The organism is Bradyrhizobium sp., assembly GCF_035935975.1.
In the GTDB taxonomy this organism is placed as follows: Bacteria; Pseudomonadota; Alphaproteobacteria; order Rhizobiales; family Xanthobacteraceae; genus Bradyrhizobium.
The window spans coordinates 172,101-226,314 of the sequence record NZ_DASYWN010000006.1; the positions used below are offsets into that span (position 1 = coordinate 172,101).

At 65.1% G+C, this 54,214-nt stretch carries 45 protein-coding genes and 1 pseudogene (1 of these 46 running past the window's edge); 24 read left to right on the top strand and 22 right to left on the bottom strand.

The annotated features are described in order from the left end of the window. The 5 genes from VGR99_RS01640 to VGR99_RS01660 form a co-directional block, all read left to right on the top strand. A protein-coding gene (locus VGR99_RS01640; protein ID WP_326896551.1) for a caspase family protein crosses the window boundary here: on the top strand, window positions 1–1,221 show its 3' portion. The gene continues 309 nt to the left of window position 1, outside the view; the window shows 1,221 of its 1,530 coding nt (coding positions 310–1,530); its start codon lies off the left edge, out of view; the stop codon is at window positions 1,219–1,221. Window positions 1,222–1,368: 147 nt separating this feature from the next. Next, window positions 1,369–2,040 carry an OmpA family protein gene (locus VGR99_RS01645; RefSeq protein WP_326896552.1) on the top strand — a complete coding sequence of 224 codons (672 nt, stop codon included), beginning with the start codon at window positions 1,369–1,371 and terminating at the stop codon, window positions 2,038–2,040. Between the two features lie 158 nt (window positions 2,041–2,198). Beyond that, on the top strand, window positions 2,199–3,128 hold the full coding sequence (locus tag VGR99_RS01650) for an efflux RND transporter periplasmic adaptor subunit (protein ID WP_326896553.1): 930 nt from the start codon (window positions 2,199–2,201) through the stop codon (window positions 3,126–3,128). Then, window positions 3,128–6,274 (top strand): efflux RND transporter permease subunit, encoded by a 3,147-nt coding sequence (locus VGR99_RS01655; RefSeq protein ID WP_326896554.1) that lies wholly within the window; start codon window positions 3,128–3,130, stop codon window positions 6,272–6,274. Before VGR99_RS01650 ends, VGR99_RS01655 begins: the two co-directional genes overlap by 1 nt. 66 nt (window positions 6,275–6,340) lie before the next feature. After that, window positions 6,341–6,580, top strand: coding sequence for a DUF433 domain-containing protein (locus tag VGR99_RS01660; RefSeq protein WP_326896555.1), 240 nt, complete (start codon window positions 6,341–6,343; stop codon window positions 6,578–6,580). A gap of 11 nt (window positions 6,581–6,591) precedes the next feature. Here VGR99_RS01660 and VGR99_RS01665 read toward each other — a convergent pair whose 3' ends face one another. Beyond that, window positions 6,592–7,266, bottom strand: coding sequence for a Crp/Fnr family transcriptional regulator (locus VGR99_RS01665; protein ID WP_326896556.1), 675 nt, complete (start codon window positions 7,264–7,266; stop codon window positions 6,592–6,594). 235 nt (window positions 7,267–7,501) lie between these two features. On the opposite strand from VGR99_RS01665, the gene VGR99_RS01670 reads away from it, so the two are divergent. The 3 genes from VGR99_RS01670 to VGR99_RS01680 all read left to right on the top strand — a co-directional run bounded on the left by VGR99_RS01670 (window position 7,502) and on the right by VGR99_RS01680 (window position 13,424). Further along, entirely contained in the window at window positions 7,502–9,550 is a 2,049-nt protein-coding gene (locus VGR99_RS01670; RefSeq protein ID WP_326896557.1) for an AsmA family protein, read from the top strand. Between the two features lie 229 nt (window positions 9,551–9,779). Beyond that, window positions 9,780–12,227: an adenylate/guanylate cyclase domain-containing protein gene (locus tag VGR99_RS01675; RefSeq protein ID WP_326896558.1), complete on the top strand. Its 2,448-nt coding sequence runs from the start codon at window positions 9,780–9,782 to the stop codon at window positions 12,225–12,227. Between the two features lie 369 nt (window positions 12,228–12,596). Further along, entirely contained in the window at window positions 12,597–13,424 is an 828-nt protein-coding gene (locus tag VGR99_RS01680) for a hypothetical protein (protein ID WP_326896559.1), read from the top strand. Window positions 13,425–13,547: 123 nt separating this feature from the next. Here VGR99_RS01680 and VGR99_RS01685 read toward each other — a convergent pair whose 3' ends face one another. The 3 genes from VGR99_RS01685 to VGR99_RS01695 form a co-directional block, all read right to left on the bottom strand. Then, complete coding sequence (locus VGR99_RS01685) at window positions 13,548–13,718, bottom strand: AbrB family transcriptional regulator (RefSeq protein WP_326896560.1); 171 nt, start codon at window positions 13,716–13,718, stop codon at window positions 13,548–13,550. A gap of 218 nt (window positions 13,719–13,936) precedes the next feature. Next, a complete protein-coding gene (locus VGR99_RS01690) occupies window positions 13,937–15,250 on the bottom strand; it encodes a Spy/CpxP family protein refolding chaperone (RefSeq protein ID WP_326896561.1) in 1,314 nt (437 codons plus the stop codon). A gap of 95 nt (window positions 15,251–15,345) precedes the next feature. Continuing rightward, window positions 15,346–16,410, bottom strand: a complete 1,065-nt coding sequence (locus VGR99_RS01695) for a LysM peptidoglycan-binding domain-containing protein (RefSeq protein ID WP_326896562.1) — start codon at window positions 16,408–16,410, stop codon at window positions 15,346–15,348. 198 nt (window positions 16,411–16,608) lie between these two features. Here VGR99_RS01695 and VGR99_RS01700 point away from each other — a divergent pair, with 198 nt between their 5' ends. Both VGR99_RS01700 and VGR99_RS01705 read left to right on the top strand, forming a co-directional pair. After that, window positions 16,609–17,301 carry a hypothetical protein gene (locus VGR99_RS01700; RefSeq protein WP_326896563.1) on the top strand — a complete coding sequence of 231 codons (693 nt, stop codon included), beginning with the start codon at window positions 16,609–16,611 and terminating at the stop codon, window positions 17,299–17,301. A 199-nt stretch (window positions 17,302–17,500) separates the two neighbouring features. Then, window positions 17,501–20,164, top strand: coding sequence for a bifunctional diguanylate cyclase/phosphodiesterase (locus VGR99_RS01705; RefSeq protein WP_326896564.1), 2,664 nt, complete (start codon window positions 17,501–17,503; stop codon window positions 20,162–20,164). 80 nt (window positions 20,165–20,244) lie between these two features. Here the strand turns inward: VGR99_RS01705 and VGR99_RS01710 are convergent, their stop codons facing one another. Continuing rightward, window positions 20,245–21,693 (bottom strand): acetyl-CoA hydrolase/transferase family protein, encoded by a 1,449-nt coding sequence (locus tag VGR99_RS01710; protein WP_326896600.1) that lies wholly within the window; start codon window positions 21,691–21,693, stop codon window positions 20,245–20,247. Between the two features lie 180 nt (window positions 21,694–21,873). Here VGR99_RS01710 and VGR99_RS01715 point away from each other — a divergent pair, with 180 nt between their 5' ends. Next, the gene (locus tag VGR99_RS01715; protein ID WP_326896565.1) at window positions 21,874–22,134 is read left to right on the top strand and encodes a hypothetical protein; all 261 of its coding nucleotides are present in this window, start codon (window positions 21,874–21,876) and stop codon (window positions 22,132–22,134) included. A 37-nt stretch (window positions 22,135–22,171) separates the two neighbouring features. Here the strand turns inward: VGR99_RS01715 and VGR99_RS01720 are convergent, their stop codons facing one another. Beyond that, complete coding sequence (locus VGR99_RS01720; protein ID WP_326896566.1) at window positions 22,172–23,062, bottom strand: LysR family transcriptional regulator; 891 nt, start codon at window positions 23,060–23,062, stop codon at window positions 22,172–22,174. Window positions 23,063–23,165: 103 nt separating this feature from the next. Here VGR99_RS01720 and VGR99_RS01725 point away from each other — a divergent pair, with 103 nt between their 5' ends. Continuing rightward, window positions 23,166–24,047: an NmrA/HSCARG family protein gene (locus VGR99_RS01725; RefSeq protein ID WP_326896567.1), complete on the top strand. Its 882-nt coding sequence runs from the start codon at window positions 23,166–23,168 to the stop codon at window positions 24,045–24,047. A 194-nt stretch (window positions 24,048–24,241) separates the two neighbouring features. Then, the gene (locus VGR99_RS01730) at window positions 24,242–25,939 is read left to right on the top strand and encodes a GMC family oxidoreductase (protein WP_326896568.1); all 1,698 of its coding nucleotides are present in this window, start codon (window positions 24,242–24,244) and stop codon (window positions 25,937–25,939) included. Window positions 25,940–26,043: 104 nt separating this feature from the next. On the opposite strand, the gene VGR99_RS01735 is transcribed toward VGR99_RS01730, so the two are convergent. Next, the gene (locus VGR99_RS01735) at window positions 26,044–26,166 is read right to left on the bottom strand and encodes a hypothetical protein (protein WP_326896569.1); all 123 of its coding nucleotides are present in this window, start codon (window positions 26,164–26,166) and stop codon (window positions 26,044–26,046) included. A gap of 288 nt (window positions 26,167–26,454) precedes the next feature. Here VGR99_RS01735 and VGR99_RS01740 point away from each other — a divergent pair, with 288 nt between their 5' ends. The 3 genes from VGR99_RS01740 to VGR99_RS01750 all read left to right on the top strand — a co-directional run bounded on the left by VGR99_RS01740 (window position 26,455) and on the right by VGR99_RS01750 (window position 29,061). Next, entirely contained in the window at window positions 26,455–26,589 is a 135-nt protein-coding gene (locus VGR99_RS01740) for a hypothetical protein (protein WP_326896570.1), read from the top strand. 145 nt (window positions 26,590–26,734) lie between these two features. Beyond that, complete coding sequence (locus VGR99_RS01745; RefSeq protein WP_326896571.1) at window positions 26,735–27,850, top strand: lactonase family protein; 1,116 nt, start codon at window positions 26,735–26,737, stop codon at window positions 27,848–27,850. A gap of 326 nt (window positions 27,851–28,176) precedes the next feature. Continuing rightward, a complete protein-coding gene (locus VGR99_RS01750; RefSeq protein ID WP_326896572.1) occupies window positions 28,177–29,061 on the top strand; it encodes an efflux RND transporter periplasmic adaptor subunit in 885 nt (294 codons plus the stop codon). A 252-nt stretch (window positions 29,062–29,313) separates the two neighbouring features. On the opposite strand, the gene VGR99_RS01755 is transcribed toward VGR99_RS01750, so the two are convergent. Further along, window positions 29,314–30,162: a caspase family protein gene (locus VGR99_RS01755; protein ID WP_326896573.1), complete on the bottom strand. Its 849-nt coding sequence runs from the start codon at window positions 30,160–30,162 to the stop codon at window positions 29,314–29,316. A gap of 424 nt (window positions 30,163–30,586) precedes the next feature. On the opposite strand from VGR99_RS01755, the gene VGR99_RS01760 reads away from it, so the two are divergent. From VGR99_RS01760 to VGR99_RS01770, 3 genes are all read left to right on the top strand, one after another. Further along, window positions 30,587–32,317, top strand: coding sequence for a hypothetical protein (locus tag VGR99_RS01760; RefSeq protein WP_326896574.1), 1,731 nt, complete (start codon window positions 30,587–30,589; stop codon window positions 32,315–32,317). A gap of 268 nt (window positions 32,318–32,585) precedes the next feature. Continuing rightward, window positions 32,586–33,326 carry a thermonuclease family protein gene (locus VGR99_RS01765; protein WP_326896575.1) on the top strand — a complete coding sequence of 247 codons (741 nt, stop codon included), beginning with the start codon at window positions 32,586–32,588 and terminating at the stop codon, window positions 33,324–33,326. A 107-nt stretch (window positions 33,327–33,433) separates the two neighbouring features. Next, window positions 33,434–34,621: a pyridoxal-phosphate-dependent aminotransferase family protein gene (locus VGR99_RS01770; protein ID WP_326896576.1), complete on the top strand. Its 1,188-nt coding sequence runs from the start codon at window positions 33,434–33,436 to the stop codon at window positions 34,619–34,621. A gap of 99 nt (window positions 34,622–34,720) precedes the next feature. Here VGR99_RS01770 and VGR99_RS01775 read toward each other — a convergent pair whose 3' ends face one another. Next, entirely contained in the window at window positions 34,721–35,833 is a 1,113-nt protein-coding gene (locus VGR99_RS01775) for a hypothetical protein (protein WP_326896577.1), read from the bottom strand. Beyond that, window positions 35,833–37,269, bottom strand: a complete 1,437-nt coding sequence (locus tag VGR99_RS01780) for an MBOAT family protein (RefSeq protein ID WP_326896578.1) — start codon at window positions 37,267–37,269, stop codon at window positions 35,833–35,835. Before VGR99_RS01780 ends, VGR99_RS01775 begins: the two co-directional genes overlap by 1 nt. Window positions 37,270–37,422: 153 nt before the next feature. Between VGR99_RS01780 and VGR99_RS01785 the strand changes: the two genes are divergently transcribed. Then, window positions 37,423–39,522: a S9 family peptidase gene (locus VGR99_RS01785; RefSeq protein ID WP_326896579.1), complete on the top strand. Its 2,100-nt coding sequence runs from the start codon at window positions 37,423–37,425 to the stop codon at window positions 39,520–39,522. A 384-nt stretch (window positions 39,523–39,906) separates the two neighbouring features. On the opposite strand, the gene VGR99_RS01790 is transcribed toward VGR99_RS01785, so the two are convergent. From VGR99_RS01790 to VGR99_RS01810, 5 genes are all read right to left on the bottom strand, one after another. Further along, on the bottom strand, window positions 39,907–40,626 hold the full coding sequence (locus VGR99_RS01790) for a ribonuclease activity regulator RraA (protein WP_326896580.1): 720 nt from the start codon (window positions 40,624–40,626) through the stop codon (window positions 39,907–39,909). Between the two features lie 121 nt (window positions 40,627–40,747). Continuing rightward, on the bottom strand, window positions 40,748–42,484 hold the full coding sequence (araD, locus tag VGR99_RS01795) for an L-arabinonate dehydratase (protein WP_326896581.1): 1,737 nt from the start codon (window positions 42,482–42,484) through the stop codon (window positions 40,748–40,750). Beyond that, on the bottom strand, window positions 42,481–43,341 hold the full coding sequence (locus tag VGR99_RS01800) for an ABC transporter permease (RefSeq protein ID WP_326896582.1): 861 nt from the start codon (window positions 43,339–43,341) through the stop codon (window positions 42,481–42,483). Before VGR99_RS01800 ends, araD begins: the two co-directional genes overlap by 4 nt. A gap of 11 nt (window positions 43,342–43,352) precedes the next feature. Further along, window positions 43,353–44,114, bottom strand: coding sequence for an ABC transporter ATP-binding protein (locus tag VGR99_RS01805; protein ID WP_326896583.1), 762 nt, complete (start codon window positions 44,112–44,114; stop codon window positions 43,353–43,355). Beyond that, entirely contained in the window at window positions 44,114–45,133 is a 1,020-nt protein-coding gene (locus VGR99_RS01810) for an ABC transporter substrate-binding protein (RefSeq protein WP_326896584.1), read from the bottom strand. The genes VGR99_RS01805 and VGR99_RS01810 overlap by 1 nt, the downstream gene beginning before the upstream one ends. Window positions 45,134–45,224: 91 nt before the next feature. Between VGR99_RS01810 and VGR99_RS01815 the strand changes: the two genes are divergently transcribed. The 3 genes and pseudogenes from VGR99_RS01815 (at window position 45,225) to VGR99_RS01825 (ending at window position 49,819) form a co-directional block, all read left to right on the top strand. Further along, window positions 45,225–45,941 (top strand): GntR family transcriptional regulator, encoded by a 717-nt coding sequence (locus tag VGR99_RS01815; RefSeq protein ID WP_326896585.1) that lies wholly within the window; start codon window positions 45,225–45,227, stop codon window positions 45,939–45,941. A gap of 205 nt (window positions 45,942–46,146) precedes the next feature. Beyond that, window positions 46,147–46,242, top strand: a pseudogene (locus tag VGR99_RS01820) (response regulator); the annotation flags it as partial. A 76-nt stretch (window positions 46,243–46,318) separates the two neighbouring features. Beyond that, window positions 46,319–49,819, top strand: a complete 3,501-nt coding sequence (locus VGR99_RS01825; RefSeq protein ID WP_326896586.1) for a PAS domain S-box protein — start codon at window positions 46,319–46,321, stop codon at window positions 49,817–49,819. 152 nt (window positions 49,820–49,971) lie between these two features. Here the strand turns inward: VGR99_RS01825 and VGR99_RS01830 are convergent, their stop codons facing one another. Continuing rightward, window positions 49,972–50,607, bottom strand: a complete 636-nt coding sequence (locus VGR99_RS01830; protein ID WP_326896587.1) for a response regulator transcription factor — start codon at window positions 50,605–50,607, stop codon at window positions 49,972–49,974. A gap of 149 nt (window positions 50,608–50,756) precedes the next feature. Between VGR99_RS01830 and VGR99_RS01835 the strand changes: the two genes are divergently transcribed. Beyond that, window positions 50,757–51,074: a hypothetical protein gene (locus tag VGR99_RS01835; protein WP_326896588.1), complete on the top strand. Its 318-nt coding sequence runs from the start codon at window positions 50,757–50,759 to the stop codon at window positions 51,072–51,074. Between the two features lie 54 nt (window positions 51,075–51,128). Here the strand turns inward: VGR99_RS01835 and VGR99_RS01840 are convergent, their stop codons facing one another. From VGR99_RS01840 to VGR99_RS01865, 6 genes are all read right to left on the bottom strand, one after another. After that, the gene (locus VGR99_RS01840; protein WP_326896589.1) at window positions 51,129–51,632 is read right to left on the bottom strand and encodes a response regulator; all 504 of its coding nucleotides are present in this window, start codon (window positions 51,630–51,632) and stop codon (window positions 51,129–51,131) included. A 127-nt stretch (window positions 51,633–51,759) separates the two neighbouring features. Then, on the bottom strand, window positions 51,760–52,077 hold the full coding sequence (locus VGR99_RS01845; RefSeq protein ID WP_326896590.1) for a PilZ domain-containing protein: 318 nt from the start codon (window positions 52,075–52,077) through the stop codon (window positions 51,760–51,762). A 2-nt stretch (window positions 52,078–52,079) separates the two neighbouring features. Next, window positions 52,080–52,961 carry a protein-glutamate O-methyltransferase CheR gene (locus tag VGR99_RS01850; RefSeq protein ID WP_326896591.1) on the bottom strand — a complete coding sequence of 294 codons (882 nt, stop codon included), beginning with the start codon at window positions 52,959–52,961 and terminating at the stop codon, window positions 52,080–52,082. Between the two features lie 60 nt (window positions 52,962–53,021). Further along, window positions 53,022–53,408: a response regulator gene (locus VGR99_RS01855; RefSeq protein WP_326896592.1), complete on the bottom strand. Its 387-nt coding sequence runs from the start codon at window positions 53,406–53,408 to the stop codon at window positions 53,022–53,024. 31 nt (window positions 53,409–53,439) lie between these two features. Continuing rightward, the gene (locus VGR99_RS01860; protein ID WP_326896593.1) at window positions 53,440–53,913 is read right to left on the bottom strand and encodes a chemotaxis protein CheW; all 474 of its coding nucleotides are present in this window, start codon (window positions 53,911–53,913) and stop codon (window positions 53,440–53,442) included. A gap of 24 nt (window positions 53,914–53,937) precedes the next feature. Then, window positions 53,938–54,214 (bottom strand): response regulator (locus VGR99_RS01865; RefSeq protein ID WP_326896594.1); only part of this gene is annotated, 277 nt, incomplete at its 5' end.

The following is a 54,214-nucleotide window of genomic DNA, read 5'->3' on the forward strand; positions in this document are numbered from 1 at the left end:
TCGGCGCGCCAGAGCTACATGCTGCCGATCGACGCGCAGATCTGGACCGAATCCGACGTGCGCCGCGATGGCTTCAGTCTCGAGTTGGTGCTCGGCGAGCTCAATACCCGGGGCGCCGGCGTCAAGATCGCGCTGATCGACGCCTCGAGGCGCAATCCGTTCGAGCGCCGGTTCCGCAGCTTTTCGGCCGGACTGACTCCGGTCATCGCACCGAACGGCACGCTGGTAATGTATTCGGCGGCGCTGGCCTCGGTGGTCTCGGATGCCGGCGGCGAGCACAGCCTGTTCGTCCAGGAGCTGCTGAAGGAGATCCGCGTTCCCGACCTGATGGCGGAAGAAACGCTGAACCGCACCAAGATGGGCGTCACCCGCGCCTCGCGCGGCGAGCAGGTGCCGTGGATATCCTCCTCCCTGGCCGAGGACTTCTCGTTCATTCCAGGGGCGGCGGGATCGCGCCCGACAGCAAACACGCCGCCTCCGCCTCCCGCGCCGCCGGTCGTCGCGAACAACCCGCCTCCGGCACCACCCGCGCCACCGGCTCCGCCTCCGGCGACGAAGCCCGCCGAGACGGTTGCAGCGCCGGCACCTCCCCCTGCGCCCGCACCGGCCCCGTCGCCGAAGCCGCAGGTCGAGGCCGCCCTGCCGCCCCCGCCCCCGCCGGTGAAACCGGCCGATCCCGCCCCCGCCCCGAGCGTGGATAGTGGGCCGAGCGCGGCTGTGCTTGCGGAGGATCCCACCATCAAGGGCCTGACCGCCAAGATCGCGGCCAATCCTGACGACGTGAACGCGCTGTACCGGCGCGGCCAGGTCTATGCCAGCAAGGGCGCCTACAACCTTGCCATCAAGGATTTCGACGACACGCTGCGGATCAATTCGAAGGACGTCGAGGCGCTCAACAATCGCTGCTGGACCCGCACCGTGGTCGGCGACCTCCAGGCCGCGCTGAAGGATTGCAACGAGGCGCTGCGGCTGCGGCCGAACTTCGTCGATGCGCTGGATAGCCGGGGCCTCGTCAACCTGAAGTCCGGCGCGGTGAAGAACGCCATCGCCGATTTCGACGCGGCCCTGCGGATCAATCCGCGCCTGACCTCCTCGCTCTACGGACGAGGTCTCGCCAAGCAGCGCAACGGCTCCGCCCAGGAAGGCGCACTCGACATCGCCAATGCCAAGGCGATGGACCCGAACATCGTTCAGGAGTTCGCAAGCTACGGAGTACGCTAGTATTTTTTTGAGTTGAGGCCACGTACGCCTCGAACCCTCGGCGGCCCGGAACAGACTAACGAACGGATGCCGCAGGCGGCCTTTCCCGGGGGGCTTCTCGCAAGAATTTTGGAACCGCGCAGGCTCGCTGCGCAGGAGGGACTGGCAATGAGATTGGCTGCAAAGGGATTTTCCGCGACCCTGTCCATTATCGCCGTCGGCGCCGCTCTGTCGCTGACGACCCCGCTCGCATTCGCCGGCGACGACGGCAACAGCAAGAACGTTACCGAGGACGAGATCGTCCGTGCGCTGGCGCCGCCGCCGAAGAAGCCGCTGACCCGCGGTCTCTCGATCGCCCCGCAGACCGATCCCGTGCCGAACGCGGCCGAGACCAAGCTGATCCAGTCCGTGCGCGGCCGCTCGACGCGTTCGCTGTCGTCGACCGAACGCGAAGAGATCGCGTCAGCAGCCAAGGACAAGCCGAACATCGATCTCGAAATCACCTTCGACTACAACTCGGCCAATATCAGCGCCAAGTCGATGCCCTCGGTGCAGGCGCTCGGCCGCGCGCTGACCAGCCCGGACCTGAAGGGATCGACCTTCGTGGTGGCGGGCCACACCGACGCCGCCGGCGGCGAGTCCTACAACCAGGACCTCTCGGAGCGCCGCGCGGATTCGATCAAGCGCTACCTCGTCGAGAAATACAGCATCTCGGCGACCGACCTCGTCACCGTCGGCTACGGCAAGAGCAAGCTGAAGGACCCGGCCCAGCCGATGGCCGAGGTCAATCGCCGCGTGCAGGTCGTCAACATGGAAAACAAGACCACCGCATCGAAGTAGACACGACGCAATCCTTTGAAGTGACCGGTCGCGATGTGGTGTAAAGTGATGTTGCCAGAGCGCGTCCCGCAGCCTTGCGGGACGCTGCTTTATTTCAGGGAAATGCTCTCAGCGGGCCTCGTACGGACGGCCGTGAGCCAGGCCAGGATGATCCGGCGATGAACCTCTCCGAATATCTCAAGCCGGCCGGAACCGTGCTCTTCGTCGTGGCCCTCGGCGTCGGCTATTATCTGTTCGAACATCGACGCCGTCCCGAGGTGAAGGAGACGCCGAGCGAGGCGCTCGTCATCGTCACGAAGTCGACCAACGCCTGCTTCTCGGACCTCGTCCGGGTGACCGGCTTCTTCGTGCCGCGCCGCGAAGCGGTGGTCGTCGCCGACCAGGAAGGTTCCAGGGTCACCGACCTCTTCGTCACCGAAGGCACCATGGTCACCGAAAATCAGGAGCTGGCGCGCCTGACGGCGCCGCCGCAGATTCCGGGCCAGCCGCAGCGGCCCGGTCCGCAAGGCCCGATCTCGCTGAAGGCGCCTGCCCCCGGCCTCGTCACCGAAGTCCGCACCATCGTCGGCGCACCTGCCTCGCCGCAGGCAGGCCCGATGTTCCGCATCGCGGTCAACAACGAGATCGAGCTCGACGCGCAGGTTCCGGCGGTCCACATGCCCAAGCTCAGCGCCGGCGCCACCGTACGCATCAGCCGCGACGACGCGCCCGATCTGATCGGCCGGGTTCGGCTGGTCGCACCCGAAATCGACCGCACCACGCAGCTCGGCCGCGTCCGCATCAGCGTCACCAATAATCCCTCGCTGAAGGTCGGCGTATTCGCTCGTGCGTCCATCGACGCCAAGCGAAGCTGCGGCGTCGCGGTTCCCAAGACCGCGATCGACCATCTCACCGTGCAGGTCGTCAAAGGCAACATTGTCGAGACGCGCAAGGTGCGGGTCGGACTGTCGTCCGACACCGCGACGGAAATCCTGGAAGGCCTCGACGTCGGCGAAATCGTCGTGGCCGACGCCGGCTCTTCGCTCCATGACGGCGACCAGATCAAGACCATGTTCGCCGATGAACTCGATCGCACGCGGGTACGCTGATGGCTCTCAATATTTCGGCATGGTCGATACGTCATCCGCTGCCGTCGGTCGTCTTTTCGATCATCCTTCTGGTCCTCGGCTGGACCTCCTTCGTGAAGCTCGCGGTGACGCGGCTGCCGTCGGCCGACATTCCCGTGATCTCGGTCGCGGTGTCGCAGTTCGGCGCGGCCCCCGCCGAGCTTGAATCCCAGGTCACCAAGACGGTTGAAGACGCCGTCTCCGGCGTCGAGGGCGTGCGGCACATCACCTCGTCCATCACCGACGGTCTGTCAGTGACCACCATCCAGTTCGCACTGGAGACCAACACCGACCGCGCGCTCAACGACGTCAAGGACGCGGTGACGCGCGTGCGCTCGAACTTGCCGCAGAACGTCACCGAGCCGCTGATCCAGCGCGTCGACGTGATCGGCCTGCCGATCGTCACCTATGCCGCGATCTCGCCCGGCAAGACGCCGGAGCAGCTCTCTTATTTCGTCGACGACGTGGTCAAGCGCGCGCTGCAGGGCGTGCGCGGCGTCGCCCAGGTCGAGCGCATCGGCGGTGTCGAGCGCGAGATCCTGGTCTCGCTGGATCCCGACCGCCTGCAGGCAATGGGCCTCACCGCCGTCAATGTCAGCCAGAGCCTGCGCGGCACCAATGTGGACGTCGCCGGCGGCCGCGCCGAGATCGGCAAGAACGACCAGGCGATCCGTACGCTGGCCGGCGCCAAGACGCTGAGCGACCTCGCCGGCACCATGGTCCCGCTGTTCGGCGGCGGCGAGGTGCGGCTCGACGACCTCGGCACCGTCACCGACACCATCGCCGACCGCCGTACCTTCGCCCGTTTCAACGGCGAGCCGGTGGTTGCGCTCGGCATCAAGCGCTCCAAGGGCGCGAGCGACGTGAAGGTCGCCGACGCCGTGCAGAAGCGCATCAATGCGCTCAAGGCCGCCTATCCCGACGTCGACCTCAAGCTGATCGATACCTCGGTCGAATACACCAACGGCAATTACGAAGCGGCGATTTCGACCCTGTTCGAAGGCGCGATCCTCGCCGTCGTCATCGTGCTGCTGTTCCTGCGCGATCTGCGCGCCACCATCATCGCCGCGATCTCGCTCCCATTGTCGATCTTCCCGGCGTTCTGGGCGATGGACCTGCTCGGCTTCTCGCTGAACCTCGTCAGCTTCCTCGCCATCACGCTGTCGACAGGTATTCTCGTCGACGACGCCATCGTCGAGATCGAGAACATCGTCCGGCACATGAACATGGGCAAATCGCCCTACCGTGCCGCGCTGGAAGCCGCCGACGAGATCGGCCTCGCGGTGATCGCGATCTCGCTCACCATCATCGCGATCTTCGCACCCGCGAGCTTCATGTCGGGCATCGCCGGACAGTTCTTCAAGCAATTCGGCATCACCGTCTCGGTGCAGGTGTTCTTCTCGCTGCTCGCGGCGCGCTTCGTCACGCCGGTGCTCGCCGCCTACTTCCTCAAGCATGGCAATCACGAAGAGCCGCCGCCCGGGCGCGTGCTGCGGTCCTATAACCGCATCGTGGCCTGGTCGGTGAAGCACTATTTCATCACGGTACTGATCGGCTTCGGCATCTTCGCCGCCTCGATCTGGAGCATCACGCTGCTGCCGCAGGGCTTCCTGCCGGCGCAGGACAGCGCGCGCTCGCTGCTGGCCCTCGAGCTGCCGCCGGGCACCCAGCTCGCCTACACCGAAAAGGTCACCGAGGACATCGTCGCCCGCCTGCGCAAGCGGCCCGAGGTGAAGAGCATCTTCGTCGACGGCGGGCGCGTTCCGCCGGGCACACAGGAAGTCCGGCGCGCCGCCCTGATCATCAACTACAAGCCGAAGGCCGACCGCGACATCACCCAGCGCGAGCTGGAGTTCTCGATCAGCCAGGAGCTGGAGAACATTCCGGATATCCGCTTCTGGTTCCTCGACGAGAACGGCCTGCGCGCCATCTCACTGGTCGTGACCGGCGTCGACGCGAACATCGTCAACAACGTCGCCAGCGAGCTCGCGACGCAGATGAAGCGGATTCCGACCATCTCCAACGTGATCTCGGAAACCACGCTGGAGCGGCCCGAACTGCGCGTCGAGCCGCGCGCCGATCTCGCCGCGCGCCTCGGCGTCTCCACCGAGAGTCTTTCGCAGACCATCCGCGTCGCCACCATCGGCGACGTCGGCCCCGCGCTCGCCAAGTTCGACGTCGGCGACCGCCTGGTGCCGGTCCGCGTCCAGCTCGAGGATGCCGCGCGCGGCAATCTGAAGACACTCGAACAGTTGCGCGTGCCGCTCGGCGAGCACGGCGAGAAGGGCGGCGTGCCGCTCTCGGTCATCGCCGACGTCAAGCTCGACCAGGGCCCGACCAGCATCAACCGCTACGACCGCGAGCGGCAGGCCACCGTTGCCGCCGACCTCGTCGGCTCCGCCGCGCTGGGCGATGCCACCAAGAAGATCTACGACCTGCCGGTGATGAAGACCTTGCCGAAGAGCGTGAAGGTCTCCCCCTCCGGCGACGCCGAAAGCCTGAACGAACTGTCCGACGGCTTCGCCACCGCGATCACGGCGGGCCTGATGATGGTCTACGCGGTGCTGGTGCTGCTGTTCGGCACCTTCCTGCAGCCGATCACCATCCTGTTCTCGCTGCCGCTCTCGATCGGCGGCGCGATCGCGGCCCTGCTCGTCACCGGCAAGCAGCTCACCACGCCGGTGTGGATCGGCATCCTGATGCTGATGGGCATCGTCACCAAGAACGCGATCATGCTGGTGGAGTTCGCCATCGAAGCCATTCACGCCGGCAAGCCGCGCGACGAAGCCATGATCGACGCCGGCATGAAGCGCGCCCGCCCGATCGTGATGACCACGATCGCGATGGCCGCCGGCATGATGCCGAGCGCGCTCGCGGTGGGCGCCGGCGGCGAGTTTCGCTCGCCGATGGCGCTCGCGGTGATCGGCGGCCTGATCTTCTCGACCATCCTTTCGCTCGTGTTCGTGCCGGCGATGTTCATGGTGATGGACGATCTCGGCGCCCTGATCTGGCGCTTCGGCAAGCGGCTGATCGTCCACAGCGAGGATACCGAGACGGCCAGCCACCACGAAGCGGCGGATGCGCCAGCACCGACGCCGAAGAACATGGTGCACCCCGCGGCGGAGTAAGCTTTGGGGCGAACCGGCTTAGAGGCATACGCTGGCGCATGTCGTCCGCACGCGCTAGCTTATGCCATGGCCTTTGTGCGTATCACGATGGACCCCGCCGTCTGCACTGGCAGAGCCTGCATTCGCGGGTTGCGGTTTCCAGTCGCGCGATTACTCAGTCTGCTGGCAGCCGGCGAGACGCGCGAATCCATCCTCAACGACTACCCGTATCTCGAGCGCGAAGACATTGACGAAGCGTTGGGATACGCGGCCCTCCTTGCAGAGGATACTGTCGTCGAACTGCCTTCCATCGTCCAAGCGAAATGAATTCGCTCGCCCTACTCGTTCCGCGCGATCGCGGTCAGCTTCGTCATGTTCCTCAGCAGGATCCGCCCGCGCTGGAGATCCAGGATCGCTTCCTTGCGCCAGGCCTGAAGCTGGCGATTGACGCTCTCGCGGGCGGCGCCGACGAAGATGCCGAGCTGCTCCTGCGAGATGTGCACCTCGGAACCGAAATCGGCCGCGAGTGCGCAGAGCCGGCGCGCCAGGCGCACCGGCAGCGGCTGCAGCATGGATTCTTCCATGCGCTCGCTCTGCCAGCGGATGCGCTGACACAGCAGCGCGATGATCTTGATCGCGACCTTCGGCTCGCGCTCGAGAAAGCCGAGGAAATCTTCGCGCCGCAGCACGAACAGCTCGCTGGCTTCGCCCGCGGTCGCATCCGCCGTGCGGCTCTGGCCGTCCAGCACCGCAACCTCGCCGAACAGGTCGCCCGGACCCATGAAATTGAGCGTCAGCCGGCTGCCATCGGAAGCGCCGGTCTCGATGCGGACCTGGCCGCGCCGCACGCCGAACAGCGCGTCCCCGGCATCGCCCTTCTGGAACAGCACCTCGCCATTCCCCAGATGCTGGGTGTGGCAGAGATTGGACAGCCGCTGGAGCTCGTCCGCGCCGAGATCGGCGAACATCGGGTTCATCTTCAGGATGACCGCAAATTCGGCCTGTTTGCTCATTTCAACGTCCTTATGAACTTTCCTGTCAATTTCGGCGGCAAATCGTTTGGAACCATCAGCGTCAGAATCGCGTAAAACCGCGCCAGAGAAGTGTGTCATAAGTCACATAACTTTGCAGCACCCCCCGACTATTTTTGACCGGCTGGAGCGGCTTGCCGTCCCGGGATAAACTCACGCACAACAAGCGGGCGTGCGGCCGGGTTCGGCGCGGTTTGTCCGTCGTTGGAAAGTCGAGATGAGAGCAGTGAAATTCGCCGGCGCCGCGTTCGCCGCCGTCATCGTCGTGATCGCGCTTCTGCTCGTGGTCGGGATCCCGTCGGGCTTCCTGACCTCGACGATTGCCTCGCGCGTCGAGAGCGCGACCGGCTATCGCCTGTCGATCGACGGCACCACCAAGATCAGCCTGTGGCCGACGCTGAACGTCACGCTGAACGATCTCATCCTTGCCGACCCCAAGGACCGCAGCGGCATCACGCGCCTCACGATCGACAGCATGCAGGCCGACATGTCTCTCTCGAGCGTGTGGTCGGGCAACCCGAAGATCAGCGAGCTCGTCGTCACCCATCCCGTGCTCTACCAGCCGCTGCTGCGTGAGCGCCTGCCGAATGCCGGCACCTCGTCGAAGCCGCTCGCGCTCGATGCGGGCGGCGCGACCATCGACCGCGTCAAGATCACCGACGGCGAGGTCGCCTTCTCGCGCCTGCGCGATCGCGTCGAGGGCCGCATCAGCGCCATCAACGCCGATGCCGTCGTCGGCCGCGACCGCAAGGTCAACATCACCGGCACCGCGCGCGTCGGCGAGCACCCGACCAAGTTCGACATCAAGGCAACGACGCCGGCGCCGCCGACCGATCGACCGACGATCCCGGTTGATTTCGCCATCGACATGCCCGACGTGCTGAAGTCCCAGCTCGCGGGTCACGCCGAGATGCGGCTCAACGGCGATCTCGTGATGATCAACGGCGTGAACGGCACGCTCGGCGATGGCGCCTTCAACGGCTGGGCCTCGGTCGACATCGCGAGCAAGCCTCTGGTCAAGGTCGATCTCGACTTCCAGCGCCTCACGCTCCCCTTGGCGAAATCGCCGCAGGGTGCGACCGGACAGCCCTGGAGCGATGCGCCGATCGACGTCTCCGGACTCAATTACGTCGATGCGCAAGTCAGGATCTCCGCGAACGAGGCCGTGATCGGCGATGCGCGCCTTGCGCCGCTCGCGCTCGATGCAAAACTCGCCGGCGGCGTGCTGAAGGCCGGCACCGCCAATCTCGGCGCCTATGGCGGCCAGGTTTCGGGCGAGGTGATCCTGGATGCGACCTCGGGCGCGCCGAGCTTTGCGATGCATTCCGACCTCGTCAATGTGCGCGCGCTGCCGCTGCTGCAGGGCCTTGCCGAATTCGACCGCATCGACGGCAAGCTGCAGGCCAAGCTCGCGCTGCGCAGCGCCGGCACCAGCCAGCGCGCACTGATGGCGAACATGCAGGGCACGGCCTTCGTTAATTTCCAGGACGGCGCCATCCGCGGCATCAACGTCGCGCAGATGATCCGCTCGCTGACCTCGGGCACGCTGTCCGGCTGGCAGGAGAGCCAGGAGCAGAGCACCGATCTGTCGCAGCTCTCGGCCTCGTTCCGCATCGACAAGGGACAGGCGGTGACGACCGATCTCAATCTGATCGGTCCGCTGGTGCGCGTGACTGGCGCGGGCACAATCGCGCTCGACACCAAGATGATGGGCTTTCGCGTCGAGCCGAAGCTGGTGATGACGACCGAGGGCCAGGGCCGCACCTCCGATCCGGTCGGCTTCGGCATCCCCGTGATGATCCAGGGCAGCTGGTCGCAGCCGCGGATCTACCCTGATATGGCCGGCATGCTCGACAACCCCGATGCCGCCTACGCCAAGCTGCGCGAGATGGGCAAGGGCCTGTTCGGACCTGACGGCGCCGGGCTTGGCAACATTTTGGGCAGCCTCGGTAACCTCGGGCTCGGCGGCGCAACCGCGCCGGGCGGCAATGCGACCGGCAACGCCAATCCGCAAGGCCAGCAGCCGGGGCAGAACAATCCGCTCGGCGGACAGCTGGGCGAGGCGATCGGCAATCTGATCCAGCAGGGGCTTTCGAACGGCGCAGCGACCGGCACGGGCACCAGCCGCAGCCGCAGCCTGCCGGCCGCGCCATCGACACCGGCGCCGCAGGCCTCGCCCGCGCCCCCGGCCCAACCGGACCCGCCGATGGCGCAGCAAGACAGTCAGCCAATGAACGACGTGCTGCGGCAGCTTTTCAATCGATGATGGGCGGACCAACGCTCTGGACTCCACGCCAATCCCTTACATCGGCCGTCCCGCCCGCGGCTTCCTCCGAACGGATGAGGCTGCGACGATTCAGCCCCCTGCCGCCCCGGACGTGACGCCGACGGCGGGTAACCACGCCGCCGGTCCTCCGGCCCAAATTATGTTAGAAGGACGGCTGGGCCCGGACGGCCCGTAGCGCCGGCGTCGATGGCGGCGCAAGAGGATCGGGATGGCAGGAGCGAACGACAAGACACGGTTTCTGCGCGAGGGCCTGTTCGCCAAATACGTCGTCTCCCTCGTCGGCCTCGTCGTGTTCGTGCTCGCCGTCAACGGCGCGATGGAGACCTGGATCTCCTATCGCGCCACCAAGACATCGCTGACCGGCGGGCTCGAGGACAAGGCGCAGGCCGCGGCCCGGCGGATGGAGCAGTCGATCTCCGAGCTCGAACGCCAGATCTCCTGGGTGACGCGGGCGAGCCAGGACACCCTCGAGAAGCGTCGCGCCGACTACGCCCAGCTCCTGCACCAGGTCTCGGTCGTCAATCAGCTGTTCCAGCTCAACGGCGACGGCCGCGAGGTACTACGCGTCTCGCGCCAGTCGACCACCACAGGCAGCAATGCTGACCTCTCGCGCGACGCGCGCTTCACCGACACCGTCGCCCGCGGCGTCAGCTACGCGCCGGCGTGGTTCGTCGACCGCACGCCGTTCATGTCGATCTCGGTGGCGCATTCCGGCTTCAATGCCGGCGTCACGGTCGCCGAGCTCGATCTCAGCTTCCTCTCCGACTTCCTCTCCGACACCCAGGTCGGCAAGGCGGCCTTCGCCTATGTGGTCGACCCGCGCGGCCGCGTGCTGGCGACGTCGTCGAAGGGCCCCGATGTCGGCAAGGATCTGTCGAAGCTGCCGCAGGTGGCCGCCGTGATTTCGCCCGGCCGCGAGCCCGACACCTCAGGCACCGACTTCAACGGCCATTCGGTGCTGACGGCCGCGAGCACCGTGCCGAAGCTCGGCTGGAGCGTGCTGTTCGAGCAGCCGACCACGCAGGCGCTGACGCCGATCCGCGACCAGCTCGTGCGCATCGCGCTGCTGATCGGCATGGGCCTGCTGGTCGCGATCCTCGCCGGCACGCTGCTCGCCCGCCGCATGATCATTCCGATCACGGCGCTGCGCGACGGCGCGCACAAGCTCGGCGAAGGCGATTTCGACCACCGCATCGACGTCCACACCTCCGACGAGCTGGAGGATCTCGCCGGCCAGTTCAACCGCATGGCCGACCAGCTCCAGGAGACCTATTCCAATCTCGAGACCAAGGTGGATGAACGCACCCGCGACCTCGCGCAATCGATCAACGAATTGAAGGTGCTCGAAGAGGTCGGCCGCGCCGTCGCCTCCTCGCTCGATCTCAACGCCGTGCTGCCGACCATCGCCGCGCGCGCGATCGAGATCACTCATGCCGATGCGGTATTGATCTACGGCTACGACGCCGAGGCGCGCCGCTTCAACCTGGTCGAATCCAATGGCATCGACAAATCGGCCGAAGGCGCGCATGTCACGATCGGCGAAGGCGAGAACATTTTGAGCGATGCCGCCGACAGCGGCGAGCCGATCGCGATTGCCGACCTCGACCATGCCAATGAGCAGCCGCTGCGCGATGTCGCGGTCAATGCCGGATTCCATTCGGTGCTGGTGGTGCCGCTGGTCGACCAGCAGGGCACGCTGGGCTCGCTCGTGGTGCTGCGCCGCGCCAGCGGCGAATTCGCAGGCAGCCTCATCGGGTTGATGCGCACCTTCGCCAACCAGGCGGTGCTGGCGATGCGCAATGCGCGGCTGTTCACCGAGGTCGATCACAAGAGCCACGCGCTGGAAGCGGCGAACGAGACCGTGCGCGCCCAGGCCGACAAGCTGCGCGAGCAGACCGAGCAGCTCAAGGACTGGAACAAGTCGCTGGAGGAGCGCGTCGCGACCCAGCTCGGCGAGATCGAGCGCATCCGCAAGCTCGAGCGCTTCCTGGCGCCGCAGGTGGCGCAGCTGATCGCCTCCTCCGACAGCCCCGAGGGACTGCTCACCAGCCAGCGCCGCGAGGTGACCGTGGTGTTCTGCGATTTGCGCGGCTTCACCGCATTCACGGAAGCGACCGAGCCGGAAGAGGCGATGAACGTGCTGCGCGAATATCACGCCGCGCTCGGCAAGCTGATCTTCAAATACGAAGGCACGCTCGACAAATATGCCGGCGACGGCGTGATGATCCTGTTCAACGCGCCGATCCAGTTCGAGGACCACACCCAGCGCGCCGTGAAGATGGCGGTGGAGATGCGCGACACCATCGGCCCGCTGACCGAGCGCTGGCGCAACCGCGGCCACAGCCTCGGCTTCGGCATCGGCATCGCGCTCGGCTATGCCACGCTCGGCCAGGTCGGCTTCGAGCAGCGGCTGGAATATGCCGCGATCGGCAGCGTCACCAACCTCGCCTCCCGCCTCTGCAGCGAAGCCAAGCCCAACCAGATCGTGGCGAGCCGCCGCGTCTACGGCATCGTCGAGCCCTTCGTCGAAGCCCGCACCCTCGACGATCTCCAGCTCAAGGGCTTCAATCATCCCGTGCTGGCGATGGAGATCCTGCGCTGGCACGACGAAGCGGAGAGCGTGGTGGATGCGGCCGCGGCACGGCGGCTGGGGTAGCCGCCACTCGCCACGCAGTCATGGCGAACTTGTAGCCTGGATGGAGCGAAGCGTAATCCAGGGTTCTGCCGACGTGGCGAGACCGCCCCGGATTGCGCTTCGCTCCATCCGGGCTACGAGACCAACAAAAAATGCGAAAACAACCCCATGCACAGTAGACGGGGTGTGTGGAATCAATGACTTGCGCGGATGCTGTCGTGGTTTGACACGTCGGGCAAAACACCGGCAGAATAGCATGATCCCCAGCCCTCTCGGTACGAACCACATCCGTCCTCGTTGCGACTAACCATCGCCTCAATGGCGAGGCTCGAATTCGGATGGGAGAGTCCTGTGGCGTTTGCCTTGCCTTCGCGCGCGTATGATTTGCAGATGCTGGACCGTCCCGCAGACCGTGAGCGTGACCAGGGCTGGGTCTATGGTCTGCCGCCGGGCATCAGCAGCGAGCAATGGCCGCTCGATCCCATCACCGGCTTTCCGCTGATGCACGGCTTCACGCTGAAGCTGCCGGAGGATTATCGCGTGCATGGCGAGGACATCGTCGCGGTGTCGTTCTTCGCTACCGCGCCCGACCACAATGACGGCGGCGCGCCCGATGACCCCGAGATCCGCGAGGCGGTGATGGCGCGCGCCTCGCATCCGCGGCTCTCGCGCATGACCGATATCCTCGATTACGAATATGCCGCGCTGCTGCTGACCAGCCGCGAATACGAAGGCGCCTTCGCAACGCCGCCGGCGCCGCTTGCGCTGGCGACAGCCGACCGGCCGCGCTGGCTCGATGTCGGCGGCGCCAGTGCGTTCTTCGAGGCCGCCGCGCCTTACGCCAAGAAGAAGTTCGCGGCACCACCGCGCAACGATCTCAGCGAGACCCGCGCGATCGCGCTGACACCGCGCGCGAGCGATCCCAATGCCGGAAAGGGCCCGCAGGACGAGTACACGCGGCGGAATCCGCCGACCGGGTATCAGCCCTATTACTACTATGTCGGCGGCGTGCCGAGCCGCGACAATTTCCGCCTGCACGAGTGGGGCAAGGACCACGCCCAAAACCATCTCGGCGGCACCATGCGGCCCTGCCAGGCCGTGCCGGAGATGAGCCCGTTCTACGTCGAGTTCGAGGAATATTTTGGCGGCTACAATTTCGGCGGCGGCAACGCGCAACTCGACTTCAGGGATATGAAGTTCGACTGGGCGTGCGGTTGAGGCCACAGGGCCTCGCTCGACATCTGCGGCAGATAGCGGGATCCCCCGGCAATCGTACTCGGCCCCACCTGGCGGTAAGCGTCGGTCGAATAGGCGGATATCCGATAATTCTTTCGAAGACGCTCACGGCCCGTTGGCATGGTCGCGGTCGAACTTGTAGTCTTCAGGCAGCGGAAACTGGAATTGCTCGACCTGCCTCAGAAATTCCGCTCGCGTGTCGATCTTCTCCGCTGCGAGCTGGCCCTCCGAGGCTTCCTCCACATTGAGATTGTCGCGCGGAGAAAGATTCAGCATCTCAACAAGCGCCTTGGACAGACGAACGGCCAAGCTGTGCCCCCATTTGAAAACATTCACGGGGAGCCTCCATGATATTCAGAACTACTTATAGGGTCGGATGGATACCACCACGCTTCAAGAGCGGAAGCGGCTTTCAACGGTGGATTCGAGAAATAGATGGCTTGCGCCGGGCAGCATCGGCGGGATCGGCCAGTACGAAAACTCTAGGCTTAGCTTCACGCCCCCCGCTTCGGGCCCATCGCCTCGAAGCCGGCCTTCTGCTCGTCGCTCAAATCCGCCTCGAAATCGTCGAGCGCGTCGCTGACGCCCTTGACCGCTTGCAACATCGTTTCCAGGCGCGCCTTCACCGCGGTGAGACGCGCCTGCGGTGTCGCGGCAGCTTTCGTGGGGCAGGCGCTCAAGGTCTCCATCGTGCGCAGCGTGGTGTCCTGAAGCACCTCGAGGCGGGCGCGGGCGGTGTCGTCGAGCTTGAGCGTGGATGCGATGTCGGCGGGCCATTGCTGCTGAATGAGCTGCTCGTATTGGCGCTGCGCCTGCACATCGTAGCGGGGATCGTAGCCGGCCTCGCAGGCGGCCGGCGTCTGCGCGTCCTTGGGCTGGCCCGCTGCAAGCGCGGCACGGCGCTCCTTGGCGAGCCCGTCAAGTCTTGCCTTCTGGTTGTCGTCGAGCAGGCCCTCGAATTTTGCGAGCGGCGGCGCGATGGCGTCGGTTGCCTTGATCATGGCCTCGAGGCGGGCCTGCATCAGGCCGAGGCGTTGCGCTGCGGTGGCGGGCACCTCTGCCGGGCAGGCCGCGCGAATGCTGTCCTGGGCAGCCGTCCAGGCGGTGACGAGTTCGTCGAGCGCGGTTCGCTGCAGCTCGTTCGGCTGCACGGCGGCAGTGATGCGATCGGCGGGGAAGCCGGCGGGGTCGCTGGCATCGCAGATGTTCTGCGCCGACGGAATTTTGCGCGCGCGCCTGCCTTGCGGCGCGGTGTAGGCGGCGAGCTCGGTCGCCGCATAGGGCGCGAAGATCGCGGCGTAGATATCGCCATAGCCATAGAGCGAGAGGCTGGTCGTATCGGCGAAGATGACGGCATTGGTGAGATCGTCCTGTGCGAACGGCCAGAACACCGGGCCGGCCCAGCCATAGCTGCCGTCGGGATGGCGCCACCAGCCCTGCGGACTGCGGCCGCCACGCCAGCCCGACAGCGCCGCCTGCGCCGTGAGCGCCGCGCGAAGGATGTAGGGATTGGATGGCTGCTCGCGGGCGACGCCGCGGGGATCCTGCGATCGCAACGCGGCCGAGCGGTAGCGGCCGCCCCGTACCGCCATGCGGGCATGACGCAATCGCGACATCCCGATCACGTGGCCGACGGCAAACCGCGCAACGCCGAGCGGCCCGCCGCGAATCCCGAATTGCGCCTCGGCTTTGTCAGGCAACAGCACTGCCGCAATCACGAGAGCCGCGCCGGCAAGCGCCAGTCCCATGCGTCCCGGAATGACCGCTGACCTCACCACCTTGGCCCTCCTCCAGCGCCAAGCGCGCATTACCTCGCATCACGAAGACGCGCGGAGGAACCAAATGTTCCCTGGGAACACAGGCAAAGCGTCACAACCCGCAGGCCGGCATGGCCGGCGCGATGTCACGGCGCCTTCTGCGGCAGCACGAAGGTCTGGCCGGGATAGATCAGGTTCGGGTTGTGGATCTTGTCGCGGTTGGCGTTGAAGATCACCGCGTAGCGATTGCCGTCGCCGTAGGCGAGGCGGCTGAGAGCCCAGAGGCTGTCGCCGCGGGAGATCACCCGGCTTCCGCCCGCCCCAGCCGGCGCCATGGTGAGTGCGTCGGCCGGGGAGGCCGATGCGACCGTGGTGGCGGCGGGCGCACGCGCCATGACGCTTGGCATGCCCCTCGGCTTCGGCGCGCCCATCATTCTCGACCGTGACCCTGACCTTTCAGGCACCGAAGCCAGGCGCGGCGTCGGCAAGGACGCCACGACATCCGACTTCTCATCCGGCTTCTCGGCCTGCTTCGACTCCTGCTTGGCGACGGGTGTTGCAACGCGCGCGGGGGGCGGCGCGGCTTCGGCGATCGTCACCGGCATGGTGCGGCTCGACTGCGTGACGGTGCCGTCCGGCGCCTTCGCGCGCAGCATCAATTCATAGGAGCCCGGGGGGAGCTGCGGCGGGGTCATGACGAACTGGCCCGACGCGTCGGCCACGACGCTGTCCAACGGCTTGCCGTCACGCAGCAGCTCGACCTTCGAACCCGGCACAGCCCGGCCCGCGATCACGGCCGCCTCGCCATGATCGTCGACGCGGGCGACGTCGAAACGCGGACCGGTGTCCGCAACTGACGGCTCCGGCTTGGCCGGCGCGATATCGGCGAGCGCTGCGACCTGCTTCTGGGTCTCGGCCAGGGCGCCCGCCTTCGGCGCGTCGGCCGGCGCCGGCGAGGCAGACGGCGCGGGTGGTGCAACCGCGGCGAGCTTCGGTTCTTCAGCCTTCGGCTCTGCTTTGGGTTCGACCTTCGATTGGGCTTTAGGCTCGGCCTTCACTTCAGGCTTTGCTTCAGGCTTGGCGACGCCCGCGACCTCGGTGCCCGCCCCGCCCGGCAGCAGACGGCGCAACTCGGTGGGACCAATCACCAGCACGGTGCCGACCAGAGCCAGCACACAGAACGCAATGAAGGCCTTGGTCGCGGTGATCATCCGAAACGAATCCTAAGTCGCAAATCAACCTTGGTAAATTGCGCCGTTTTGCCTACGGCAGCAAGACGGCCGTTGGGATGATCACCCCTCTTTGCCGCCGCGCGCCGCGGATGAACCGTCGAGGCCCCGTCCGCGTCAAATGATCGAAGCTGCAAGCCAGCGCACGTTTTCCTGTCCTTATTTTTAGGATTTTTTCCCGTGATCGCCTTTTCCCGCACCGCGCCATGGCTGGCGCTCGCCTTGACCTTCGCCTCCCCCGCGCTCGCCGCCTCCGGGCCGCCGCCGGGCTTCGTCCTCACCGACAATGCCGACCTCGCCTTCACCTCCCCCGACGGCGCCACCAGGCTCGAGCAGTATATGAAGGACAGCGACGATCTTTTCGGCGTCAAATGGCAGGTCTGGGCGCGGCGCGGCGACCAGATGACGGAGCTGAAGCCCGAGCAGGGCTATGGCGCCGGCTTCCGTTTCACCAGCGACTCGCAATGGCTGGTGCGGATGCAGAAGACCGGCTCGGGCTCGCAGGACCTCTTTCTCTATCATGTCGAGAACGGCGCCTTCACGAACGCGACCAAGAAGTCACTCAGCGATCTCGCCTGGGCCTATTTCCACGGCCGGCCCGACACGAAGAGGATGAAGCTCGACTACCACATCTCGGCCAATCTGATGAAGGGCACCGAGGATGCCTATCGCTGGCTCGGCGTCGACTGGCCCAACAACCGCTACCTCGTGATCTCGCTGTCGGGCGCGATGGACAAGCATCCCAAGAACGTCGCGGTGAAGGGATTGGCGGACTGGAAATGTCGCTATGACCTCAAGACCGGCAAGTTCGACGTGCCGGAGATGTTCGCCAAGGGCAATGCGGAGGCGTTGGAATGGGAGATCAAGCGGTAGGGGTTTCGAGGGTGGGTTAGCCGAAAGCGTAACCCATCATGCCTCCGTGCTTGGCGAACGAAGTTGGTGGATTACGCTTCGCTAAATCCACCCCACGGAACCAACTCCCTGATTCCGCTCCGATTCATATTTTCCTAACCCTTGCTGGTAACGGGCTCTTGTCGGTTTTGCTGCATCTTGCATCCCACGGGAGGGCTGTATGGGCGCATCGATCCGATGGACCGCGCGACTGCGCGCGTTGCTTCGCCGTTGGCGCGGGGCACCGCTGACATGGCTGATCGTCGGCGGCTTCGTGCTGATGGCCGCGACCGCCATCGGCACCGCACTCACCGTCGATCGCTTCCGCCAGAATGCAATCGAAAGCGGCCGCGACAGCCTTGAAAGCGCCGTCCGCCTGCTGGCCCGTCATTTCGACCGCGAGTTCGAGGACTTCGCGGTTCTGCAGAAGAGCGTCATCGCGGAACTCGAAAGCCACGGCATCACCTCCGCCGACGTATTCCGTAGCGAGATGGGCACCCTTGCGATGCACGAGGTGCTGCGCGCAAAGGCCAGCGGCTGGTCCGATGTCGCCGGCGCCAACGTGTTCGATTCCAACGGCACGCTGATCAATTCGTCGCGGCGCTGGCCGGTCGCCGACATCTCGGTCGCCGACCGTGGCTATTTCGGCCGCCTCCGGGACGATCCGGCTTCGCAGGAGGAGATCGAGGTCGTGCCGGGCCGGCTCGGCAACGGCTCCGCCATCGTGTTCGCGCGGCGCATCTCCGGCCCGCACGGCGAATTCCTCGGCATGGTCTCGCGCGCCATCGCGCCCGAACAGCTCGAATCCTTCTTTGCCTCGACCGGGCTCGGCGAGGAATCCTCGATCGCGATGCACCACCAGAACGGCCAGCTGCTCGCGCGCATCCCGCATGTCGACGAGATGATCGGGCGCAACTACCGCACCGGCTCGCCCGAGCAGGTCGCCGTGTTCGAGCGCACCTTTGTCACGACCAAGCTCGCGAGCCCGATCGACGGCAAGGACCGCATCGTCGCCTCGCGCCTTCTGACCGGCGCGCCGCTGGTCGTGGTCGCGACCCGCTCGCTGGACGCGACGCTCGCCACCTGGCGCACGCAGACGAAATTCTTCGTCACCGTCGCCGTGCTGTCGATCGGCCTTCTGGTGCTGACGCTGTTCCTGATCTTCCGCCAGATGACGCACCGGCTCTCGGTGGAGAAGCAGCGGCTCAACACCGCGATGAACACCATGACGCAGGGCCTCCTGATGTTCGACCAGGACGAGCGTCTGATCGTCTGCAATCGCCGCTACATCGAGATGTACCGCCTGTCCGGCGACATCGTGAAACCCGGCGCCTATTTCCGCGACGTGATCCAGCATCGTTACGACGCCGGCTCGTTCGAGGGCGATGTCGACGCCTATTGCGACGGCATCCTCGCCAGCGTCGACCAGACCCACAGCGCGATCGTCGAGACCGCCGACGGCCGCCTGATCGAGATCAAGAACCAGCCTGCCACCGCCGGCGGCTGGCTCGCCACCCATGACGACGTCACCGCGCGCATTCGTGCCGACGAGCGCATCGCGCATATGGCGCATTACGACGCGCTGACCGACCTGCCCAACCGCGTGCTGATGCGCAGCCATCTGGAGCGCCGCGTCACCGAGCTCGCCGAGGGCAAGCCGTTCGCCATCCTCTATATCGACGTCGACGAATTCAAGGGCGTCAACGATTCGCTCGGCCACGAGGTCGGCGACGAGCTGCTGCGACAGGTTGCCAATCGCCTGCGCGCCTGCGTCAGCGGCAACGATCTGGTTGCGCGGCTCGGCGGCGACGAATTCGCCATCATCAAGGCGGGCGCATGCGACCAGGCCGAGCTCGCGGCACTGGCGGACAACATCCTCAAGGCCCTGCGCACGCCCGTGAACTGCAAGGGCCAGGAAATCCCGACCGATGCCAGCATCGGCATCGCGATCGCGCCCGATCACGGCGACAATCTCGACGATCTGCTCAAGCGGGCGGATCTGGCAATGTACGCCGCGAAATCGGAAGGGCGCGGCACCTTCCGCATCTTCGTGCCCGAATACGACGCCAAGGCGCGGCAGCGCCGCCAGCTCGAGCTCGATCTGCGCCAGGCGCTCGCGCGCGGCGAGTTCGAGGTGCACTACCAGCCGCTGGTCGATCTCGCGGCCGACGTCGTCAACGGCTGCGAGGCGCTGCTGCGCTGGCGTCATCCGGAGCGCGGCATGGTCTCGCCCGCCGACTTCATTCCGGTCGCGGAAGACACCGGCCTGATCGGCGAGATCGGCGAATGGGTGCTGAAGCAAGCCTGTCACGAGGCCGCTTCCTGGCCGGGCAATATCCACATCGCCGTCAACGTCTCGCCGGTGCAGTTCCGGTCGCGGTCGCTGGCCCTGAAGGTGGCCGCCGCGCTCGCCGAGTCAGGCCTCGCCCCCGGGCGGCTCGAGCTCGAGATCACCGAGACCGTCCTGATCCGCGACGACGAGGAAGCGCTGACGATCCTCCAGCAGCTCCGCGACCTCGGCGTACGTATCGCGCTCGACGATTTCGGCACCGGCTATTCGTCGCTGAGCTATCTGCACCGCTTCCCGTTCGACAAGATCAAGATCGACCGCAGCTTCATCAGCGACATCGGCCAGTCCGAAGACTCTTCGCCGATCGTGCAGGCCGTGGTGCACATGGCCGCCGCCCGCCACATGGCGACGACGGCGGAAGGCGTCGAGACCGAAGCCCAGCGCGAAGTGCTGCGGCAGCTCGGATGCAGCCAGATGCAGGGCTGGCTGTTCAGCCCGGCGGTGCCGGCGGCGAAGCTGAAGCAATTGCTGTCGAAGCAGGCGGAAGCGGCTTAGCAGCGCGCGCGCTGATCGACGGGACTTGCGTCAGCGGAGATCCGGCTGCCGTCTCGATGGCGAGTATCCGGGCCCGTTCGTCAGCTCGTCGCCTTGATCAGGCGGAAGGCTTCGTCCAGAAGATGCGGCGTGTGCTTTCCGGGCGAGAGCTTGCACGCACGATCGAAATAATCCTGAAGCGCGGGCCGGAATGCTGGATGCGCCGCGTTGTTGATGATGCTTGCGGCGCGCTGCTTCGGCGACAGGCCGCGCAGGTCGGCCAGGCCGTGCTCCGTCACGATGATCTCCACGTCATGCTCGGTGTGATCGACATGGGTCACCATCGGCACGATGGCGGAGATGGAACCGCCCTTCGCGGTCGACGGCGTCATGAAGATCGAGAGATAGGCGTTGCGGGCGAAATCACCGGAACCGCCGATGCCGTTCATGATGGAGGTCCCGCGAATATGGGTGGAGTTGACGTTGCCGTAGATGTCGGCCTCGATCAGCCCGTTCATGGCGATGACGCCAAGCCGCCGGATCACCTCCGGATGGTTGGAGATTTCCTGCGTGCGCAGCACGATCTTGTTCTTGAGCCTGTCGATCTCGCTGTTGAACTGCTCCGTCGCGGCAGCGCTGAGCGACAGCGCGGTGGCGGAGGCGAGCGTCATTCGACCGGAGCGAAGCAGATTCAGCATCCCGTCCTGCAGCACCTCGGTATACGCCGTCAGCTGAGAAAATGGGCCGTCGTCGAGGCCCGCCATCACGGCATTGGCCACGTTGCCGACCCCGGACTGGATCGGCAGCAATTCCGGCGGCAGCCGGCCGCGACGAACCTCATGGCCCAGAAATTCGAGAATATGGCCGGCGATCGCCCCTGACGTCGCATCGGGTGCGGCAAAGATCGTGTCGCGGTCCGGAGCGTTGGTCTCGACCACGGCCACGACCTTTTTCGGGTCGCAGCGAAATGCGGCCTCGCCGATCCTGTCGCCGGGCGCGACGATGGGTATGGGCTTGCGGTGCGGCGGCAGCCTTGTGCCGTAATAGATGTCGTGCATGCCGTGCAGGCCCGTGCTCACCCCCGAATTGACCTCGAGAATGATGCGGTCTGCCTGATCCAGCCAGGTCTTGTTGTTGCCGACGGAGGCCGAGGGCAGCAGACTGCCGTCCGGCAGGATGGCGGCGACCTCGATCAATGCGACATCCAGATGGCCGAGAAAGCCGAACCAGGCGAACTGCGCGACATGGCTGAGATGGATGTCGATGTAATCCATCGCGCCGGAATTGATGCGCTCGCGCGTGACCGGATCGGACTGGTAGGGCAAGCGCAATTCGACGCCGTTGACCTTGGCCAGCGCACCATCCAGCTCGGGCGCGGTCGAGGCCCCGGTCCATACGCCAATCCGGAATTGTTCGTCCCGTGCATGCGCCTGCTCGATCCGGCGGGCCAACGCCCCCGGGACCGCTTTCGGATGGCCGGATCCCGTAAAGCCGCTCATCCCCACATGCGCGCCGTGCGGGACGAGCGCCGCGGCATCGTCGGCCGACATGAGTTTCGAGCGAAATGCCGGCGCGATGCGCGAACGATCAAACGACACATGAACCTCTCTGTTCGCGGAGATTCTCCACGAAATCAGCTGCCTTCGGATGATCTATATCAAACCAGATGCCGTTACGTCCCGCATCGCTTTGCATCTTGCAATCGGACGGAGCTTCCATATCTCATCGGCATGATGAAGCTCACACTCGTTCAGGACCATGCCATCCAGGCGCTCGTAGCGGGCGCCGTCGGCGCCGCAACATTCGATCGCGTCTTCGCGGGGATCCGCTTCGACGAGATCGAGGGCACGATGCTCTACGCCTTCGCCAGGAACGAGGACGTCGCATCCGACATCGAGGACAGCTACTCGCCTCTCATCGCCGCAGTCGCATCGCGGGTGCTGGGCAAGCAGGTCGACGTTGTCGTCGTGATGCCGAAGGTTTTGCAATAGGATTTGGTCTCAATAGACCGGCGTGCTGCCGCCTCACTCAGTCGGCGAATGCCGCGAGCTCCTCGGGCGCGCCCGACGGAAACGCTTCCTTGAGGCAGTCGAGGAACGCGGAGACCCGCGCGCTCAGCAACCGGCGCGATGGATAGAGCGTCCAGAGAGCGATCTCGGGCCCGTCGACATCCCCCCAATGCACAAGCCTGCCAGCCGCCAGATCGCGGCTCACCAGCGAGACCGGGAGACGCGCGGCACCGACACCCGCTCGGACGGCATCGCGAATCATGATGAGCGACGACAGTCGAAGCACTGGTTCAATCGCGATACGCTGGTGTCCGCCTGTCGTGGCCACATCCCAGCCTGACGCCACATCGCCGGCCTCGCGCACCACGGCCGGCACGGCACGATCGCCTGCATCGCGAGCGAGGGTCGGGCCTGCCACGACCACCAGCCGGTCACGCAGAAAGATTCGTCCGACCAGCGTTTCATCGGGGTCCGGATTGACGCGGATCACGAGGTCATAGCCTTCCTCGATCATATCGACGGCGCGATCTTCCGTCGTGACTTCAAGCCGGACCTGCGGATATTTCAGCGCGAACAGGGCGGCCAGCTTTCCCATGGCGGTCTGCGAGAACAGCAGCGGCACGCTGATCCGCAGCCTGCCGCGCGGCCTGTCTCCGCCGGAGGCGATGGCCGTTGCCGTCTCGTCGAGCTCGGCGAGCAGCAGCGCCGTCCGCTCGTAGAGGGCCCGCCCCTCCTGCGTCAGTTTCAGTTCGCGTGCGCCGCGCTCGAACAAGCGCAGGTCGAGGCTGCTTTCCAGCTCCGAGACCCGGCGGGACAGCGTCGCCTTCGGGCGACCGGAGGCGCGAGCGGCCCGGCCAAAGCCTCCGTGCCGGGCGACCAGATTGAAGTCAGCGAGGGCGAGCAGATCCATCTGTTCCACCGATGAGACACTAAGTCTATAATTAACGTCTATCGGCCCGAATGTGGATCACTAATTTGCGGGTGTCTTCTCATCCCAAACAGGAGTGACCCCCATGACCATCCTCGTTACCGGCGCCACCGGCCGTGTCGGCCGCCACGTTGTCCAGCAACTCGTCAAGCGCGGCGCCGACGTGCGCGTGCTGTCCCGCGATCCCGCGAAGGCCGAATTTCCGGCCGGCGTGGAGGTCGTGAAAGGCGACCTGCTCGACATCGAGCAGCTGCGCACCGCGTTCAGCGGCGTCAGTACGCTGTTCCTGCTCAATGCGGTGACGGGCGACGAATTCACCCAGGCGCTCATCACCCTGAACATCGCCCGCGAGTCGGGCGTCGATCGTCTCGTCTATCTGTCGGTGATCAACGCCGATCGATTCGTGAACGTGCCGCACTTCGCGGTGAAATCAGGCGCCGAGCGGATGATCGAGCAAATGGGCTTCAGCGCCACAATCCTGCGTCCGTCCTACTTCATCGACAATGAGCTCATGATCAAGGATGTCATCCTCAACCACGGCGTCTATCCGATGCCGATCGGCAGCAAGGGGGTCGCGATGGTCGACACGCGCGACATCGGCGAGGTCGCGGCGATCGAGTTGATCCGGCGCGAGCGCGCTCCGGGTAAGCTGCCGATAGAAACCATCAACCTGGTCGGCCCCGATACGCTGTCCGGTTCGGACGTCGCCAAGATCTGGTCGGACATCCTGAAACGTCCGGTCGCCTATGGCGGCGATGATCCCACCGGCTTCGAGCAGAATCTGGCGGGCTTCCTGCCGAAGTGGATGGCCTACGAAATGCGCCTGATGGCCGAGCGCTATGTCAGCGACGGAATGATCCCAGAGGACGGCGACGTCGCGCGCCTGACCAAGATCCTGGGCCGTGCGCCGCACTCCTACCGCAGCTTCGCGACACAGATCGTGGCGACCGCCGCGAATCCGGCCTGACGTCAGCGCCAAACACGACGATGCTTTGCGCCAACCCCGGACGTCGCCACGACGCAGCGTCCGGGGAATTCTGCGCGCGCGTGATTTCACTTGCGTCATGACGCTGCTGCAGATCGCCAGCAACGCACCGACGCGTGACCTCCCAATAAATCCACGCTACGCTCCTCCGACAAGAACAAGAGGAAGCGCCAATCGTGTACGACTACATTATCGTGGGCGGCGGCTCGGCGGGGTCCGTGCTGGCCCACCGGCTCTCCGCAAAGAGTGCCAACAAGGTCCTGCTGTGCGAAGCCGGCCAGGACACACCACCCGGCAACGAGCCGGCCGAGATCAGGGACAGCTATCCGGGCACGGCCTATTTCGATCCGCGCTTCCACTGGACCGAGCTCAAGGTCACGACGCAGGTCGTCAGCCACAACAATCCGAACGAAGCGCGTCCGCCGTTACGCAAATACGAGCAGGCGCGCGTGCTGGGCGGCGGCTCGTCGATCAACGGCCAGATGGCCAATCGCGGCGCACCGACCGATTACGACGAATGGGACGCCCGCGGCGCCGAGGGCTGGACCTGGAACGACGTGCTGCCTTTCTTCAAGAAGGTCGAACGCGATCTCGATTTCGACGGGCCGTATCACGGCAAGGACGGCAAAATTCCGGTGCGCAGAATTCCGCGCGAACATTGGACGCGGCATTCGCAGGCCTTCGCCGATGCCTTCCAGCAGGCCGGCCATCCATTCCTGCCGGACCAGAACGGCGAGTTCGTCGACGGCTTTTTTCCGGTGACGCATTCCAACCAGGCCGAGCAACGCGTCTCGGCCGCGATGGGCTATCTCGATCGCGACACGCGCAAGCGTTCGAATCTGGCGATCTCCACCGGCACGCAGGTCAGAGAGCTGCTGTTCGAAGGCACGCAATGTGTCGGCGTCAAGGCTGTCGTCGACGGGCGCGAGCAGGAATTCCGCGGGCGCGAGATCATTCTCTCGAGTGGCGCGATCCATTCGCCGGCGCATCTGCTGCGCGCCGGCATCGGCCCGGTCGGCCATCTCAAGGACATGGGCATTCCGGTCCTGATGGGATTGCCGGGCGTCGGCCAGCGGCTGATGGACCATCCCTCGATCTCGCTGTCGTCCTTTGTCCGCCGCGGCGCGCGCATGAACGAGCACACTCGGCGCCACATGCAGCTTGGTCTGCGCTATTCGTCGGGCCTGGCGGGCGTGCCGAAGGGCGACATGTTCGTCGTGCTGCTCAGCAAGTCCGCCTGGCATGCGGTCGGAGAGCAGATCGGCTCGCTGCTGACCTTCGTCAACAAGACCTATTCGGAGACCGGACAGGTCAAGCTTGCCTCGCGTGACCCCACAGCCGAGCCGATCGTCGAGTTCAACCTGCTGTCCGACCGGCGCGATCTCGAGCGCCTGATGAGCGGCTTCCGCAAGATGGCGGCGATTCAGATGAGCGACATCGTGAAGAAGGTGACGGACAAGCCGTTTCCGGCCGCCTATACCGACAAGGTCCGCAAGATCGGCGTGGTCAACACCAGGAACAGGATCCTGACCAAGATCGCCGCGACGCTGATGGACGGGCCGGCGGCGCTGCGCCACTACATGATCGACAATTTCGTCGTTGAAGGTTTCACCTTCGACCAGGTGATCAATGACGACGAGGCGCTGGAAGCCTTCGTGCGCAAGGCGACCATCGGCGTGTGGCACGCCTCCTGCTCATGCCGCATGGGCCGGGCCGACGATCCGATGGCGGTGGTGGACAACCAGGGCCGCGTCAAGGGCATCCAGGGCCTGCGCGTCGTCGACGCGTCGATCTTCCCGGTTGTGCCGTGCGCCAACACCAATTTTCCGGTGCTGATGTCGGCGGAGAAGATCGCAGCGGCGATGGTGCAGTGATTTCGTAGGCTTCGGAGGGTGGGGTTAGTACCGCGGCTGCGTGCAGCCGCGGTCTGACCGCCCCTACGAATCTCTGGCCTACGGCGCGCCAGCAAGATGCAAATTCATTTCACCTGTTTCGCCGCCTGGATCTCGACGAACTCGGCGTCGGGATGCGTGACGATGGTGGCGAACATGATGCCGCTGATGATGAGCGACCAGGCGGTGTTCCAATAAATCCAAAACACGTACCAGCCTCCGTTTCGGGCCTCCTCCGCCCGCAGGACCAAGGTAACGGCAAAGCGGGGCTGCCGTTCCCTGGCGATCCTGTGACCGGGCCCGCGATTTGAGCAGACGAAGCGTAACGCCAATCATGTTTGTCAGCGAGATCTTGCAATCGGTTTAACCGGTGTGGCGCTTTGCCACGACATCCTCATCCGATTTGCCTGTGAACGAGTTCATAGGATCGCCGTCGGTTGCAGTGCACGATGGTTGCGGCGCACCGGCGCATTCATTGGACGGACGGATCTGGCCTGATGCGGAAACGACTCGTCGCCTGGACCATTTTGACCTGCGCGGTGCTGGCCGTCGCCGTGTGGACCGTGCTCGGACCGCCGGACCACCCGGCCGGGTCGCATCTGCCCTCCCGCGACCTGACGGCGGCGCGATAAATTATTGCTTCGACACGTTTTGCAACCGATACAATTTCGGCATCGATCGATCTCAATTGGAATTTGGCGCGGTGACGCGCCTGCCGCTATCCTCTGCGACAAAATGACAATGCCGCACGGCCCAAGGACGGCCAAGGAGGAGCCCATGTTGAGACCGACACATCGCATCGCGCGCCGCGCTGCGATCACCACCACTCTCGCTTTTCTCACCCTCATTCCGGGAGTCCGCGCCGGCATGGCCGAGACCTTCGCCTATGTCGGCAATGCCGGCAGCAACGACATCAGCGTGTTCAAGCTGGCCGACAACGGCGAGATGACGCCGGTGCAGACCGCAACCTTCGCCGGCGTCGAAAAGCCCGGCGCCTCGACGCCGCTCGCGATCACGCCTGATCACCGCGTGCTGATTGCCGGCGTGCGCTCGCAGCCCTTCCTCGCCGTCAGCTTTGCGATCGACCCCAAGAGCGGCCAGCTCAGCCATATCGGCAACGGACCGCTCGCCGACAGCATGGCGAACATCGCGACCGACCGCGGCGGCAAGGTGCTGTTCAGCGCCTCCTATGGCGGTAACAAGGTCGCGCTGAATCCGCTTCAAGCCAATGGCGTCGTGGCCGAGCCGAAGCAGGTGATCCCGACCGGGCTGAACGCGCACGCCTTCCTGCCCTCGCCCGACAACCGTTTCGTGTTCGCAACCAATCTCGGCTCGGACCAAGTGCTGAGCTTTGCCTTCGATGCCGCGGCGGGCACGCTGACGCCGAGCGATCCGCCGTCGATCAAGGTGCCGGAGAAATCAGGACCGCGGCACTTCGTGTTCCACCCCAGTGGCAAGTTCGTCTATCTCATCCACGAGCTGAACGGCGACGTCGCGGCGTTCGCCTACGAAGCCAAGAGCGGCGCCTGGGACGAGATCCAGCGCACCACCGCCCTGCCCGATGGCTTCACCGGCAAACCCTGGGCCGCCGACATCCACATCACGCCGGACGGCCGCTTCCTCTATGCCTCCGAGCGCACCACCAACACGCTCACCGCCTACAAGGTCGATGCGACAAGCGGCAAGCTGACCACGATCGGCAGCGTGCCGACCGAGAAGCAGCCGCGCGGCTTCAACATCGATCCCTCCGGCCGCTACCTCGCCGCGGTCGGCGAGCTCTCCGACGGCATGACCGTCTATGCGATCGACCAGAGCAGCGGCGCGCTCGCCAAGCAGAAATCCTATCCGACCGGCAAGAAGCCGAGCTGGGTGGAGTTTTTGACCCTGCCGTGAGCTAATCCACCTCCGGAACGGTAGACTGCCGGGCGAGCCCGGCCTGCATGGTTCGAGACGCCCGCTTTGGCGGGCTCCTCACCATGAGGGTTTGATATCTCGCCGCGGATCACGACCTCATCCTGAGGGCCCGCCGAAGGCGGGCGTCTCGAAGGATGGCCGCGAGGACGGTGGGGGACGGCGAACCTTCCTCCCTCTCCCGAAGACCAATTGACCAGGCGGCATCGCGCCGCCTGCGCTGCGGCATTCTCATCCGGCCGGACCATGGCCCACCGCTAGCGCTTCTGCTATCGATGAGGCCGTCAGGGCCCCAACCGGAATGACCGATGCGTCCATTGCCTGCGCGTTCCTTTTCCCTCAAATTCGCTGCTCTCACCGGACTGCTACTGTCCGCGCCGTTCGCGCTTGCCGCCGATGACGACGCGCCCAAGGGGCCGGCGGTCACGGTGCTGAAGGTCGCAAAGTCCTGCTTCTCCGACATCGTCGAGGCCACCGGCACGATCATCGCGCGCGAGGAGACCTCGGTGCGGCCCGAACGTCCCGGTTTGAAGGTGACGGAGGTGCTGGCGGAAGCCGGCGACACCATCACGGCCGGCCAGGTGCTGGCGCGCCTTTCGCTGCCCGAAGGCGGTACGCTTCAGGTGACGGCGCCGGTCGCGGGCGTGATCGCGACGTCCACCGCGCAGATCGGCAATCTCGCCTCGGCCAAGGGCGAGGCGCTGTTCACGATCGTGGCGCGCAGCGAATACGATCTGGTCGCCCTCGTCGCCACCACCGATATGCGCAAGGTCGCGGTCGGCCAGCAGGCAACCGTGCGCATCGCCGGCGCCGGCGACATGGACGGCAAGGTGCGCCGCATCGGGCCGACGGTCGAACCGAACATCCAGCAGGGCATGGTCTATATCGGCATCTCCTCGCAGAAGCGGCTGTTGCTGAATGCGAGCGGGCGCGCGCTGATCAAGACCGGCCAGAGCTGCAACGTCGCGGTGCCGCTGACATCGGTGCAATATTCATCCGCCGGCACCGTGGTGCAGGTGATCCGTCGCAACCGCGTCGAGACCAAGCGCGTCGAGATCGGATTGATGTCGGGCGGCAATATCGAGGTCCGCGACGGCCTCAACGAAGGCGACGTCGTCGTCGCCCGCGCCGGTGCGCTATTGCGCGAAGGCGATCCGGTGCGCCCGGTGATGGCCGCGGAAGCGTCGAAGTAGCCTCTCAACAGTCATTGCGAGCGAAGCGAAGCAATCCAGAATCTCTCTGCGGAAAGATTCTGGATTGCTTCGTCGCAAGAGCTCCTCACAATGACGGTGGAGAGGCAGACGTGCCTCAGACACGTATGCCGTAGGGAGGGCAAAGCGAAGCGTGCCCACGTCGTCTATCGATATGCTCGAAAGATAAGGATCGTGGGCACGGCGCTTTGCGCCTTTGCCCACCCACCCTACAAAACCTGCGAAAGAAAAAAGCTAGCCGCCGGCCTGGTCGAACTGCACGTCCTCGAGCAGGGACGACGACACGGTCGGGACCTGGTCGCCTTCGGAGGCGCGGGAGATGGCGACGCGGGTCTTGTTGAAGACGCTTTCGGCGCTGCCCTGCGCATTGAGGTTGCCGAGCAGCTCGCTGACCAGCACGCTGTGCTCGCCCTTGCCGTCGTCGACGACCTTGCCGGGCGAGGCCGAGGAGAGGATCAGCGCATTGTCGGGCGCGCTGATCGGCGCGAGGCCGTGGCTGTAGGAACGGAAGCGGCGCTCATAGGGATTGCGGCGGGACGCGTCGACGACGACGAGCTTGGCCTTGGCGCCCTGCTCCTTCATCATGTTGAGCACGCCCTCGATGGAAATGCCCTGGCGGCGGACGTCGCTTTCCCTCCAGATCGCGGCATCGACCGGCAGCATGTAGCTCTCGCGGCCGGCCTGCACGCCGAAGCCGCCGAAGAACAGCATCACGACGGTGTCGTGCTTGATCCGCGACTTCAGGCGGTTGACGGCGCGGACCATGTCGTCCTTGGTCGCGTCTTCCACCATGTCGACGTCAAAGCCACTCTTGCGCAGGGTCGAGGACAGCGCGCGGGCGTCGTTGATCGACTGCGTCAGCGGCGCGTTGGCGTCGGGATAATGTCCATTGCCGATGACGAGGGCGAGGCGCGAGGTCTGGCCGATCGAGTCGATGACCTGGTCGGTCGAGACCGCCTTGGCGGCATCGAGCGCGCGCATGTTGAGGGCAGCGTGGGCACCGATGACGAGCGAGACCGTGCCGATGAGGGCTGCGGCCAGTGCGATCGTACGTCGGGAAATGTCGAGCTGCCTTACATTCATCTCGCTTCATTCCTGTCAGTGCCAAAGACCGGCCAAGCGCGCGCACACTGTTTGAGTAGCGCGATAGCGGCTTTAGGTTTGAGGGATTGGCCGGGGATGTGCCCCCGAATTGAGCGCAATTTGCGGCGCCGCACCAAACAAACTCTTAACCGGATATAGGCGCTCGGGCAATAGATTGCCCAAAAATTGAACTAAGTCGCTGAATATGTTGGTTAATTCTCCAAGCCCAAGATGTGGATTTTTTGCGTCCCCCGTAGCCTTCCGGGGTCTGATCATGCAGCCCTCGTGCCGGTTTTTTCCGTGACGGCCATCACATTTGTTTTTCCTGCGAATCCGGGTAGCTTTTTCAACGACTTGCAGGGGGCGGTGTGCGGAAGGGTGCGCGCTCGCCGGTCCCGGGCAAGGCCCCGCGACCAGGTATTTCATGAGCTTTCATTATTTTGCCGGCGCCGCCTGCCGGGCGCTGACGGCGCGCAAGGACGGCCCCTCGCTTTATGACGTCTGCGATCCCGTATTGTCGGGCCCCGCCAGCGGCGATCCGCATCTGGCCAAGTTCTACAAGACCGCGCTCGGCAATCCCGCATTGCGGATCCTGCTGCGCCGCGCCGGCCTGCCCGAGTTGCGCAACGAGGCGAAGCTGAGCCGGCTGCGCGCGGCACTCGCCCGCGCCCGCGACGATGCCGAGCCCGACTGGGCCGCGGTCGGCCAGCCCGTCGCCGATCTCGTCGAGAGCATCACGCTCGATCATCCAAAGCCGCCACCGGCCCTGTTCACCGGCTCCGCACCGCCGCAGGCGCAGATCGACGGCGTGATCCGCGATTGCGCGCAGCATCTGCTCGGCTCGTACCGCCGAAACGGTTTCCTGCCGACCTATGCCGCGTTCAATCTGATCGGCGATCCCGATTTTCGCGGCCGTGAGCTGATCATGGCGCTGACAGGGCTGAACGCGCGCGGCTACAAGAATTCCTCGCTGCTGTTCAACCTCGCCCGCGTCTTCATCGCGCGCTCGCCCGCGCGTGCGGTCGTCAACCCGCCCTGGCGAGGGGTTGCCGAGCCGATGTGGGAGCCTGTGCAGATCCGCCACCGCTCGGCCTATTACGATGCGTTCTTCATCGAGGCGCTGCTCAGCTTCGTCGAGACCGGGCTCGCCTCGCCGACCGACCAAATGGAGGCGGAGCGCGCGGTCGCCGACATGGTCGATTTCTGCGTCAATATCAGCCGCGAGGAGGTCGAGGGCAGCGACGGTGCGCGGTTCAACGTCATCACGGCGCTTGCGCCCGCGCCGCATCCGCGCTTCTCGCGATACTTCGCGCAGATCAAGCAGGATCTCGGCTTCGGCGTCTATGTGCCGGATTGCGACACCACGGCGTGCTCGATCTCCGCGGCGACGCAGGCCGGCTGCACCGATCCGATCATCGACCAGCCGCTGCTCGACTTCTACAGCGGCTACCAGGTGCGCGCCGGCGTCAACGAGCCGCGCGTGACCGTGCCGCTCAACGACAATATCGACTATGAGGGCGGCGTCGCGACCTGGATCGACAACCTCAAGGGCGAGCGCCCCTACGGCAACGATCTCGATCCGACCCTCAATCTCGACATTCTCGAGGTGAGCTTTCGCAATCTGGCGCGCTGGAAAATATTGGAAACACCGTCGCGGCTGGCGACCGTGCACCGGATCATCGGCTTCCAGAAGCGGCTGGCCGCCAGCGGCGCCTTCGCCAATCCGCGCTCGCACATCTATTATCTGCCGGAGCTCTACAGCGCCTATTTCGGCCGCTGCTACGCCGCCTTCCTGGCGCTGCCGCTGGCGGCGCAGGCGGTGATCGATCCCGACGGCGATTTCGATTTCATCCGCCACCGCGTGCTCTCCTACGTCAAGGGCGAGCTGATGGCCGCGGAGATGAACGCGTTCGACGCGGCGCTGGCGCTGATCGCGCTCGGCCATCTCGGCGCCGACCCGCGCGCCTTCGCGCCGGCGCTGAACGTGATTGTCGCAAGCCTTGGCGAAGGCGGCCGCCGTGGCCCGTTCCGCGCCTATGAGTGGAACAAGATGAAGACGCCGACGCGGATTCTGGTCGGCGGCCCCGAGGTGACGTCGGCCTTCGTGCTGATGGGGCTGGCGGTGGCGAAGCGGGCGATGGCCGGGCGGGGGTGAACCGGTCTCGTGGCCCGGACGCAGCGCAACGCCTCTTCGGTGGTGCGCTGCTGAGCCGGGGCCCATGTCTCCGCGAGATGTGCACGCGATTTTCTGGGTCCGGGCTCTGCGGAGCGGCGTTGCACGCCGCACCGCGTCCGGGGCACGAGCGCTGTTCGACCAATGACGGGAAGTTGAAAGCCTATCCATTAGGCATATGCTGGCCGCGAGGCCAAAAGCCGACCACAATTGCGCGCCTCTATCGATATTTCATCACACGCGGACCCGCATGTTGCGAAAATTCCTGATTGCGCTGTCACTGCTCGGCTTGTCTCAGTTCGCCTTGCCTGCACTGGCTGAAGCCGCCGACATCACCGGCACGGCCAAGGTTCGCGCCGGCGATTCCGTCGTGATCGGCAACACGCGCATCCGGCTCGGCGGCATCGACGCGCCCGCGGTCGACCAGCTCTGCCTCAACACCAAGACCGAGCGCTGGACCTGCGGCGTCGCGGCCCGCGACGAGCTCGCCAAGTATACCGAAGGCAAGAACTGGGTCTGCCATACCCGCGCGATCGACCGGCGCGGCCGCACCGTGGCGCGCTGCGAGGTCGGCGGCGAGGACATCCAGAAATGGCTGGTGCACAGCGGGTGGGCACTGGCCTACACCCGCATCTCGCGCGACTACGAGCCGGATGAGGCTGCCGCGCGCGAGGCCAAAGCCGGAATGTGGCAGGGCGCCTTCATCGCGCCCTGGGACTGGCGCGTCCGCAACAAGAAGACGCAGATCCTGGGCGCCACCAAGCCGCCGGAGGGCGCGCATGCCGTGCTGCTCGCCTCGGCCTCGGGGCCGGTCGCGCCGTCACCCGACTGCACCATCAAGGGCAACGTCAACAGCGCCGGCGAGTGCATCTATCACCAGCCGACCAGCCGCTGGTACACCCAGATCAAGATGAAGATCAGCAAGGGCACCCGCTGGTTCTGCTCGGTTGAAGAGGCAGAAGCGGCCGGATGCCGCGAGACCAAACGATAGGGGCCGTCAGGGCTGCGTTTTGGGTGCTTTTCTCGCGCCCCCGCGGCGCGTAAAAGCATGATTCAGCGACCCACCAGCCTGTCCTCCAACAACAAGGACCAACAGCAATGACCGTTCGCGCGGGCCGGGAATTTCTGGCCATCCCCGGGCCCACCACGATGCCTGACGAGGTGCTGCGGGCGATGCACCGTCCGGCGATCGACATTTACTCCCAGGAGATGCACGAGCTGACCGACACGCTGCTCGCCGACATCTCGAAACTGTTTGCCACCAAGGGCAAGTCCTACATTTACATCGCCAACGGTCATGGCGCCTGGGAAGCCGCTTTGAGCAACGTCTTGTCGCGCGGCGACAAGGTGCTGGTGCTGGAGAGCGGCCGCTTCGCGATCGGCTGGGGCAACGCGGCGGCGCTGATGGGCGCCGAGGTCGAGGTGCTCAAGGGTGACTGGCGCCGCGCCGTGCGGCCGCACGAGGTCGAGGAGCGCCTGCGCCGCGACAAGGAGCACAGCATCAAGGCCGTCGTCGTCGTCCAGGTCGACACGGCCTCCGGCGTGCAGAACGACATCGAGGCGATCGGCAAGGCGATCAAGGCGGCCGGTCACCCCGCGCTGTACATGGTCGACACCGTGGCATCGCTCGGCTGCATGCCGTTCGAGATGGACAAATGGGGCGTGGACGTTGCGATGTCCGGCTCGCAGAAGGGCCTGATGACGCCGCCCGGCCTCGGCTTCGTCTCCGCCAATGCACGCGCGCTCGAGGTGCACAAGAAGGCGGGCATGTCGACGCCCTATTGGAGCTGGAGCGAGCGCGAGGGCACCGAGAACTATCGCAAATATGCCGGCACCGCGCCGGTGCATCTGTTGTTCGCGCTGCGCAAGGCGATCGACATGCTGCACGAGGAAGGACTGGAGAATGCCTTCCGCCGCCACAGCCTGCTCGGCGAAGCCGCGCGCCGCGCGGTCTCCGCATGGTCGGAAGGCCAGGTGCTCGGCTTCAACGTCGCGGAAGCCAGCGAGCGCTCCAACACCGTGACCACGGTGACCATGAGCAACGGCCACGATCCCGCACTGCTGCAGCGCTATTGCAAGGACAAGTGCGGCGTCGTGCTCGGCACCGGCATCGGCGACCTCTCGGGCCAGGCCTTCCGGATCGCCCATATGGGTCACGTGAATGCGCCGATGCTGCTGGGTACGCTCGGCGTGATCGAGATCGCGCTGAATGCGCTGAAGATCCCGCACGGCAAGGGCGGCCTCGAGGCGGCGGTGTCGTATCTCGGTGAAGAGGTGGCGGCTTAAGAAGCCGCCGTCGTCCTCGCGAAAGTCTTGTAGCCCGGGTGAGCGAAGCGACACCCGGGACCGTTACAAGCTCCCCGCATATCGCTTCGCTTATGCGGGCTACGGCAGCGCCGAGCGTTCGACGCGATACGCTTCGACCTGCGCCTTCAGCTCATCCAGCGATGCCGTCGGCTTGCCGGGATCGACGCGATATTCCCCGCTCGCCAGCCACTGCAGCACCTTCGCATCGATCGCCGGCGAATGGTGGATGACGTCGCTGTAATTGCCGAGGTCGTGCGTCACCGCCTTGATCGCGCGGAAATCGTGCAGGCGCACGTTGGGAAGCTGCGTCAGCCGCTGCGCGATGACTGCCGTCAGATCCGCGACGATCTTCAGCGTCTCCGGCGAGGCGTCGCGCATCGCGACGAATTGCAGGATCGAATAGGGCGGGAAGTAGATGTCGAAATTCACGTCCGGGTGGCGGGTGATCAGGCCGACGGCATCCTGCTCGAAATGCCGGACCATGGCGTCATAGCCATAGCCTTCGCCAAGGAAGCGGCTGCGCGAAGGCGCGGTGATGTGGGCGAACGAAGCCAGCGTCTTCTTCGAATTGTAGTCACGGGCAACGTCGAAGTCGCGCGGCAGTGCGTAGATGTCGTCGACATCAGCCAGCGCGAACTTCACGGGCAGATAGGGCGCCGCGCGCGTCAGCGGCTCCCGCAGCGGTGGGGTGGACCGCAGCAACGCGAACAGCGACTCCTTCGCCATCGCCGCACTGAACAGATAGGACGCGATGCCTTTCGTCGTCCTGCGATAGAGATCGACGGACAGGTAGGGATCGGCCTCGATGTCCGCGGCATCGACAAAGATGAAATCGTCCATCTCCCAGATCACGCTCCTCGCGCCGCGATCGATCGCCTGCTCCAGCACGAAGGCCTGCTGGCGCGAATTGGAGCCGGTCATCGCCAGCTTGAGCGAGTGGACGCCAAGCGCGCGATCGATGTCGCTCTGGCGGAAATGGATCGCGAGCGAGGTCCCCATGAAGGCGGCGTCGAACGACCGGCTGCGAATCAATCCGGCGTTCTGCACGCGCGTGTCGTCGGAATAGTAGGCGAGGCGCGAGGGACGAAACAATTGCAGGGGATCGACGAGATAGGTGAGCAACGCTGCGCCCAGCACGCAGGCGAAGCTGGCGAGCAAGAGACGCCGGAGATGTGTGAATGCGCCGCGCATCAGAACCGGAAATAGATGAATTCGCTGTGGCTCTGGATGCCCAGAATGCCGAACGCGAGCACCAGCGACGCCGCATAAAAAACCAGCGGCCGCATGCGCCCCGCCCGCATGGCTTCGCCGACCCGGCGATTGCCGTGATCATATCCCATCAGCGCTTGCGTGTTCGGCGCCAGCCACACCAGCGCGGCGTAGATGGCAACGAGCACCATCGCTGCGATCTCCTCGCGGCCGAAGACGATGTTCGCCGGATCAGTCATGGCGTGCAGCACCCGCAGCGCCCATGTGACGCTTTCGGCGCGGAAGAACACCCAGGCGACGACAACGGCAAGGAAGGTCAGCGCGGCCCCGGCGATGCGGGCCGGGCGCGCAAGCATCAATGGGACGTCAGGCACCAGCGCGTTGAAAGCGTGATTGACGCAGAGATAGGCGCCGTGCAGCGCACCCCACACGACAAACGTCCAGGCCGCGCCGTGCCAGAGACCGCCGAGCAGCATCGTGATCAGCAAATTGACGTAGCGCAACACGCGGCCGCGCCTGTTACCCCCGAGCGGGATGTAGAGATAGTCGCGCAGGAACTGCGACAGCGTCATGTGCCAGCGGCGCCAGAAATCGACGATGCTGGTGGCCTTGTAGGGCGAGTTGAAATTGACCGGCAGGAAGATGCCGAACATCAGCGAAACCCCGATCGCCATGTCGGAATAGCCGGAGAAGTCGAAATAGAGCTGGAACGTATAGGCGAGTGCGCCGAGCCAGGCCTGGTCGAAGCTCGGCGAGCGCGCCTCGAAGGCGAGCGCGACCAGCGGCTGGATGCCGTCGGCAAGGCAGGTCTTCTTGAACAGGCCGATGGCGAAGATGATGACGCCGCACAGGATCAGATGCGGATCCGGACGCTTGGACTCCTCGTACTCGAATTGCGGGATCATGTCCTTGTGGTGGAGGATCGGCCCGGCGATCAGATGCGGGAAGTAGGTCACGAACAGCGCATAATGCGGCAGCGCATAGGCCGCGACCTGGCCGCGCCAGGCATCCACCAGGAACGCAATCTGCGTGAAGGTGTAGAAGGAGATGCCGACCGGCAGCAGGATGTGAACCGCGACATGCGTGCCGAACAGCGCGTTGATGTTCTCGGTGGCGAAGCCGGCATATTTGAAGATGCCGAGCACGAGGAGATCGCCGGCGACGCCGAACGCGAGCGCCGCCTTGCGTTGCATTGGGGCGAGTTCCGCCACGATCAGGAGGTGGCCGACGCCATAGTTGAAAGCGATCGAGAGCAGCAGCAGGGCCACGAATTGCCAGCTGCCGATCGCATAGAAGGTGATCGAGGCCAGCGCCAGCCAGATCACCGGCGTCAGATTGCTGCGCCGCCCCAGCCAGAAATAGCCGGCGAGTGTGACCGGCAGGAACAGCAGGATAAACGTATAGGAGTTGAACAGCATCAGGCTGGACCGGCGGCGGGAGTATCGCCCCTCAAAGCATAGAAGAGGCGGATCAACAACCCGGCGACTTGGCGCAGTCCTTGGCGCAGATGCGCTGGCAATTCGCAGAATCGGGACGATATAAGGTGGAACACGCAGTTGAATGAGGATCGAGTGACCCAGGCCAAGACACCTTCCCAGCCCCCCGTCGCCCCGCGCCGGCCGCATTCCTTCACGCGGCACGGGATCACCGTGACCGACGACTATGCCTGGCTGAAGGACGAGAAATGGCAGGAGGTACTGCGCGATCCCAAAGTGCTCGATCCTGACATCCGCAAATATCTGGATGAGGAGAACGTCTACACCGAGAGCCTGCTCGGCCACACTTCGGCACTGCAGAAGACGCTGGTGCGCGAGATGCGCTCCCGGATCAAGGAGGACGATTCCAGCGTGCCGTCGCCGGACGGTCCGTTCGCCTATTTCCGCCGGTTTCGCGAGGGCGGCCAGCACGAGCTGTTCGGCCGCATGCCACGCGACGGCGGCAACGAACATATCGTGCTCGACGGCGACGCGCTCGCCAAGGACCATAAGTATTTCAAGTTCGGCGGCAGCCGCCATTCGAACGATCACAAGCTGCAGGCCTGGAGCGCCGACACCAAGGGCTCCGAATATTTCTCGATCCGCGTGCGCGACTGGGCGACCGGCAAGGATCTCGACGATCTCGTCGAGGAGACCGACGGCGGCGTGGTCTGGAGCGCGGATGCCAAGTCCTTCTTCTATGTGAAGCTCGACGACAATCATCGGCCGATGCAGGTGTGGCGCCATAGGCTCGGCACCAGGCAGGCCGACGACACGCTGGTCTATGAGGAGCAGGATTCCGGCTGGTTCACCCATCTGCATGAGAGCACCAGCGGCCGCTTCTGCGTGATCGCGGGCGGCGATCACGAGACGTCGGAGCAGCGGCTGATCGACCTCGCCCATCCCGAGGCACCGCCGCGACTGGTCGCGGCGCGCGAGGAAGGCGTGCAATATTCGCTCGCCGACCGCGGCGACGAGCTGTTCATCCTCACAAATGCCGATGATGCCATCGACTTCAAGATCGTCACCGCACCGCTCAGCCAGCCCGAGCGCAAGAACTGGCGCGATTTGATCCCGTACCGTCCGGGCATCTACATCATCGACCTCGATCTCTATGCCGGCCATCTGGTGCGGCTGGAGCGCGCCAATGCGCTGCCGTCGATCGTGATCCGTGATCTGACGACGAAAGAGGAGCACGCCATCGCCTTCGACGAGGCCGCCTATTCGCTGGACACGATGGGCTCCTACGAGTTCGACACCACGAATTTGCGCTTTGCCTATTCGTCGATGACGACACCGTCGGAGGTCTATGACTACGACGTGGTCAAACGCACGCGCACCCTGCGCAAGCGCCAGGAGATTCCCTCCGGTCACAACGTCGCCGACTACGTCACCACGCGCATCATGGCGAAGGCGCATGACGGCGCCGAGGTGCCGGTCTCGATCCTCCATCGCCGCGGGCTCAAGCTCGACGGCTCGGCGCCGCTGCTGCTCTACGGTTACGGCTCCTACGGCATGGCGATGCCGGCCTCGTTCAGCGCCAACCGCCTGTCGCTGGTCGACCGCGGTTTTGTCTACGCCATCGCCCATATCCGCGGCGGCGCCGACAAGGGCTGGGGCTGGTATCTCGACGGCAAGCGCGAGAAGAAGACCAACAGCTTCGACGATTTCGCCGCCAGCGCCCGCGCGCTGATCGATGCGAAATACACCAGCGCAAAGCGCATCGTCGGCCATGGCGGCTCGGCGGGCGGCATGCTGATGGGCGCGGTCGCCAACCGCGCCGGCGAATTGTTCGCCGGGATCGTTGCCGAAGTGCCATTCGTCGACGTGCTCAACACCATGCTCGACGACACGCTGCCGCTGACGCCGCCGGAATGGCCCGAATGGGGCAATCCGATCGAGAGCGAGAAGGATTTCAAGACGATCCTGTCCTACTCGCCCTACGACAATGTCGCGACGAAGGATTATCCGGCGATTCTCGCGATGGGCGGCCTGACCGATCCGCGCGTCACCTATTGGGAGCCCGCCAAATGGATCGCACGCCTGCGCGCCACCATGAGCGGCGGCGGCCCGGTTCTGCTGCGCACCAACATGGGCGCCGGCCATGGCGGCGCATCGGGCCGGTTCGACCGGCTCGATGAAGTCGCGATCGTCTACGCGTTCGCGCTGTGGGCGGCCGGAATGGCGGAGGCGTGATTTTGTAGCCCGGATGGAGCGCAGCGAAATCCGGGGTTCGTGGAACTGGCAAGACTGTTCCCGGATTACGCTGCGCTCCATCCGGGCTACGGCCTCTCCCCGCAAGCGGTAGGGCGATCGCATATGGAAAAATGCTTGTTGCGCTCAGCACTTGCGAGGAGACTCTTTCGAGCGGCGTAGCTCGCTCTTCGCGGTTCGATTCTGTTTTGTTCTCGATCCGCTTCCGCAGCTTGTATGCGTCGCGTAGGTGCAATGCTGAACCAAGCCACGGAAGAGACTCGGGAATTTCCATATGCGATAGCCCTACCGCAAGCGGGGAGAGGCAAAGGCTCACACCGCCCCGTGCGCTTCCGGCTCGTTTCTTGACGTGATTTAGTCTCGGCCTTAACGGCCGTTCTTCTTCCGCCATTCCGCGAAATTGGTCAGCGTCTGCGGATCGGTGGCGGGATAGAGACCGAAAATGCCGCGGCCCTTCCCGACTTCCTCGGTGACGAAGTCTTCGAAGGCGGTCATCTCGAACGTCTCATTCGCAATCTCATCCGCGAGATGCGCAGGGATCACGATAACACCGTCGGCGTCTCCCAAAATGACGTCGCCGGGGAACACCGGCGCATCGCCGCAGCCGATCGGAACGTTGATCTCGATCGCCTGGTGCAGCGTAAGGTTCGTCGGCGCCGAGGGACGATGGTGATAGGCGGGAATCCCGAGCTTGGCGATCTCAGCGGAATCGCGAAAGCCGCCGTCGGTGACGACGCCGGCAACGCCGCGCTTCATCAGGCGCGTGACCAGGATCGCGCCGGCCGAGGCCGCGCGCGCGTCCTTGCGGCTGTCCATCACCAGCACGGCGCCGGGCGGGCAATCCTCGACCGCCTTGCGCTGCGGATGGGAGCGGTCCTTGAACACGTCGATGGTGTTGAGGTCCTCGCGCGCCGGCATGTAGCGCAGCGTGAAGGCCTCGCCGACCATGGTCGGCTGGTCCGCGCCGAGCGGATGCACATCCTGGATCATCTGGATGCGCAGGCCGCGCTTGAACAGCGCGGTGGCGACGGTGGCGGTGGAGACGGATTTGAGCTTGTTGCGGGTGGCTTCGCTGAGTTTTGACATTCGATCCAACTCTCTTGTCATTCCGGGGCGCGCGTAGCGCGAACCCGGAATCCATCGGGCCGCACACGCTATGGTGAAATGGGTTCCGGGTTCGATGCTTCGCATCGCCCCGGAACGACGGTCAGTAAATCGACGGCTCGCCGATCGGCGCGCCGAAATCGGTCTCGAGGAAGTCGAAGTCGCAGCCGTCATTGGCCTGCTTGATGTGCTTGGTGAACATCCAGCCATAGCCGCGCTCGAAGCGGCGCTCGGGTTGCTTCCAGGCGGCGCGGCGCTTGGCGAGCTCGGCCTCGGGGACATCGAGATTGATGGTGCGCGCGGCGACGTCGAGCGTGATGCGGTCGCCGTTCTGCACCAGCGCCAGCGGGCCGCCGATATAGGATTCCGGCGAGACGTGCAGAATGCAGGCGCCATAGCTGGTGCCGCTCATGCGCGCATCCGAGATGCGCACCATGTCACGCACGCCCTGCTTCACGAGCTTGGTCGGGATCGGCAGCATGCCCCATTCCGGCATGCCCGGCCCGCCCTGCGGCCCCGCATTGCGCAGGATGAGGATATGGTCCTCGGTGACGTCCAGATTGGGATCGTCGACCGCCTTCTTCATCGAGGGATAGTCGTCGAACACCAGCGCCGGCCCGGTGTGCTTGAGGAAGCGCGGCGCGCAGGCGGAGGGCTTGATGACGCAGCCGTCGGGCGCGAGGTTGCCCTTGAGCACGGCGAGCGCGCCTTCCTTGTAGATGGGATTGTCGATCGAACGGATCACGTCGTCATTGTGCACTTCGGCATGGGCGATGTTCTCGCCCAGCGTCTGGCCGGTGACGGTGATGCAATCGAGATGCAGATGCGGTTTGATCTGCCCCATCAGCGCCGGCAGACCGCCGGCATAGAAGAAGTCTTCCATCAGATAAGCATCGCCGCTCGGACGGACGTTGGCGATCACGGGCACCTTGCGGCTCGCCTTCTCGAAATCGTCGAGGCCGATGTCGAGGCCGGCGCGGCGGGCCTGCGCGATCAGATGGATGATGGCGTTGGTCGAGCAGCCCATCGCCATTGCGACCGCGATCGCGTTCTCGAACGCCTTGCGGGTCTGGATCGTCTTCGGCGTCAGGTCTTCCCACACCATCTCGACGATGCGACGTCCGCATTCGGAGGCCATGCGGATGTGGTTGGCATCGGCAGCGGGAATCGAGGAGGCGCCGGGCAGCGTCATGCCGATCGCTTCGGCGATCGCGGTCATGGTCGAGGCCGTGCCCATGGTCATGCAGGTGCCGTAGCTGCGGGCGATGCCGGCTTCGATGTCGAGCCAGTCCTTGTCGGAGATCTTCCCGGCGCGGCGCTCGTCCCAGTATTTCCAGCCGTCGGAGCCGGAACCTAGCGTCTTGCCCTTCCAGTTGCCGCGCAGCATCGGGCCCGCCGGCAGGTAGATCGCCGGGATGTTCATCGAGGTCGCGCCCAGCAGCAGCGCCGGCGTGGTCTTGTCGCAGCCGCCCATCAACACAACACCGTCGACGGGATGGCTGCGCAGCAGTTCCTCGGCGTCCATCGCCAGCAGGTTGCGATAGAGCATGGTGGTCGGCTTGAGCAGCGATTCCGACAGCGACAGCGCCGGCAACTCCAGCGGCAGGCCGCCGGCCATCAGGATGCCGCGCTTGACGTCCTCGACGCGCGACTTGAAGTGCATGTGGCAGGGCTGGGCGTCCGACCAGGTGTTGAGGATCGCAATGATCGGGCGGTCCTTCCACTCCTCCGGGGCGTAGCCCATCTGCATGGTGCGGGAGCGGTGGCCGAACGAGCGAAGATCGTCGGGCGCAAACCAGCGTGCGCTGCGGAGCTGGTCGGGTGTTTTCTTCTTGGTCATGATTGGGTGCCCCATTTCTGGACCGTGTTCCGCTCGATGGCGCGGAAGATCAGGTTCTCGACAAAGAGCCCGATGATAATCACCGTCAAGAGGCCTGCGAACACTGCGGGTATGTCGAGGAGGTTGCGGTTCTCGAAGATGAACCAGCCGAGTCCGCCCTGCCCCGAGGACACGCCGAACACCAGCTCGGCCGCGATCAGGGTGCGCCAGGCGAACGCCCAGCCGATCTTGAGGCCGGTCAGGATCGAGCCGAACGCCGCGGGGATCAGGATTTTCGCGACATAGGGCAGCCCGCGCAGGCCGTAATTGCGACCGACCATGCGCAGCGTGTTGGACACGCTCTTGAAGCCGGAATGGGTGTTGAGCGCGACCGGCCACAGCACCGAATGGATCAGCACGAAAACGAGACTGCCGTTGCCGAGGCCGAACCAGATCAGTGCGAGCGGCAGCAGCGCGATCGCCGGCAGCGGGTTGAACATCGCCGTCACCGTCTCCAGGAAGTCGGTGCCGATCCGGGTCGAGATCGCGAGCACGGTGAAGATCGCGGCGAGCACGATGCCGGCCGAATAGCCCATGAACAGGACCTTCAGCGACGTCCACGCCCGCATCGGGATCGTGCCGTCTTTCACGCGGTCGTACAGCGTCGCGATCGTATCGTGCAGGGTCGGAAACAGCAGGGGATTGTCGAGATAGACGCCGTAGGCTTCCCAGACCGCCGCGAGGAACAGGATGATGACGGTCTTGCGGACAAAACCGTCGTTCCAGAGCAGCTCAAGCACGCTCAGCTTGCGCTCGACCTCGCTCGCACCGGTGACGGCGACCGGCGCGTCACGCAGCAATATTCTTGCTTCGCCCATCAGCTCTTCCCTCAATGCGCCGTGGCTTCGCCGGCGAACAGGAGATCGTGGATCTCCTTCTCCAGCCGGCCGGCGCTGCCGTCGTCGTTGCCGACCTTGTCGACGTCGATCACCTCGGCCTTGACCCGGCCGGGATGCGGCGACAGCAGCAGGATGCGGTTGCCGATGCGGATCGCTTCCGCGATCGAGTGCGTCACGAACAGCACGGTGAACTTGGTCTCGCTCCAGAGCTGGAGCAGCTCGTCCTGGCAGGTCCGTCGCGTCAACGCGTCGAGTGCGGCGAACGGCTCGTCCATCAGCAGAATGTCCGGCTCCATCGCCATGCCGCGCGCGATCGCGACGCGCTGCTTCATGCCGCCGGAGAGCGTGTGCGGATAGGCGTCGACCACGCGGGTCAGGCCGACCTTCTCGATATAGGATCGCGCCCGCATCTCCGCGTCCTTACGCGACAGCTTTCGCGCGGTCAGCAGCGGAAACATCACGTTGGCGAGCACGCTCTTCCAGGGCAGGAGCTGGTCGAATTCCTGGAAGATCATCATGCGGTCGGCGCCGGCACCGTGGATCTCACGATCGCCGATGGTCATGCGTCCCTCGCTCGGCGTCATGTAGCCGCCGACGGCCTTGAGCAGGGTAGACTTGCCGCAGCCGGAAGGCCCGAGCAGCACGAAGCGGTCGGACTTGTCGACCGTAAAGCTCACCCTCTCGGTGGCGGTGACGACTGCGCTGGAGGTCTTGTAGCGCAGCGTCACGCCGTTGACGTCGAGCAGCGCCATCAGTTGCCCTTCAGGTCATGCGCGACGGGGAGATAGTAATCGGTCCAGGCCTTGGGCTGGTTCTTCAGCGTGCCGGTCTTGTAGAGATGCGCGGCGAATTTCATCGTGCCCTGCGGCTCGAGATTCCATTCCATCATGCCGGGCTCCTTGAGGAGATCGAGCAGCTCCTCCACCGAGGTCTTGTCGCCGGTAACCTCCTTGTAGATCTCGACGGCCTGCTTGGTGTCGCTGCGGATCAAATCCTGCGCTTCCTTGGTGGCATCGCGCACGGCCTGGATGATCTTGGGATTGGCGTCGGCGAATTTGGTCGTGGTGAAGAACTGCGCCTGGCTCAGCGGGCCGCCCATCACGTCGGGCGAATTCAGCACGACATGCGCGCCCGGCACGTTCTTCAATTCAAGGAATGTATAGGGCGGGATCGAGAAATGGGTGTGCACCTCGTGCTTGGAATTGGCCAGCGCCGCATAGGCGTCGGGATGGCCGAGCTGCACGGTGTTGGCATCGAGCTTCGACCATTGATCGGCGCCGAAGGCCTCGGCGGCCGCAATCTGCAGCACGATCGCCTGCGTGGACACCTTCACGGTCGGCACCGCGATCTTGTCGCTGGGGCCGAAATCCTTGATGGACTTGATGTTGGCGTCGCGGCTGATCAGCGTCATCGGCTGCGCCGAGGTCGCGACGATACCCTTCACGCCGCCGCGGGTGCGATCCCACAGCAAAAGAAGATTGCCGGTGCCGGTGTTGAGGATGTCGACGCCGCCCGCGAGCAGCGCGTCGGTCTGCGCACCGCCGCCGGAGAAGGTGACCCATTTGGTGGTGACACCGGGAACGCCGAGAGCTGCGGCATGCTTCTCGATCAGCTTCTGCTTTTCCATGATGTGGCTCGGCATGTAGAAAATGCCGGGCTGGCGCGACAGCGATATCTCGGATTTTTGCTGCGCATGTGCAGCGGATGCCGAGACGGCGGTTGCGGCGATCAGGGTGGCAGCCGCAAGCCGGCTTCGAAGATGCTTGATCATTGTTGTGTGTTTCCTCCGGGTGCGCGTCGCGCTGCGTTGACCCCGCTGATGCACTAATATATTAGTGCATCAAAGGCAAGCGGGACCCGATATGGAAGCAGCCACCTCCGCGCCACGTGCACCCGCAAGAACGGCATCACGGCTCGATCGCGCCCGGCAGGCCGCGCCGCAGGTGTTCGAGCGCCTGCGCAATGCGATCATCGCCCTGGAGCTGCCACCGGGCGCGCCGCTGTCGCGCGCCGAGCTCGCCGGCCAGTTCGGAATCAGCTCGACGCCGGTGCGCGATGCCCTGATGCGGCTGGAGGAAGAGGGCCTGGTCGACGTCTTTCCGCAGCACGCGACCGTGGTCAGCCGGATCGACATCAGCCGCGCCCAGCAGGCGCATTTCCTCCGTCAGGCGCTGGAGCTGGAGATCGTCCGGCTCCTCGCGGAACAGAACGACGAAGCCCTGATCATCCGCCTCGACCACGCCATCGCCCTGCAGCAGCAGTTCGCGAAAGCCGGCGAGTTCGAATCCTTCATGGCCGGCGACAACGACTTCCACGCCCAGCTCTACGCGGCGGCCGGCAAGCAGGAGCTTTGGGCGCTGGTGCGCAGCCGCAGCGGGCATATCGACCGGCTGCGCCGGCTGCATCTCCCCTCGCCCGGCAAGGCGCAGAACATCGTGCGCCACCACAAGCTGATCACGCGCGCGATCGAGTCCGGCGACGCCGATGCTGCACAACAGCACCTGCGCAAGCATCTGTCCGGAACCCTGAGCGAGCTGGATACGATCCGGAGCCACCACCCGGAATACCTGACCGATTAGGCCCCATCCGCTACGCGACCACGCGCCCTTATGCACGCCATCGTGCTTAACGAATGTTGCGGCGTGCCATCCGCGCGCGGCCGAAAAATGCAATCGCGTCAAACGCGAAGTGCTTGCGGGCAGGCCGGAATCCGCGCAACAATTTCATATTTCAGGCTTTGATTTGGGTCGCGGGGCTTCCCATCCGATCCGGAGGATTTTTCAATTGGCCAACATCCTGATCGTGGATGACGACCCGGCCGTGCAGATCACGATCCGGCTGGTTCTGGAGCGGGCCGGTCATCACGTCACAGTCGCCGGCGGCCGATGACGGGGCGATCCATGTTGCAGCGTAGCGGAACATTCGGGACCGCCCTTGGCGCGGCGCCAGGGCCGACATGACGCTGGCAACCCGGCTAGCCATCGCAATGATCCTGCTGGTCGCAGGTGCGGTCTCCGCCGTCGGATGGCTGAGCCATTACAGCCTAGAGCAGGCCTTCCTGCCGCGCGTGCTCGAGCGCATCGAGACCCAATCGCGGCTGCTGGCGTCCCAGCTCGAAACCCAGACCGACGGCGCGCGCGCCGACATCGTGACGTTTCGCGCCCACGCCGCCGTGCGCGGCATGATCGATGCGCATTTCAACAACGGTGTCGATCCGACCGACCATTTGTCCGAAGCGACCTGGCGCGAGCGGCTGCAGGCGTATCTCATGGCCAATGTCGGGGCCAATCCGACTTACGCAAAGTTTCGCATCATCGACGCCGACGGCCGCGAATATCTGCGCGTCGACCGATCCGGCCCGACCGGATCGGTGCGTGTCGTTCCCGACAATGTGCTGCAGGCCAAGGACGAGCGCGGCTTCTTCCAGGACGCGATCAAGCTGTCCGAAGATCAGGTCTACGTCTCGCCGGTCGATTTGAACGTCGACGACGGCGTGATCCAGATGCCCTATGTTCCGACGTTGCGCGTCGCGGCGCCGCTATTCGGATCCGATCACCGGCTGTTCGGTATCGTCGTCATCAATGTCGACATGCGCCAGGTGTTCGACCGCATCAGGATCACGAGCCGGCGCGGCGAACAGGTCTATGTCGTCGGCCGCAACGGCGATTATCTCGTGCATCCGGATCGCACCCGCGAGTTCGGCTCGCAACTGGGCACGCCGACGCGCTGGCAGGACGACTTCCCCTATTTCGCTTCGGTCACCGGATCGACCCTGGGTGCGACCCAGGTCGTGCCGGGGAGCGACGACAAGCCGAGCGGCACCGCGATCTCGCCCGCGATCCTGGCCGAGGGCCAGTGGATCGCCATCATCCGTGTCGTGCCCAATGCCGTGTTCATGGCGCCGGCCGTCGTCATCGAAAAGAACACCGTCACGATCGGCATCATCGCGGTGCTGGTCGCGGCCGTGCTTGCGGTGCTGCTGGCGCAGTCGCTGACCCGTCCGATCGGACGGCTCACCGCGGCGGTCGAGGCGATCGGACGCGGCAAGCCGGCCGACATCCCGACCGACGCGTCCGGCGAGACCGGCATGCTGGCACGGGCCTTCGCCCGCATGGTCGAGGAGACCAAGGCGAAGACATCGGCCCTCGAACGCGAGGTCGAGGAGCGCCGCCGCACCGAGGCCGCGCGCGACCAACTCGCCGTCCGCGAGCGCCTGTTCAGCGCGGCGGTCGAATCGTCCGACGATTCGATCGTCATGCAGACACTCGAGGGCATCATCATCGGGTGGAATGCGGCGGCCGAACGCCTTTATGGCTATTCCGCCGAAGAAGCGGTCGGACAACCCGCCTCCATCATCCTGCCGCCCGATCGGCGCGAAGAAGGCAAGGACTATCTTGCGCTGATTGCAAGGGGCGAGCGGATCGAACGCTTCGAGACGGTGCGGCTGCACAGGGACGGCACTCCCATCGAGATATCGGTGAGCCTCTCGCCGATCCGGGGCCCCGCGGGCGAGATCATCGGCGCCTCCGGCACGGCACGCGTGCTGACCGATGCACGACGGACCGAGCGCGCGCTGCAACAGACGCTCGAGGAGAGACGGCAGCTGTTCGATGCCTCCGAAGACCTGATCATGATCATGAATTCGCGCGGCCATATCGTCCAGATCAGCCCGAGCTGCGAGGCTGTTCTCGGCTATCGTCCGGAAGAGATGATCGGCCGCAGTGGCGTCGATTTCATCCACCCCGCCCATCTCGAGCAATCCCGCGAGGAGATGCGGGCGCTGCGGCGCGGCGGACACCCCAAGCTCGCTGATACCCGTTGCCTGCACAAGGACGGCCGCGAAGTCTGGCTGTCCTGGCTCGGCAACTGGTCGGATCAGGCCAAGCGCTTCTTCTTCGTCGGCCGCGACATGACCGAGGCGCGGCTTGCGGAGGAATCGCTTCGCGAAAGCGAGCAGCTCGCGCGCAACATCGTCGAGACCGCACTCGACGCCTTCGTCCAGACCGACGACCGCAGCATCATCCTGAACTGGAGCTCGCGGGCCGAGGAGCTGTTCGGCTGGCGACGCGACGAAGCGCTGGGCCGCAACGCCATCGACCTGATCGTGGCCGAAGCCGAGCGCGAGAGGGTCAAGGCCGGGCTCGAGCGTTTCCTCGTGTCCCAGGACGGCCAGACGCTCAACCGCCGCCGCGAGCTCATGGTCCGGTGCCGCGACGGCAAGGAGTTCAAGGCCGAGCTGAGCGTCACGGCGCTGAAGCGCCGCGAGGGCATTCTGTTCAACGTGTTCTACCGCGACCTCACCGACAAGATCGCGTCGGAGGAGCGCATCCGCCACGCCGAGAAGATGGAGGCGGTCGGACAGCTCACCGGCGGCGTAGCGCACGACTTCAACAACATCCTCACCGTCATCACCGGAACGATCGAGATCCTGGCGGAGGCGGTCGCCAAGGAGCCGGAGCTCGCGGCGATCACCAAGATGATCGACGAGGCCGCCGGGCGCGGCGCCGAGCTGACCCAGCATCTGCTCGCCTTTGCCCGCAAGCAGCCGCTGCAGCCGCGCGAGATCGACATCAACTCGCTGATCATCGACACCGCAAAGCTGCTGCGGCCGACGCTCGGCGAGCAGATCCAGATCGAATCGGTGTTCGAGGACGAGAACTGCGTCGCGATCGTCGACCCCAATCAGCTCACCACCGCGATCCTCAATCTCGCGCTCAATGCCCGCGACGCCATGCCTGGTGGCGGCAAGCTGATCGTCGAGACGGGCGCCGCCTATCTCGACGAGGTCTATGCCAGCGCCAACGATATCAGGCCGGGCCACTACGTGCTGATCGCCGTGAGCGACACCGGGACCGGCATTCCATCCAACATGCTGGCGAGGGTGTTCGACCCGTTCTTCACCTCGAAGGGACCGGGCAAGGGCACCGGCCTCGGCCTCTCCATGGTCTACGGCTTCATCAAGCAGTCCGCAGGACACATCAAGATCTACAGCGAGGAAGGCCACGGCACCACGATCAAGATGTACCTGCCGCCCGGCAAGACGGCGACGCCGGCCGGCGAGGGCGTGACGCCGGCGACGATCGAGGGCGGACACGAGACCATCCTGGTGGTCGAGGACGATCGCCTGGTGCGCGACTACGTGCTGGCGCAGCTGCATTCGCTCGGCTACGTCACCTTGCAGGCCGCGAACGCGGCGGAGGCCGTCGCCATCGTCTCAAGCGGAAAGCCGTTCGACCTGCTGTTCACCGACGTCATCATGCCCGGCAAGATGAACGGACGGCAGCTTGCCGACGAGCTGCTGAAGACGCGCCCCGATCTCAAGGTGGTCTACACGTCAGGCTATACCGAGAACGCGATCATCCATCACGGCCGGCTGGATTCGGGCGTGCTGCTGCTGGCCAAGCCCTATCGCAAATCGGATCTGGCGCGGATCATCCGCAGGGCGCTGAGCGCGTGAGGCCTCGCTCTCGTGTCCCGGACGCACTGCAGCGCGTAAGCGCTGCTGTGCAGAGCCGGGACCCAGAACTGCTGGCTGTGAAACTGGAGAGATGGGCCCCGGCTCTGCAGCGCATCACTGCGTGACGCGCTGCGTCCGGGGCACGAGACTTTTTACGACGCCCGCTGGGCCGCGGTCATCACGATGCGGATCAGGTCGGCGGCGTTGCGCGCGCCGAGCTTCTTCATGATGTTGGCGCGGTGGTCCTCGATGGTACGCGGACTGATGCCGAGGGTGCGCCCGGCTTCCTTGTTGGACGCACCGGAGGCGAACTGCTCGAGCACCTCGCGCTCCCTGCGCGTCAACGGCTCGCGGCCCGGGAAGTGCAGCGAGTTGAATTTCGGCGACGCATTCTCCGCCTGCCGGCGTGCATAGGCGCCAATCGCCTCGTCGAGCCGGCCGACGATCTCGCTGCCGCGGAACGGCTTCTCGATGAAGTCGAGCGCGCCGTTCTTGATGGCGCTCACCGCCATCGCGATGTCGCCCTGCCCGGAGATCATGAAGATCGGCGCCGGGTAATCCTCGCCGTGCAGCTCCCTCAGAATGTCGAGACCCGACTTTCCGGGAATGTGCACGTCGAGCAGGATCGCAGCCGGCGTGCGGCTTCGCGCGACGGACAGCAGTGCTGCACCGTCAGCGAAACAGATCACCTCATAACCTGCCGCCTTCAACACCATCGACAAGGTGTCGCGAACGGCGGGGTCGTCGTCGACTACGAAGATTTCACCGCGAGAGCTTTGTTCGGCCATGTGCCACATCCGGTTGGCATGAAGGACTCGCGTCCGCGCCAACTGTTATGGCGTTCGGCGCGGATTCGGCCCACCCGTATTTGTACGGGACATGGACTTAACGCACAAGTAGCGGCTGGGTGCCTTATTGCGGGGGACGGAGAATATCCATGCTAAATTACGCAGGCACGCCCCCGCTCGCTGCGATGGCTGACACCGACAGCCGTCAGTTGATTGCAGCCGAACTTCGCTCTCTGATCGCGCGCATCGAGATCAGTATGCGTCTGATCGACGCGGCCATGACCTCGGACGATCTGGAGGCGGAAGACGATAGCGCTATCTCGAGTGCCGACTTGGGTTCCACCGAGATCGTCGTGCTCGACGACATCACGCCACGTTATGCCACGGCGAGTGCCGCCCTCAACACCTGCCGGGCTGAGCTCGGACACGCCCTGCAACAATTGTCGGAACCCGGCAGCCCGGTATAGGCCGTCATCGGCGCCGCTGATCTGCCGCAGCCGATTGCATGGCTGCTCCGCGCCTCAGGTGCGGTGCCGTTCCACGATAGCGTCGGTGGCGACACCACCCCAGGTGTGGATCGCCGGCAGTCCCATCGCGGTCTTGCCGAGATTGGCGAGGCTGATGCGCAGAGCCGCGAGATCGAGCGGCTTCGGCAGGCTCTGGAGCTCGATCCCGACCGAGCGGGCGAAGCTGCGCGCGGCGCTGCGGCGCTTGCCGTCCATGCCGCTGATGACGATCACGGCACCTGCGAATTTCGCCTCCGCCATCTCGCGCAGCACGTCGATGCCGTCGCCATCCTCCAGCACGAGATCGAGCGTCACGCAGTCGAAGCGCGCGGCGCGGAGCTTCTCGATCGCTTCCGCCACCGACGGCGCCACGGTGACTTCATGGCCGGCCTGCTTGGCGGCGACCGTGATCAGGCTGCGCTGCGTCGCGTCGTCGTCGACGACCAGAAGCTGAAGCGCGCGCCGCTCGGCGACGTCGGGCAGGTTTGACGGGATGGGGGAGAGGGAACTTCTGGGCATTGCCATATCCTAGGGATTGAGACGTGCAATTGGTACACGGCTCGCGCTTAGGCGACGTAAAGCTGCGCCGGCAAATTCAGTCGGAAGTTTCAGCAAATATAAAGCAACCCGGCGAAAAGCGTGCCGTTCAGGCCGCCTCGTCGCGGCCACCGGCGGCGCCGCGCTTCTTGCGGTTCTTGCCGCGCAGGAACTGGATGTCCATCTCGGCGCCGTTGACGCGCACCAGCTCGCAGCGGCGATAGGCAAGGCCAGTGGACGACAGCAGCAGGAAGAACTCCTTCAGGTTCAAACCCTGGATCGAGCCTTCGACCGTCAGAATGGCGTCCGTATCGGAAATCGCATTGAGCGTGCAGTCGCGCCGCCACGTCCCGTCGATGGCCATGATGCAGACATCATAGCCCCGGCTGAACGTGACGCGCTCTGCGCCTTTGCCATCCTCTGCCATGCTTATCGTCCCGCCATCACCGCCATGCGCGGCAGCGCGCCGACGACACCGGCCGGCTTGGCCGCGGCTGCACGCGGATCGTTCGGCTTGTAGAGGCCGCGACGCTCCGGAATCGGGCGGAACGTATCGGTCAGACCGACCACGGTTTCGGCTGCGCCCAGCACCAGGAAGCCGTCGGGCTCGATCTGGCGCGCCAGGCGGTTGAAGATGTTGATCTTCGTGTCCTGGTCGAAATAGATCAGCACGTTGCGGCAGAAGATGACGTCGAACGTGCCGAGCTGGGCGAAATCGTGCAGCAGGTTCAGCTGGCGGTGCTGGATCATCGCCCGCAATTCGGGATTGATCTGCCAGGTCTCGCCGGTCTGCTTGAAATATTTGACCAGCATCTGGATCGGCAGGCCGCGCTGCACCTCGAACTGGCTGTAGACGCCGGCCTTGGCCTTCTCCAGCACTTCCTGCGACAGGTCGGTCGCAATGATCTCGACGCGCCAGCCGGTGAGGGCCGCGCCCATCTCCTTCAGGCACATCGCCAGCGAATAGGGCTCCTGCCCGGTCGAGCCGGCGGCGCACCAGATCCGCACGCTGCGGCGGGCGGCACGCGCCTTGATGACCTCCGGCATGATGTGGTCGCGGAAATGGTCGAACGGGACCTTGTCGCGGAAGAAGAAGGTCTCGTTGGTGGTCATGGCTTCGACCACGTCGGTGATCAGCGTGCGCGAGCCGCCTTGCAGCTTCTGCACGAGCTCGGTGATGCCGGAGAGCCCGGCCTTGCGCGCGAGCGGCAGCAGGCGGCTTTCGATCAGATATTGCTTGTCTGCGGAGAGGTCGAGACCGGAATTGTCCTTGAGAAACTTACGCAGATACTCGTACTCGGTCGGGGTCACGGAGAGCCTCTTGGGAGCTGTACTGGGAACACTCTGGCCAAACAGTTCGGCCAGACACACTCAGACCAAGGCTTGTCCGACCGGGAGCAAGCCGACTTCAGCAAATTTGTCGGCGATGATGTCTTTGTCGAAAGGCTTCATGATGTACTCGTTGGCGCCGCCGCTGAGCGCCTGAGCAATATGAGCCACGTTGTTCTCGGTGGTGCAGAACACCACCTTCGGCTGGTCGCCGCCGGGCAGGCGGCGCATGTGGCCCATGAACTCGAAACCGTCCATCACGGGCATGTTCCAGTCGAGCAGCACCGCGTCGGGCAACTGCCGCTGGCAGATCTCGAGCGCCTTGGAGCCGTCCTCGGCCTCGGTGACCTGGAATTCCAAGCCTTCCAGAATCCGGCGCGCGATCTTGCGCACGACGCTGGAATCATCGACCACCAAACATGTCTTCATTTTGGTTCTCCGGCTTCGATGTTTCGTTGGCTCACGCGGCCATTTGCACTTCAGTCTTCAATTCGAGCACGCGATCGACGTCGAGGACGACCATGAGCTGGCCGTCGAGACGGTGGACGCCGCCGGCGAGCTTGGCCATGCGGGGATCGAGGTTGACCGGGTTCTCTTCCATGCCGGCCTCGGGCAGGCGCAGCACCTCGCCGATCTGGTCGATCAGGAGGCCATAGGATTCGCCGCGCAGGTCGACGCCGACCGCCATCGGCGCCTTGCCGTCCTCGGCCTTGGGCAGGCCGAGACGGGCGCGCATGTCGATCACGGTGACGATGCGGCCGCGCAGGTTCAGCACGCCCGCGATCTCGCGCGAGGACAGCGGCACGCGGGTGACGCGCTCGGGCATGAACACGTCCTGGACGCGGGAGATCGGCAGGCCGAACAGCTGGCCGCCGATCATCGCGGTGACGTATTCGACCATGGTGCCTTCGGTGGACTGCATCTTGGTGCTCATAAGCGTATCTCCTGATCCCGCTGGTTACGCCGCTGCCCGGCTCAGCTCGGAGGCGCCGGCCGCACCCGCGGTCTGCTCCTTCAGCGCCGCGATCAGACCGGGACGGTCGAACTTGGCGACATAGTCGTGGAAGCCGGCCTGACGGCCGCGCTCGATCGCTGCCGGCGACACCAGCGCCGACAGGCCGATGATCGGCATCGAACCGAGATTGCTGTCGGAGCGGATGGTCTCGGCGAACTCGAACCCGTTCATGTCGGGCATCTCGATGTCGGTCAGGACCACGTCGAAGTTTTGCGCACGG

Bases quoted from the DNA above. Each gene is read 5' to 3' on its own strand.
- VGR99_RS01655 (WP_326896554.1), top strand. From the start codon at position 3,128: ATGGCTCTCAATATTTCGGCATGGTCGATACGTCATCCGCTGCCGTCG.
- VGR99_RS01745 (WP_326896571.1), top strand. From the start codon at position 26,735: ATGTTGAGACCGACACATCGCATCGCGCGCCGCGCTGCGATCACCACC.
- VGR99_RS01660 (WP_326896555.1), top strand. From the start codon at position 6,341: ATGGCCTTTGTGCGTATCACGATGGACCCCGCCGTCTGCACTGGCAGA.
- VGR99_RS01830 (WP_326896587.1), bottom strand. From the start codon at position 50,607: ATGGCCGAACAAAGCTCTCGCGGTGAAATCTTCGTAGTCGACGACGAC.
- VGR99_RS01860 (WP_326896593.1), bottom strand. From the start codon at position 53,913: ATGAGCACCAAGATGCAGTCCACCGAAGGCACCATGGTCGAATACGTC.
- VGR99_RS01805 (WP_326896583.1), bottom strand. From the start codon at position 44,114: ATGGCGCTGCTCGACGTCAACGGCGTGACGCTGCGCTACAAGACCTCC.
- VGR99_RS01680 (WP_326896559.1), top strand. From the start codon at position 12,597: ATGCTGGACCGTCCCGCAGACCGTGAGCGTGACCAGGGCTGGGTCTAT.
- VGR99_RS01705 (WP_326896564.1), top strand. From the start codon at position 17,501: ATGGGCGCATCGATCCGATGGACCGCGCGACTGCGCGCGTTGCTTCGC.
- VGR99_RS01780 (WP_326896578.1), bottom strand. From the start codon at position 37,269: ATGCTGTTCAACTCCTATACGTTTATCCTGCTGTTCCTGCCGGTCACA.
- VGR99_RS01690 (WP_326896561.1), bottom strand. From the start codon at position 15,250: ATGCGCGCTTGGCGCTGGAGGAGGGCCAAGGTGGTGAGGTCAGCGGTC.
- VGR99_RS01725 (WP_326896567.1), top strand. From the start codon at position 23,166: ATGACCATCCTCGTTACCGGCGCCACCGGCCGTGTCGGCCGCCACGTT.
- VGR99_RS01650 (WP_326896553.1), top strand. From the start codon at position 2,199: ATGAACCTCTCCGAATATCTCAAGCCGGCCGGAACCGTGCTCTTCGTC.
- VGR99_RS01675 (WP_326896558.1), top strand. From the start codon at position 9,780: ATGGCAGGAGCGAACGACAAGACACGGTTTCTGCGCGAGGGCCTGTTC.
- VGR99_RS01800 (WP_326896582.1), bottom strand. From the start codon at position 43,341: ATGGGCGAAGCAAGAATATTGCTGCGTGACGCGCCGGTCGCCGTCACC.
- VGR99_RS01715 (WP_326896565.1), top strand. From the start codon at position 21,874: ATGATGAAGCTCACACTCGTTCAGGACCATGCCATCCAGGCGCTCGTA.
- VGR99_RS01750 (WP_326896572.1), top strand. From the start codon at position 28,177: ATGCGTCCATTGCCTGCGCGTTCCTTTTCCCTCAAATTCGCTGCTCTC.
- VGR99_RS01765 (WP_326896575.1), top strand. From the start codon at position 32,586: ATGTTGCGAAAATTCCTGATTGCGCTGTCACTGCTCGGCTTGTCTCAG.
- VGR99_RS01770 (WP_326896576.1), top strand. From the start codon at position 33,434: ATGACCGTTCGCGCGGGCCGGGAATTTCTGGCCATCCCCGGGCCCACC.
- VGR99_RS01670 (WP_326896557.1), top strand. From the start codon at position 7,502: ATGAGAGCAGTGAAATTCGCCGGCGCCGCGTTCGCCGCCGTCATCGTC.
- VGR99_RS01720 (WP_326896566.1), bottom strand. From the start codon at position 23,062: ATGGATCTGCTCGCCCTCGCTGACTTCAATCTGGTCGCCCGGCACGGA.
- VGR99_RS01840 (WP_326896589.1), bottom strand. From the start codon at position 51,632: ATGCCCAGAAGTTCCCTCTCCCCCATCCCGTCAAACCTGCCCGACGTC.
- VGR99_RS01790 (WP_326896580.1), bottom strand. From the start codon at position 40,626: ATGTCAAAACTCAGCGAAGCCACCCGCAACAAGCTCAAATCCGTCTCC.
- VGR99_RS01815 (WP_326896585.1), top strand. From the start codon at position 45,225: ATGGAAGCAGCCACCTCCGCGCCACGTGCACCCGCAAGAACGGCATCA.
- VGR99_RS01775 (WP_326896577.1), bottom strand. From the start codon at position 35,833: ATGCGCGGCGCATTCACACATCTCCGGCGTCTCTTGCTCGCCAGCTTC.
- VGR99_RS01740 (WP_326896570.1), top strand. From the start codon at position 26,455: ATGCGGAAACGACTCGTCGCCTGGACCATTTTGACCTGCGCGGTGCTG.
- VGR99_RS01760 (WP_326896574.1), top strand. From the start codon at position 30,587: ATGAGCTTTCATTATTTTGCCGGCGCCGCCTGCCGGGCGCTGACGGCG.
- VGR99_RS01685 (WP_326896560.1), bottom strand. From the start codon at position 13,718: ATGCTGAATCTTTCTCCGCGCGACAATCTCAATGTGGAGGAAGCCTCG.
- VGR99_RS01825 (WP_326896586.1), top strand. From the start codon at position 46,319: ATGACGCTGGCAACCCGGCTAGCCATCGCAATGATCCTGCTGGTCGCA.
- VGR99_RS01710 (WP_326896600.1), bottom strand. From the start codon at position 21,693: ATGTCGGCCGACGATGCCGCGGCGCTCGTCCCGCACGGCGCGCATGTG.
- VGR99_RS01645 (WP_326896552.1), top strand. From the start codon at position 1,369: ATGAGATTGGCTGCAAAGGGATTTTCCGCGACCCTGTCCATTATCGCC.
- VGR99_RS01755 (WP_326896573.1), bottom strand. From the start codon at position 30,162: ATGAATGTAAGGCAGCTCGACATTTCCCGACGTACGATCGCACTGGCC.
- araD (WP_326896581.1), bottom strand. From the start codon at position 42,484: ATGACCAAGAAGAAAACACCCGACCAGCTCCGCAGCGCACGCTGGTTT.
- VGR99_RS01835 (WP_326896588.1), top strand. From the start codon at position 50,757: ATGCTAAATTACGCAGGCACGCCCCCGCTCGCTGCGATGGCTGACACC.
- VGR99_RS01855 (WP_326896592.1), bottom strand. From the start codon at position 53,408: ATGAAGACATGTTTGGTGGTCGATGATTCCAGCGTCGTGCGCAAGATC.
- VGR99_RS01810 (WP_326896584.1), bottom strand. From the start codon at position 45,133: ATGATCAAGCATCTTCGAAGCCGGCTTGCGGCTGCCACCCTGATCGCC.
- VGR99_RS01845 (WP_326896590.1), bottom strand. From the start codon at position 52,077: ATGGCAGAGGATGGCAAAGGCGCAGAGCGCGTCACGTTCAGCCGGGGC.
- VGR99_RS01665 (WP_326896556.1), bottom strand. From the start codon at position 7,266: ATGAGCAAACAGGCCGAATTTGCGGTCATCCTGAAGATGAACCCGATG.
- VGR99_RS01695 (WP_326896562.1), bottom strand. From the start codon at position 16,410: ATGATCACCGCGACCAAGGCCTTCATTGCGTTCTGTGTGCTGGCTCTG.